We start from the raw sequence: 56339 nt of genomic DNA, 5'->3' as shown, positions 1-56339 counted from the left end.
CTCTGTGAGATCAGCGAGCAACCGTGCCGCGTTCGGCCGGCCAGCCGACTTCGCTCCGGCAGCCATGGCCGTCAGCCGCTCGGGAGTGTCCATCAGCCCGCCAATGAGAGCCGCGATGCGCTCCGGCGACAGTGACGATTGCGGATGCACCTCGCCGCCGCCCGCCGCGGCAAGGGCGGCTGCGTTCGCCGCCTGATCGTGATCCAGCGCATAGGGATAAGGCACCAGCAGCGCCGGCCGGCCGATGACGGCGATCTCCGAAACCGTCGAGGCGCCGGAGCGCGAGATCACCAGATGCGCCGCGCCCATGCGCTGTGCCATATCGGTGAAGAAGGGCGAGACCTCGACATGGACGCCGAGTGCCGCATAGCCAGCCTTCACCCGCGCCACGTCGTCGGCGCGGGCCTGCTGGGTGATCACCAGCCGCTTGCGCTGCGCCTCCGGCAGAAGTGCGATCGCCGCCGGCATGGCATCGGAAAAGAACTGCGCGCCCTGGCTGCCGCCGAACACCAGGAGCCTGAACGGATCCGCCCCTTGGGATTCCTTATAGGGCGTCTTTGCCGCCTCCAGGATTGGCGGCCTGACCGGATTGCCGGTCGTCACAGTCTTGGCGCCTGTGGCACTTTCATCTTGCGGCAGGAAGCCCCCGGCAATCGCATCGACACGCCCGGACAGCGCCCGGTTGGCGCGGCCCATGACCGCGTTCTGCTCATGGATCAGCGTCGGCAGCTTGCGCCGCGTCGCGGCATAGAGCGGTGGCAAGGTCGGATAACCGCCAAAGCCGACGACCGCATCAGGCTTGATCCTGGCGATGACGGCGGAGGCCTGGCGCACGCCGCGCCAGATCTTCCAGAACGCTCCGAGCAGAGCGGCGGGGTTTTTCGAGCCCATCGTCGCCGACTGGATCGGATGGATGGCGGCGGCCGGGAAATGGCCGGCAAAGCGCTCGGCGCGGTCGTCCGTCGCCAGATGCACGCCCCAGCCGCGCTCGATCAGTTCATGCGCCAGCGCCTCGGCCGGAAACAGATGTCCGCCGGTTCCGCCAGCCGCGAGAAGGATGACACCCCGCGCCATATCACTCCGCCGGCAGGGCGCGCTGCGACAGGGCAAAGCCCATCTGCTTGCGCTTTTCCGGTCGCTTGCGCGTCAGCGCCAGCACCATGCCCATCGAGATGGCAATGGCGATCTGCGAGGAGCCGCCATAGGAGATGAAAGGCAGCGTCATGCCCTTGGCCGGCATCAGTTGCAGGTTGACGCACATGTTGATGACCGACTGCAGGCCGAACACGGTGACGAGACCGCCGACGGCGTAGCGGGTGAAATCATCATGTTCCTTCAATGCCGTGCTCAAGCCGCGCAGCACGATGAAGGCGAAGATCGACATGATGAAGAAGCACATGATCAGCCCGAACTCTTCGCCGGCGACCGAAAACACGAAATCGGCATGCGCGTCGGGGATGACGCGCTTGACCGTGCCCTCGCCCGGGCCGACGCCGAACCAGTGGCCGTTGATCAGCGCCTCGCGGCCCATGTCGACCTGGAATGTGTCGCCTTCGCCGGTCAGGAATTTGTCGATGCGGGCGGCGACGTGCGGGAACACCGTGTAGGCGGCAAACAGGCCGCCGGCGCCGGTGGCGCCAAGCGCGATGATCCATAGCCAGGGCAGGCCGGCCATGAAGAACATGACGCCCCAGGTGCCGGTCACCAGCATGGTTTGGCCGAGATCGGGCTGCGCCACCAGAAGCGAGATGACCAGGATTAGCAGCAGCATGGCAAACAAATTGCCCGGAATGTCGGGCTGGCGCTTGTGTTCTGCGAACAGCCAGGCGCAGACGATGACGAAAGCAGGTTTCAGGAATTCCGACGGCTGGATCGACATGCCGACAAACGACACCCAGCGCCGTGCGCCTTTCACTTCGACGCCGATATAGAGCACGGCCACCATCAGCACCAGCATGATGCCCAGGATGATCAGCGCCATGCGCCGGATCTGCCGCGATTCCAGGAAGGAGACCGCCAGCATTACGCCGAGCGCCGGCACGGTGAAGATGATCTGCCTGGTGGCAAAGTGGAAACTGTCGAGGCCGATGCGTTCGGCCACCGCCGGGCTTGCCGCAAAGGACAAGACAATGCCAAGCCCCATCAGCGACAGGAACGCCGCCAGGAACCAGCGATCGATCGTCCACCACCAGGTTGCAACCGGGCTTTTGTCGAGACGGCTTTGCATTATCGTGCCCCTCCGATGGGTTTGACACCCTCGATAGCATTCGCAGCTTGCCTGAAGGCTTCGCCGCGAACTTCGAAATTCTTGAACTGGTCGAAACTGGCGCAGGCCGGCGACAGCAGCACCACCGCCTCGCCGCTGTCATCCTTGGCCGCGTCTTTCGCGGCATGGTCGACCGCGGCGGCCAGGGTGCCCGAGATTTCATAGGGCACGGCTTCGCCGAGCGTCGCCGAGAACGCGGGCGCCGCCTCGCCGATCAGATAGGCCTTGGCGATGCGTGGGAAAAAACCGCGCAGCGGCTCGATGCCGCCTTCCTTGGGCAGTCCGCCGGCGATCCAGTAAATGCGCGAAAAACTCGACAGCGCGGGTGCCGCCGCATCGGCATTGGTCGCCTTGGAATCGTTGACAAACAGCACGTGGTCCTTGCGTCCGACCTGCTCCATGCGATGCGCGAGGCCTGGAAAGCTCTCCAGTCCCGCCTGGATCTCGCCCAGGCTCAAGCCGACCCTGAGGCAGGCGGCAACAGCGGCAAGCGCGTTCTGCGCATTGTGCTGGCCGCGCAACGAACCGATGCCTTCGAGGAAGGCGACGCGGCTGTAGCGGCCATGGACGGCTTCCATCAGATCGGAACCGTCTGCGAAATAACCGTCGGTCAGCGGCAGCCGCTTGGAGATGCGGATCACCTCCCGGCCCGCCCTCTCCAGCCGGTCAGCGATCTGCGCGCACCAGGAATCGTCAACGCCGACGATCGCCGTCTCGCTGCCGGCAACCAGCCGCTCCTTGATCGAAGCGTAATGCTGCATGGTGCCGTGGCGGTCGAGATGGTCGGGCGTCAGGTTGAGCAGGATGCCGGCCGTCGGGTTGATCGAGGGCGCGAGATCGATCTGGTAGGACGAACACTCGACGACATAGTCCCGGTCAGCCTGCGGTGGATCGAGCGTCATGATGGCCCGGCCGATATTGCCGCCCATCTGCGTGTCGCGCCCTGCCGATTTGAGGATATGCGCGGTCAGCGCCGTGGTCGTCGACTTGCCGTTGGTGCCGGTGATAGCGATGAACGGCGCATCAGGCGCGCGCGCAATCCGCTCGCGGCAGAACAATTCGATATCGCCGATCACTTCGACGCCGGAGCCACGCGCCAGCTCCACCGTCCAGTGCGGCTTGGGATGCGTCAGCGGCACGCCGGGCGAGAGCACGAAGGCCGAGAATTTCGACCAGTCGGCGCCGCGCAGATCGGCGGTCGCAATGCCTTGGTCAGCGGCCTTGGCGACGCTATCGGGATTGTCGTCCCACGCCAGCAAGTCGGCGCCGCCCTCGATCAGCGCGCGCGCCGTGGCGATCCCCGAGCCACCGAGCCCGAAGAGCGAAACGCGTTTGCCCGAAAAGGATGCGGCGGGAATCAAGCGGGTTCCTATCTCAGCTTGAGGGTCGACAGGCCGACCAGCGCCAGGATGACGGCGATGATCCAGAAGCGGATCACCACCTGGCTTTCGGTCCAGCCGAGCTTTTCGAAATGATGATGGATCGGCGCCATCAGGAACACGCGCTTGCCGGTCATCTTGAAGTAGCCGACCTGGATGATGACCGACAGGATTTCCACGACAAACAATCCACCGACGATGACCAGCACGATCTCGTGTTTGGTGGCGACGGCGACCGTACCGATCAGGCCGCCCATGGCCAGCGAACCGGTGTCGCCCATGAAGATCGCCGCCGGCGGCGCGTTGAACCAGAGGAAGCCGAGGCCGGCGCCGATGACGGCGCCGAGCACGACGGCCAGTTCGCCGGTGCCGGGCACGAAATGGATCTGCAGGTATTCGGCGAACACCGCGTTGCCGGAGAGGTAGGCGATGACGCCAAAGGATGCCGCCGCGATCATGATCGGCACGATCGCCAGCCCGTCGAGGCCATCGGTCAAATTCACCGCATTGCCGGCGCCGACAATGACGAAGCAGGAGAACGGCACGAAGAACCAGCCGAGATTGATGATGAATTCCTTTGCGAAGGGGAAAGTCAGCGACGATGAGAACGGCGCCTGGCCATTATGCATGATCGCCCAGGCGGCGATGCCGGCGATGACGAATTCCAACGCCAGCCGCGCCTTGCCGGAAAAGCCGAGATGCGACTGCTTGGTTACCTTGAGATAGTCGTCGTAAAAGCCGATCGAACCGAAGCCCAGCGTCACCAAGAGCACCACCCAGACATAGATCGAGGAGAGGTTCGCCCATAGAAGCGACGAGCCGACGATGCCGCACAGGATCATCAGCCCGCCCATGGTCGGCGTGCCGGCCTTCTTGAAATGCGTCTGCGGGCCATCGGCGCGGATCGGCTGGCCCTTGCCTTGCCGCAGCCTAAGCGAATTGATGATGGTCGGCCCGAAGATGAAGACGATCAGCGCCGAGGTGATCAGCGCACCGCCGGTGCGGAAAGTTATGTAGCGGAAGACATTGAAGACCGAGACCTTGTCCGCAAAATCGACGAGCAATGTAAACATACGATTCCGTTCCCCGGACTAGTTCTGTTTCGTGCCTGCGGCTTCCGCCGGATATTTGCCGAGCAAGGCCTCGACCAGCTTTGAAAAGCCGATGCCTTTCGACGATTTGATCATCACCACGTCGCCGGCCTTCAGCGTCGACAACAGCAGCGGCTTCAATTCCTCGGCGCCGGCGCGGTATTCCGTTTTGATCTCGTCGGGCAGGATGTCTGCCAGCGCCCGCATTTCCGGACCGCCGAGAAAGACCGTGTTTGTGCCGGTGCCGACGATCAACTCGGCAAGGGCTGCATGGAGCTTGGCCGAATGGTCGCCGAGCTCGAGCATGTCGCCGAGGACGGCGATGCGCCGGCCCTCGCCCGTGACAGGCGTCGCGTTGAGCAGCGCCATGGCAGCAGCCATCGAGGCCGGATTGGCGTTGTAGCTCTCGTCGATCAGTGTGATCGGTCCCTTGGGGTGGCGAAGCATATGGCGCTTCCCACGGCCACGCTCGGCCGACAGATCGGCCAGTGCCAAGGCCACCTTGCCGATGTCGGCTTCAACCAAATGCGCGGCGCCGAGCACCGCCAGGACGTTCTGTACCATGTGGCGGCCGGGCGCGCCGATGCGCGCCGTCACATCCTGCCCGCCGATCCTGGCGGTGATGTCGGAATGATCGGCATGCAGCTCGCATTTGGTCAGCTTGTAGGTCGACCGTGCATTCTCGCCGAAGCCAAAGACATGTTCGACGCCGGCGGCTCGCGCCATCTTGTCGAGCAGCTTCCATCGCGCATCGTCGCGGTTGAGCAAGGCCGCACCGCCGGGCTCGATGCCTTCAAAAATCTCGGCCTTGGCCTTGGCGATCTCGTCGAGATTTCTAAAGAAGCCGAGATGCGCCGCGGCGATCATCGTGACGATGGCCACATGTGGCCGGACCATCTTGACCAGCGGCCGGATCTCGCCGGGATGGTTCATGCCGATCTCGAACACCGCATAGTCGCAATCATCCGGCATGCGCGCCAGCGTCAGCGGAACGCCCCAATGATTGTTGAAGGACTGCGCCGAGGCATGCACAGTGCCGACGGCCGACAGCACATGACGCAGCGCCTCCTTGGTGGTGGTCTTGCCGGCCGATCCGGTCACCGCGATGATTTTTGCGTTGGAACGGGCGCGGGCGGCAACACCGAGTTTCTCCAGTGCTGCCAGCACATCCTGCACGACGATCATCGGCGCCGTCAGCCGCCCGAGCGACGGCAACTTGCCTTCGGCAACGACCAGCACGCCGGCGCCGGCCTTGATCGCCGCGGTCGCGAAGTCATGGCCGTCCATCGCCTCGCCCTTGATGGCGAAGAAGGCGTCGCCCGGCTGCAGGCTGCGGCTGTCGATCGAGATCCCCGAAATTCCCTCCGGCATCGGCCCGAGCGGCCGACCGCCCATGGCGTCGACCAGCGCCTCGGAAGTCCAGAGCACGCTCATGCGGCCCGCTCCCGCAGCGCCGACCGGACTTCTTCCTGGTCGGAGAACGGAAAAGTCTCGGCGCCGATGGTCTGGCCCTCTTCATGGCCCTTGCCGGCAACGATCAGCGTATCGCCCGCTTTCAGCATGGCGACCGCTTCGTGGATCGCCTTGCGGCGGTCGCCGATTTCAATGGCGCCGGGCGCGGCCGCCAGGATCGCGGCACGGATCGTTTCCGGCACTTCCGAGCGCGGATTGTCGTCGGTGACGATGACGACATCGGCGAGCCGCGTGGCGATCTCGCCCATGATCGGCCGCTTGCCCCGGTCGCGGTCGCCGCCGCAGCCGAACACGACGATGACGCGGCCGGTGGTGAATGGGCGCACGGCGGCCAGTACATTTTCCAGCGCATCCGGCTTGTGGGCATAGTCGACATAGACGGGCGCGCCATTGGCGGTGGCGCCGACAAGGTCGAGCCGTCCCGGTGCCCCCTGAAGTTTCTCTAATGCCATCAAAGCTTTGGCGACCGGCGTTCCAGTGGAAATGGCCAGCCCGGCCGAAACCAGGGCATTGGCGATCTGGAAGTCACCTGCGAGCGGCAGGTCGATCTCGTAGAGCACGCCGTCGGCTTCGACCTCGGCGCGCTGGCGGTGGCGCTCGTGCTCGACCCGCTTCAGGCGCAGGAAATCGCCATGGCGGCCGACCGTCAGCACCTTGAGCCCGGCGGCCTGCGCAGCCTGGATGGTCGGCGCCGACCACGGATCGTCGGCAAAGATGACCGCTGGCACGCCTTTCGGCAGCAGCGTGTCGAACAGGCGCAATTTGGCGCGATGGTAGTCCTCGACCGTCGGATGATAGTCCATATGGTCGCGGCCGAGATTGGTGAAACCGCCCGCGGCGAGCTTGACGCCATCAAGGCGGCGCTGGTCGAGACCATGGCTGGAAGCCTCCATCGAGGCGTGGGTGACGCCGGCCTCCGCCAATTCCTTGAGCAACTGGTGCAAAGCCACTGGATCGGGTGTGGTCAACGAACCGTAGTCGTTGCGGCCCGGCGCCACCACGCCGGTGGTGCCAATGGACGCGGCGGCAAAGCCGGCCTGCTCCCAGATCTGCCTGGTGAAGGCGGCGACCGAGGTCTTGCCTGCGGTGCCGGTAACCGCGACCATGGTCTCCGGCTGGCTGCCGAAGAAACGTGCCGCGCTCAGCGCCAGCGCCAGGCGTGGGTCGTCGACGCTGAGCACCGGGACGGACAGGCCGGAAACGGCGCTGGCGTTGCCAACGACAACCGCCGCTGCGCCGCGCTTTGCCGCATCGGCGGCATAGGCCGAACCATCCGCCTTGCTGCCGGCGAGCGCGAAAAAGACCACGCCGGTCTTGACCGTGCGGGAATCCGACGAAATCCCGGTTACCTCCACATCGCGGGAAGATGTTCCCTCGACAGGCAGGATACCGGCTAAATCTCTCAGGTGCATCGAACCCCGTTTATCTCAACAAAATGGCGCGCAGTTGCCGGCGCGCCCTAAGAATCACTGATAGGAAACCAGCGTTGCGCCATTTTCATGGCTGAAATCTGGCTTCACGCCAAGCATGGCGGCTGCCCGCCTGATGATGTTTCCGGCCATGACACCCGCATTGTTGGCGGCGACGTCAGTCATTCCGGGCTTTTCCGGGTGCGGAGCGTCAGCGATCGTAAACACCAGATACTGCGGATCGTCCATCGGGAAGGCGGCGACGAAGGTGTTGAAATTCAGTTCCTTCGAGTAGCGGCCATTGATCACCTTCTCGGCGGTTCCGGTCTTGCCGCCAACGCGGTAGCCGGGGGCCCTGGCGTTTCTGGCCGAGCCTTTCTCGGCATTGAGCGTGTAGAGGTAGCGCATGCCCTCCACAGTCTTTTCGCTGACCACTCTCTTGGCCACCGCCATGGCATCCTGCTCGCTGCGGACCAGGAAAGTCGGCGGGATCAAATAGCCCTGCATCAGCGCCGCGCAGCCGACGGCCGCCTGCAGCGGCGTCGTCGACACGCCATGGCCGAAGGCGATGGTGAAGGAGTTGACCTGCTTCCAGACCTTCGGTTCGGTCGGGCGGGCGACTTCAGGCAGTTCGGTCTGCATCCTGTCCAGAAGGCCAAGGCGATGCAGGAATTCGCGGTGCCCCTCGATGCCGACCATTTCGGCCTCACGGGCCGATCCGATATTGGAGGAGTAAAGGAACACCTCCGGCAATGACAGCACGCGGTTCTTGCCGTGGAAATCGTGGATGGCCTGATGGCCGACCCGGATTGGGTGCGAGGCGTCGAAACGGCTGTTCATGTTCGCCTTGCCGGAATCGAGCGCCATGGCCGAGGTGAAGCTCTTGAAGGTCGAGCCCATCTCGTAGAGGCCGGCCGACATGCGGTTCAGCCGATCCTTGTCCTGCGCATTGAAGGGATTGTTCGGATCGAAATCCGGCACCGAGGCCATCGCCACCACTTCGCCGGTCTTGATGTTGAGCACGACGGCGCCGGCGCCCATGGCCCGATAGCGCTCGAGGCCGGCGGCAATCTCGTCGCGCACCACATGCTGGACGCGCAGGTCGATCGACAGCTGAACCGGCTTCAGATCCTTGGCGATCGCCAAGCCTGAGGCCTGCAGGTCGCTCAGGCCCTGCTCGTCAATGTACTTCTCCATGCCGGAGATGCCCTGATTGTCGATGTTGGTGAGGCCGACAATGTAGGACGAGGTCACGCCGGCAGGATAGAAGCGGCGCTTTTCGGTGCGAAAGCCGATGCCGGGAATGCCGAGCTGCATGATGTCGGCCTGCTGCTTGGGTGTCAGCTGCCGCTGCAGCCAGACGAAGCCGGCGCCGCTCTTCAGCTTGTGATAGGTCTGCTCGGGGTCGATGTCGGGCAGAATGGTCGACAGCTTTTCGATCGCCTCGTCGGCATCGACGATGCGGCGCGGCTCGGCAAACAGCGATGCCGTCTTGATGTCGGTCGCCAGCACCTCGCCGTTGCGGTCGACGATGTCGGGACGCGACGCCGTCACCCGGCTTTGCGGCCCATTCGACATGTCGGGGGACTGGAAACCGAGATAGACCAGCCGCCCGGCGATGGTCGAATAGATGCCGAAGAACACCGCCATCGTCATCACGATGCGGGTCTTGGCCTTGCCGCCGGTCGCCTTGCGCGCGCCTTCGACCACGATGGAGCCGTCCTCGCCGGTCCGTGCGCGGCGCTTCAGCAATTTGCCGACCGACGGAAGTTTGGCGCGCATTGGAAATCCAGCGATCATTGGACGATGGCTCCGGTGACCACGGGATCCTTGTCGGCTGGTCCTTTGCCGGAATTGTCGGCCATGCCGCCAAGCCGTTGCGACGACAGGTCCTCGATGTTGAGCGGTTTTGCCGGCAGGTCGTCGAGCCCGACGATCTGCCGCGCATTGACCGGCTCGAGTGCGAGCTGCGATTTGTAGATTTCAGCCAGCTTCTGCAGGCGCGACGGCTGGGTCAGCAGGCTCCAGTCGGCCTTGAGCAGGTCGATCGTGTCCTCCTCATAGCGGATCTGCGCCTCGATCTTCTGCACCGAAGCCAGCTGTTCCTCGGCCTCGCGCTTGGCCTTGTAGGTCAGGGCCGCGGCCGAGACCATGACGGCGATCAGGACTATGTCGCTGGTTCGAAACACGTATTCACCTCTCTCGCGGCGCCTGGATGCCGGGAAGCTTTGGAAGGCCGAAAATGGTGAGATCACCGGCGCGCGCCGGCGCCTCGGTGCGGATGGCGGTACGCAGCCTGGCCGAGCGCGCCCGCGGATTGGCAGCGACCTCGGCATCGCCTGCCGTCACGCCGCCACCAGCCTTGCGGAAGGTCGCAGTGCGCGCGTGCGCCTCGGGCAAATGACGTGAGCCGGTGGCGACGTCGGCGCGGTCGGCGATGAAGCGCTTGACGATGCGGTCTTCCAGCGAATGGAACGTCACCACCGCAAGCCGCCCGCCGGGCTTCAATACCCGCTCGGACGCCATTAGGGCTTTGGCCAATTCGCCCAGCTCGTCATTGACGAAAATGCGCAGCGCCTGGAAGACGCGGGTGGCCGGATGAATCTTGTCCTTCGGCGCGCGGCCGATATGCGTTTCGATCGCGTCGGCGAGATCGAGCGTGCGCTCGAACGGACGTTTTTCGCGGCGTGACTCGATCATGCGGGCAATGCGGCCGGCATTCCGCTCTTCGCCGAGGAAGCCGAAGATGCGGGCAAGGTCGCCTATCTTGAACGAATTGACGACGTCGGCAGCACTCAAGCCCGCCTGCGCCATGCGCATGTCGAGCGGCCCGTCGGTGCGGAACGAAAAGCCGCGCTCGGGCTGGTCGACCTGCATGGAGGAAATGCCGATGTCGAGGACAACGCCGTCGGCGCTTTCGACCTGCTCGTCCAGCGTCGAAAATGGCGCCTGCACCAGCCTTAGCCTGCCGCCGGATTGCTGTTCCAGGCCGCGCCCGGCGGCAATCGCATCGGGATCGCGATCGATCGCCACCACCGAGGCGCCGCTCGCCAGGATCGCCTTGGTGTAGCCGCCGGCGCCAAACGTGCCGTCGACGATCACATCGCCGGCTTTGGGTGAGAGCGCCTCCAGCACTTCGGCGAGGAGGACCGGAATGTGGCGGACCGGTCCGCCAACGGCGCTGAGATCATCGCCGTGATCCGCCATCATTCCGGCCGCTCCCCAGCCTTGGCCTCGTGAGCCTTCGTCCCCTGCCGAAGCTGCAAAAGCCGAGCGCGCGCCTGCGCCCCATAGGCGGCCAGCCGTCCAGGCTCCCAAACTTGAAAGAAATTGCCACGGCCGACAAAGGCCACTTCGCTCGTGATGCCCGTATGCTCGCGGATGAAATCGCTCATCGTGATGCGGCCATCCTGATCGAGCTTCAGGAACGTCCCGTCGCCATGGCAGAAGAACGACATATCGTCCGCCGTCTGCAAAAAAGGGTCTTCCAGCGCGATGCGCTGCTCGTAGCGGTCGAGCAGATCGAGCCCGCCGACATCCATCGCAGGCACGTCCAGGCCGCGCAGCGCATAGAGTTCCGAATAGCCGCGCTTCTGCACGACCGCGCGGAAATGCGCCGGAACGGAGACCCGCCCCTTCGCATCGATCCTGTTCACCGCGCTTGACAGAAACCGGTCCATGACACGCTGCAGCCGCTTCCGCCGCCGCACCCCTCTCCATGTTTTCGTCCGCGCCGAAGCGCGTCCCCTGCCGAAAATCCGCTTCGCTCCCAGCGGCAAAACGCCGCAAACGCACAGCCGCCGCGGCTGCCCGATTGGCGTACGCTTTACCCTGACGCGGAACGAAGGCTTTGGTATCGAAATGGGATATCATGGGGCACTATGGGCGTCAACGGGAACAGGCTTCACAAACGCGCGCGCCACAACCGGTGAGAGCAGCTCTGACAACACTCCCGTCTTTATCTCCCATTAAGCCTAACGAACCGTTTAGAGCGGGCTGGCCCAAGCGGAAGCGGCTTGCCGCGCATCACTGCCGCGAATAGCGTCGTCAGTCTTTTCGCTGAGCAACAAGGTCAGAAATCCATGTCCGAAACAGCCAGGTCCCGCGCGGCCTCCCTTGCCCATCTGCGTCGCGACGGACTTGTCAAAGGCGACCCCATCCCATTGCCGCTGACCATGGCCGCTATTTTCCACAACCCGGGCGACGGCGCCGGCTACAGTCAGTACGGCCGTTACAGCAACGCCACCTGGGATGCGGTCGAGCACATGCTGGCGCATCTCGAAGACGCGCCATGCGTCGGCTTCCCCTCAGGAATGGCGGCAATCTCGGCGGTGTTTTTCGGCCTGTTGAAATCCGGCGACCGCGTGCTTTTGCCTTCGGACGGCTACCATGCCACACGCGCGCTGGCCGAACGTTTCCTCAAGCCCTTCGGCGTCGCCTATGATCTGCGGCCGACAGCTACATTCCTCGACGGCGGCTTCGGCGGCTACCGCCTTGTCTACGTTGAAACCCCGTCAAATCCGCGATTGGACATTTGCGACATCACAGCCGTCACCGAGGCCGCGCACCAAGCGGGCGCGATCGTCGTCGTCGACAACACCACGATGACGCCGTTCGGCCAGCGCCCGCTCGATCTCGGCGCCGACATCGTCGTTGCTGCCGACACCAAGGCGGCCAACGGGCATTCCGACGTGCTGTTCGGCCATGTCGCCAGCCGCAATCCAGACATCATCGCGGACGTCACCGGCTGGCGCGAGACCGCGGGCGGCATTCCCGGCCCGTTCGAGGCTTGGCTGGTGCATCGCGGCCTGGAGACGCTGGAGGTACGCTTCGACCGCATGTGTTCTTCTGCCGAGGTGATCGCGAAGCGCCTGAAAAACCATCGCGCCGTTAGCGGCTTGCGCTACCCCGGGCTGGAGGGCGACCCGTCGCACAACCTCGCCCGGGCGCAGATGGAGCGCTTCGGCTTCCTCATGTCCTTCGAACTCCTCTCCCAGGAAAAGGCCGAGGATTTCATCAACAACTGCACGCTGATGCAGGCGGCAACGTCGTTCGGGGGTGTCCACACCTCCGCCGAGCGGCGGGCCAAGCGAGGAGATTCGGTTCCGCCCGGCTTCGTGCGCCTGTCGGTGGGCTGCGAGCCGGTGGAAGAACTCTGGCAGGCGATCGAGGCATCGCTGGACAAGATCGGCATCTGAGCTGGCGGTTAGGTCACCAAGTCATCGGCGCCAATATCGCGCCTGCCGTGCAAAACGCGGACGATCTCGATCGCGTCTTCGCCCATGCGATACAGAGTGACATATTCGCCGACGATCAGATGACGAATGCCGGGCGCGATATCATCGCGCGGCGCACCTGAGAACGGGTGCAAGGTGAGCAGTGTCCAGCGCCTCTCCAAAGCGTCCACAAGGCGCATGGCTCCCTTTGGGCTATGTTCCGCAATGTAGTCACCGATGCCTTCGACATCTGATATCGCCTGAGGAAGCAGCCGATATTTCACTCTTCCGAGCCTGCAGCTTCCGACATCCTGTGATATTTGGCTCGCAGCCGGTCCATGAAGGGCTGGCCGTCCACCGCCGGTCCGCTGTCGATCCCCTCCTGAACCAGCTTGCGCAATTCCTCGACCGTGTAGCCGAGAAGATCGCGGCGGTCTTTCCATTGCCGCAGCGCATCACGGATGACTTCGCTGGCCGAGGCATATTCGCCGGCGGCCACGACATCGTCGACCGCCGCCGCCAGTTCCGGCGAAAGCGTGATGCTGCGTTTGTCGACGTGACCCATGATGCGCTCCTGATCAAACCATGACAATCATGGTACGATTAAATCGTACCAGCTTCAAGGATGCGTTTGTCTCGACCCCAGCATGCGTACTTGATTCAATCGCTCAAGCACCTGAATCGCCAGCTGCGCCCGAAGGCGCAGACTGCTGATCCAAAGGATTAATCGCGATATGGGGGAGAAATTGCCAGCTGGCCTGTAAGCCGGGTTTTGTATGGCCCTCGCCCCTTTCGGGGCGAGAACGTGGCGGCCATTCATCTTGGGCGCATGTTGCCATCCGCCTCACGCAACCTACCCGGACGGTGAGCCGGAAACAGCCCTCGAAGGTTTCCCCTCGCACCGTCCCTATTCGGTCTTGCTCCCGGTGGGGTTTACCGTGCCGCTCCTGTTGCCAGTCGCGCGGTGGGCTCTTACCCCACCCTTTCACCCTTGCCCCGATAAATCGTGGCGGTTTGCTTTCTGTGGCACTTTCCCTGGGGTCGCCCCCGCCGGCCATTAACCGGCACCGTGTCTCCATGGAGCCCGGACTTTCCTCACCCGCAGCCTTTCGGCTTTGCGGGTGCGGCCGCCCGGCCAGCTGGCACAGCGTATAAAGGGGTTCACGTTCCAAAACGCAAATGAAAAAGCAGACTTTATGCCGGCGATCCCAATGCCGCCAACTGCACCTTGACCTTGCCGCAATACGCCGCCGACACCGGGTTCATCCGCGTCGCGGCATGGCCGGCATTGTATTTCAGGATCGTGCCGCAGGTGGTGCCGCCGCCGAGATTGCGCGCCATGGCAAGGTACTTCATGCCGTATTTGATGTTGGTGTCGGGATCGAACAGACCCTTGGCGGAGCCGCTATACCCCATCATCCGCGCCGTTGCCGGCTTGATCTGCATCAGGCCGATTTCACCCGCGCTGCCGACGATGTTCGGCCGGTAGTTGCTCTCGATCTTGATGACCGCCTGGGCCAGCGACACCGGCACGCCTTCGGCCGCAGCATAGCGGGCAATGATTGCCGAATACTGGCCGCCAAGCGCGCCTGCCGCAGTCGACTCCGCAGCGGTGCTTGGGCGGATCGATGCGGTCGTCGTCAGGTCGACGCTCTTCCTGTTGCGCTTAACATGCCTCTTGGCCGTGGCTTTTCTGGCCTTCACCACGGCTGCTTTGCGCACTTTCGCGGTGGTTGCCCTTTTTGCTTTCGGGTTTGCCTTCGTCATGGTGGCCTTGGCGGGTGCGGCGATGAAGCCCTGGTCTGCCCTCTGGCTCAGTGGTGCGGCATCGGCCGTGCTGAAGGCAAAAGTCATTACGCCGGCAGCAATAGCTGCCGTTACAACGGTCAATTTCTGCATGTGGTCCTGTTCTGTTTGGCCGCGCGAAGATCTTCACGCAGCAAGGCCTAATCAATATCGGAGCATCCGGGGGGCTGGAGGTCCGATAACTTGCACGAACTGCCTTTGAGGGCGGAATTTGTGTCGAACAAGGCGAGGCAATTCACTTTCAGTGACAGGCTGTAACTTGAATATTAGGAAAAGATTATTTAGACGCAACTGACCTAAGGGAAGTCAGCAGGCTTTGCAGCGTGCTAGACGTAGAGCCGTCGGCGACGCCATCCACCAGGCGTGGTCGGAAATGCCGCTGAAAAGCTTCGACGACGATTTCGGTCTGGCGGTCGAAGACACCTGATATCTCGACGCCATAGCCATAGAGCGCCAGCATCGACTGCAGTGCCTCGACCTCGGCGCCGGCATCGCCGGCTTTCAGCACCGCGCCGCGCCGGACCGGCGCCGCAGGCACGAGATGGCCGACCCCGGCCGCAAACAGCGCCTTCCAGGGGAATTTCTCGCCCGGGTCGATCTTGCGCCCCGGCGCGATGTCGGAATGGGCAAGCACCCTTTGCGCCGTAATGGAATGGCGTTCGATGATACCAAGGCAAAGCCCGATCACCGCTTCCACCTGCCGCTTGGGAAAGGCCGAATAGCCGAGCAAATGGCCGGGATTGACGATTTCGATGCCGACCGAACAGGAGTTGATGTCGCGACGACCGAACCAGGAACTTGCACCGGCGTGCCAGGCGCGGTCGCTTTCGCGCACCATCTGGATGATGCGGCCATCCTCATGGACGAGGTAGTGCGACGAGACTTCGCTTGCGGGGTTGCACAACCAGGCTTCCGCCGCAGCACCAGTCGCCATGCCGGTATAGTGCAGCACGATCATGTCGGGCCTGAGCGTTTCGCGCCGCGGGCCGAAATTCGGCGATACCCTGACCTCCGCGCTTGGCTCGTCGGGCGAGAAGCCGGTCATGCGTGCCTGAGGCCCCGCTCGATCATTTCATAGGCCGCGTTGATCGCCGCGACCCTGGTCGTTGCAATCTTGATGAATTCCTGCGGCAGGCCGCGCGCGATCAGCCGGTCCGGATGATTGTCGGAGACCAGCTTGCGGTATCGCTTCCTGACCTCCTCGAACGGCTTGCCGCGCTCAATGCCGAGCACGATATAGGGATCGCCGGCCCCGAGAATGACGTGCCTGGCCATGATGGCCTCGTAGTGCACCTCGTCGATGCGGAAAATCTCGGCAATACGGTGCAGGAAAATCCCTTCGCGCTCATGCACCAGCCCATCCGCCTTGGCGATATGGAACAGACCGTCGAGTATGTCTTCCAGCATGACGCAGTTCGAATGGCCCGAGCCGCACATCTGCGCCATACTCTCGGCATAGGTCTCGAACCCGGCGACGTCGCGCTTGGCCAGATCGTAAAGCCGCGCCACATTGCGGGTCTGTTCTCGCGGCACCTCGAATATTTCCTGGAACGCGCGAACCTCGTCCTGGGTGACGATGCCATCGGCCTTGGCCATCTTGGCTGACAGCGCAATCATCGCCACAGAGAAGGCAACACGCCGGCGCAGATCAGCGTCACCGGAGAAAACCGTGCGCACGGCCTCAACCACATCGGCTACGCCGGACGTGGCTGAAGATGAAACGCGGGTGATGAAGTCGCCGAGGCGATCCCAAATCGACATGAGCGCTTATTAGGGCCGCCGGCCATTGCTATCAAGCCAAGACAGCGCCGCAGAGTGGACCGAATTTACGCAAGCAACCGACGCGCCAGATCCCAAACCGTAGGAAAGAGCCGGTTCAAGGCCCTTGAGCCCCGAATCGACCTAAACGCAGGAAGGCCGGCGCGAAGCCGGCCTCCTCTCTCGTCACGTCAAAGTGACCGAGACTGCTGCTACTGCGCGGGGGCAGGAGCAGGTGTTGCCGGAGCCGGTTCTGCAGGCTTCGGTGCATCCGGCGTCGCCGGCTTCATGGGCTCGGCGGCTGGCGGATTGGTGCTCTGGGTGGTGGTGTTATCCGTACCGCTGTCGCTGCAGGCGGCAACGCCGAACAGGGCCAGGGCGGAAACGGAAGCAAGAATGAGCTTTTTCATGACATCTCTCCTTCAACACACGCTCACGTTGCGGTGAACGGTCGAAGGCAAAATGCATCAAACGGCCATGAGTTTCGTAACGTTGCGTTTCCTGATGTAACATCCGCGCACTACCGATTGCGGGCCGGGCGATGCCGAACTAACAGTCTGGACCCAAATGCAATGCCGGAGTTCTGCGTGGACAAGAAATGGGATTTTTGGATCGACCGCGGCGGCACCTTTACCGACGTGATCGGACGTGATCCGCAAGGCGGTTTGCATCCCAGGAAATTCCTGTCGGAAAATCCCGAAGCCTATCCCGACGCGGCCATAGCCGGCATCCGCGAGCTTCTGGGGCTGAAATCCGGCACCGCTATTCCTCCGGGCCTGGTCGGTGACGTCAAGATGGGTACCACCGTTGCCACGAATGCGCTGCTGGAGCGCAAGGGCGACCGTGTGCTTTTGCTCATCACCAAGGGCTTTCGCGACGCGCTGAAGATCGCCTATCAGGCGCGGCCGGACATCTTCGCCAAGGAGATCATCCTTCCCGAACAGCTCTACGAGCGAGTCATCGAGATCGACGAGCGTGTGCGCGCCAATGGCGAGGTCGAGCGCTTGCTCGACATCGCCGCCTGCCGGCCCGCCATCGAACAGGCGAAGGCCGACGGCATCGATGCGGTGGCCATCGTCTTCATGCATGCCTGGAAATATCCCGACCACGAGAAGGCGGTGGCGAAAGTCTGCCGCAAGATCGGGTTCAGCCAAGTCTCGGTCAGCCATGAAGTCTCGCCGCTGATCAAACTGGTCGGCCGCGGCGACACCACCGTGGTCGATGCCTATCTGTCGCCGATCCTGTCGCGCTATGTGCAAAGGGTGGCGGGAGAACTGGGCGCGACGCCAATCTCCCCACTTGTGGGGGGTGAGGAGCGGTCGGCCAAAGGCCGAGAAAAAGCCAACGATTTGGCTTTTTCAGCGACGAACGCCCGGAGCCATAGCGAAGGGCAGTCGGCAAAGCCGACGGAGGGGGTTCTCTCAGGAGGCACCACCAAAGCGTCGAGCACTGCCGCGGCGACCCCACCCGGCGGCTTCGCCGCCACCCTCCCCTCGAGGGGGAGGGAGAACCCTCGCCTGATGTTCATGATGTCGTCGGGCGGGCTTACCGCCGCCGACATGTTTCAGGGCAAGGACGCGCTGCTGTCCGGCCCGGCCGGCGGTGTCGTCGGCATGGTCGAGACGGCGAAACTCGCCGGATTCGAGAAAGTCATCGGTTTCGACATGGGCGGCACCTCGACCGACGTCGCCCATTATGACGGCGAGTATGAGCGCGCCTTCGACACCGAGGTCGCCGGCGTGCGCATCCGTGCGCCGATGATGCGCATCCATACCGTCGCTGCCGGCGGCGGCTCGATCCTGCACTACGAAGCCGGCCGTTTCCGCGCCGGCCCGGATTCCGCCGGCGCCAATCCTGGCCCCGCCGCCTACCGGCGCGGCGGCCCGCTGGCCGTCACCGACGCCAATGTCATGCTGGGCAAGCTGCAGCCCGATTTCTTCCCGGCAATTTTCGGCCCAGGCCAGGACCAGCCGCTCGATGTGGCCGCCGTGCGCAAAAAATTCGCTGCGCTGGCCGTCGAAATCGGCGATGGCCGCACGCCGGAAGCCGTCGCCGAAGGCTTCGTCACCATCGCGGTGGAAAACATGGCCAATGCCATCAAGAAGATCTCCGTGCAGCGCGGCTATGACGTCACTGAATATCTCTTGAACTGTTTTGGCGGCGCCGGCGGCCAGCATGCCTGCCTGGTTGCCGACGCGCTCGGCATGGAGGCGGTACTGATCCACCCCTTCTCCGGTCTGCTCTCAGCCTATGGTATCGGCCTGTCGTCGGTTTTCGCGTCGCGCCAGCAGGCGCTCCTGAAGCCGCTTGCCGAAGAATCCAGGACCCAGATGGGCAGCCTCATCGGCACGTTGAAAAAAGCCGTCATGGCCGAATTGGTAGCGCAAGGCATCGCCGAGGACAAGATTGCGGCAAAGCCGGTGCTGCACATCCGCTATGACGGCACCGACACCACGCTGCCGGTGAATTTCGAAGGCGACTCGATCTTCCAGGCCAGGCGCGATTTCGAAATCGCCCACAAGGCGCAGTTCGGGTTCGTCTATGATGACAAGCCGATGATCGTCGAGACCGTTGGCGTGGAAGGCGCCGAGATCGTCGAGACCACGGCCGAAGCCGTTGCGCCCGCCGGACCGGCAAGGGTTGAAGCGGGTGCGTCCGGAACGCGGCGCATCTACACCGAGGGCCGCTGGCATGAGGCCGGCATCCATCGTCGCGAAAATCTGCGCCCATCCAACCTGATCGCAGGCCCCGCTTTGATCATCGAGCCGAACCAGACCATCGTCGTCGAGCCGGGCTGGCGGGCCGAAATCACCAACCTCAATCACGTCGTCATCCGCCGCACCGAACGGAAAGTTCGCACGGCTGCCCTCGGTACCGAAGCCGATCCGGTGATGCTGGAGGTCTTCAACAACCTCTTCATGTCGATCGCCGAACAGATGGGCGTTACGCTGCAGAACACCGCCTATTCCGTCAACATCAAGGAAAGGCTGGATTTCTCCTGCGCCGTCTTCGACCGCCACGGCGCGCTGGTCGCCAACGCGCCGCACATGCCGGTGCATCTCGGCTCAATGGACCGCTCGGTCGAAACCATCATCCGGCTGAACTCCGGCGACATCCACCCCGGCGACGTCTTTGCGCTGAACGCACCTTACAATGGCGGCACGCATCTGCCCGACATCACCGTGGTGACGCCGGTCTTTTCCCTCCCCCTCGAGGGGAGGGTGGCCGCGCAGCGGCCGGGTGGGGTCCTCTCAGAAGGCACCGCAAGGGCGTCGAGCACTGCCGCAGCGACCCCCTCCGGCGGCTCCGCCGCCACCTCCCCTTCAAGGGGGGAGGAAATCCTGTTCTGGGCGGCCTCACGCGGCCATCATGCCGACATTGGCGGCACGGCACCTGGCTCGATGACACCACTTGCCACCACGGTCGACGAGGAAGGCGTGCTGTTCGACAATTTCCGCGTCGTCGATCGCGGAAAATTCCGCGAGGCGGAGCTGCAAACGCTGCTCACCGACCACCCCTACCCCGCCCGCAACCCGCACCAGAACATCGCCGACCTAAAGGCGCAGATCGCCGCCAATGAAAAGGGCGTGGCGGAACTGCGCAAAATGGTCTCCCATTTCGGCCTCGATGTCGTCGAGGCCTATATGGGCCATGTCCAGGACAATGCCGCCGAAAGCGTGCGCCGCGTGCTGGAAAGGCTGCCTGACAGCTCGCAGTATGAATACCCGACCGACACCGGCCAGGTGATCAAGGTGAAGATCACGGTCGACCGGCAAAAGAGCGAAGCGACCGTCGACTTCACCGGCACCTCGCCTGTCATGAAGAACAATTTCAACGCGCCCGAGCCCGTCGCCCGCGCCGCCGTGCTCTATGCCTTCCGCGTCATGGTCGAGGACATGATCCCGATGAATGCCGGGTGCCTCAGGCCCATCAACATCATCATCCCCGACGGCTCGATGCTGAAGCCGGCCTACCCCGCAGCAGTCGTCGCCGGCAATGTCGAGACCTCGCAGCATGTCACCAACGCGCTGTTCGGAGCCATGGGCGCCATGGCCAATGCGCAAGGCACGATGAACAACCTGACCTTCGGCAACAAGCAGTACCAGTATTACGAGACGATCTGCTCCGGTTCGCCGGCCGGACAGATGAACTCCGGCCGCGGCTTTGCCGGCACATCCGGCGTCCACACCCACATGACCAATTCGCGCCTGACCGACCCGGAGGTGCTGGAATTGCGCTTTCCCGTGCTGCTCGAGGATTTTCACATTCGCGAAGGCTCCGGCGGCAAAGGCAAATGGGATGCCGGTGACGGCACCAGGCGGACGATCCGTTTCCTCGAAAAGATGGAATGCGCCATCCTGTCCTCGCACCGCAACCGCCCGCCGCAAGGCCTTGATGGCGGCGGTGACGGCGAGGTCGGCTCGACCAAGGTCCGCCGCCAGGACGGCAGCGTCGAGACGCTGAAGGCCTGCGACCAGACCGTGCTCGACGCCGGCGACGCCGTCATCCTGACGACGCCGACGCCGGGCGGGTTTGGCAAGGCCTGAACTCGCGTCAACAGGCTGTCACCCGCCTGTCATGCCCCTGAGTTACCCGCTTGCGGCAAAGCAAATGGGGAATCACTTTGCCATGACGGACGTCTCCTCGGATCTCGTTTTTCGCCGCGGCAAGGAAGTTGGAAAAGCCGTCTACCAGAACCGCCCGCTTTCGCAGGCCGGCCTTTCCGAACGACTGTTTGCGCTGCTGTTTTCCGGCCTTGTCTATCCGCAGATCTGGGAAGACCCTGAAGTCGACATGGAGGCCATGCAGCTTGGCCAGGGCCACCGCCTCGTCACCATAGCGTCGGGCGGCTGCAACATCCTCGCCTACCTCACCCGCTCGCCTGAACGCGTCGATGCGGTCGACCTCAACGCCGCCCACATCGCCTTGAACCGGATGAAGCTGGAGGCGGTGCGGCATCTGCCCTCGCAGGGCGATCTGTTCCGTTTCTTCGGCGCCGCCGACACCAACCACAATTCGCAAGCCTATGACCGCTTCATCGCGCCGCATCTCGACCCGGTCAGCCGCCACTATTGGGAGCGTCGCAGCTGGCGCGGCCGCCGGCGCATCACCGTCTTCGACCGCAATTTCTACCAGACCGGCCTGCTCGGCCTGTTCATCGCCATGGGCCACCGCATCGCCAAATTCTTCGGCGTCGATCCCGCCGGTATCATGGCGTCGAAGAGCCTCGCCGACCAGCGCCGCTTCTTCAACGAAGAGCTGGCGCCGGTCTTCGACAAGAAGCTGTTGCGCTGGGCTACCTCGCGCAAGGCTTCGCTGTTCGGCCTCGGCATTCCGCCGGCGCAGTACGATTCGCTGATCACCTCGGGCGATGGTTCGATGGCCAGCGTGCTGAAGGCCCGGCTGGAAAAGCTCGCTTGCGATTTTCCGCTGAAGAACAACTACTTCGCTTGGCAAGCCTTCGCCCGTCGCTATCCCAATCCGGGTGAGGCCGCCCTGCCCGCCTATCTAGAAGAGGCCAACTACAAGGCGATCCGCAACAATGTCGATCGCGTCGGCATCCACCACGCCAATCTGATCGAATTTCTGGCCGGCAAGGACGCAGGCACCGTCGACCGTTTCGTCCTGCTCGACGCGCAGGACTGGATGACGGACGACCAGCTCAATGCCCTTTGGTCGGAGATCACCCGCACCGCCTCGGTCGGCGCCCGAGTCATCTTCCGTACCGCCGCCGAGCCCAGCCTGCTGCCGGGCCGCGTCTCGATCTCGCTGCTCGACCAGTGGACCTACGAGGACGAGGCCTCGCGCGACTGTTCGGCCCGCGACCGCTCTGCGATTTATGGCGGCTTCCACCTCTATGTGAAGCGCGCGGCATGAGCGCGAGCGGGCTGCCGGCCGATCATGCCGAACTGATGGACGGCGTCTACCGCTGGCAGCGCCACATCTACGACCTGACCCGCAAATACTATCTGCTTGGCCGCGACCAGATGATAGTCGGGCTGGATGTGCCGGCGAATGGCAGAGTGCTCGAACTTGGCTGCGGCACCGGCCGCAACATCGCGCTTGTAGCCCGCCGCTATCCCGACGCCCGCCTCTACGGCCTCGACATCTCGGCCGAGATGCTGGAGACGGCGAGCAAGGCGATCGGCCGCGACGGCCTGTCCGGCCGCGCCGTGCTGGCGCGCGGCGACGCCACCGATTTCGACGCCAAGACGCTGTTCGGCGTCGAGCGCTTCGACCGCATCTTCGTGTCCTATTCGCTGTCGATGATCCCCGGTTGGGAAAAGACGGTTTCGGCAGCCCTTGCGGCACTCGCGCCCGGCGGCTCGCTGCATGTCGTCGATTTCGGCCAGCAGGAAGGCTTGCCCAACTGGTTCCGGACATTGCTGCGCGGCTGGCTCAAGAAATTCCATGTCACGCCGCGTGAATCATTGCGCGAAGTCTTGGAATCGGAGTCTCGGCGAACCGGCGCAAGCTTCCGTTTCCGTACGCTTTATCGCGGCTATGCCTGGCTGGCGGTCGTCAAGATCGCGCACTCTTACCTCCCCTCGATGGGGGAGGTCGCGCCGAAGGCGCGGGTGGGGGTGAAGTGCCAGGCACCCTGCCCCGGCGCTACGCGCCGACCCTCCCCATCAAGGGGAGGGTAAAGGGAGCTAGCGCAGTGCCTTCATCAGCGCGCCGACCATCACCTGCGGCCGGTAGCCGAGCTTGGCCGGCGTCAACCCCAGCCGCACCACCACCAGTCGCTCCGACCGGATGATGGCGACCGTCTGGCCGTCATGGCCCTCCATCCAGTAGGTATCGTTGGGCAGGCCGGCGGCGACGCCGGCGCCGGGATTTCCTTCGTCCCCCGGGGCTTCGATCCAAAGTTGCCCCTTGCCGTAGACTTTCGAGGCCGGTGCCGGTTCGCACATCCAGTCGACGAAACCGGCCGGCAGGATCTGGTTGCCGTTCCAGACGCCGCCCTGCAGCAGGAATTGGCCGAACCGCGCCCAGTCATGCCCCGTGGCATAGAGGTAGGATGAGCCGACAAAGGTACCCTCCTCGTCGGTTTCGAGCACCGCGCTTTGCATGCCGAGCGGCCCGAACAGCGCTGCCCTTGGCCACATCAGCGCCTTGTCCTTGTCGCCGATAGCATCCTGCCACAGCCGCGACAGCATCACCGCCGTGCCGCTCGAATAGGAAAAGACCTTGCCGACGTCGCCGGTCAGCGGCTTGGCCTCGGCGAAGCCCGCCATATCCGGTTCGAGGTAGAGCATGCGCGTCACATCGGCAACGTCGCCATAATCCTCGTTGAACTCGAGTCCGCTCGACATCGCCATCATATCGGCAAGGCTGATGGCGGCGCGGCCGTCCGCCTTCCATGAGCCGAACAGGCCCTGATTGGTCACCGCCATCTTGCCGTCCTTGACCAGCGTGCCGACGAGCGCGGCGTTGACTGTCTTGGTCATCGACCAGCCCAGCAGCGGCGTTTTCGCCGAAAAGCCGTCGCCATAACGCTCCGCAACAATGCGGCCATTTTTGACCACCACCACGGCGCGCATGCCGATGCCGGTCATCGCCGCACCGTCGAGGATCTTGTTGATTTCGGGATTTTGCGAGGCATCGACTCGATCTCCCTCGGGCCACAGATCGCCCTTGGTGGCCGCCGACGCCTCGGCAGGGATTGACGTGCGCCGTGCCTTGCCGACGTCGCCATCAGGAACCGAGGCGCAACCCAGGCCGGCGCGCGCAACAGCAACGCTCTTGCCGAGGAAGCCAAGCAGCCCGGCCGAGACGGTCCCCCTGTTCTTGTCGACCGACACCTTCATCAGCCTGAGAAGCGGATGGCCGGGCGCCTGCACGTCGATGGCAAGCACCTCATTGGGATCACGGCCGGCGATAAAAACATTCGAGCAGACAATCTTGGCGGAATAGCCGGAACCGACGCGGATCAGTTCGGGCGGCGCGACGTAGAGCCAGGTAAACAGGGCGGCTATGGCCAACACGACCAGGCCGAGCAGCCATTTGATGATCTTCACGGCGATCCGCATCTTTCCGTCCCTGCTTTTCCGCTGCCCGTGGCTTGCGGCCCGATTTATGTCATCGATTTGCCGCCATTGCTTCCGCAAAATCGGTGTTCTTGTCGAGCGCCGTCAACCTGTTATCAACCATGATCGGCGATCACTGGTGCATGTCGCCCAAAAGTGCGCAGCGGTTTTGGAACAACGACATGCACGAAAATAGCGTATCAGGCGATGCTGTGGGGCGATCGCCTGAGGGGCACCTGCAACGACAACCCAACAGCGACCGGCTGATTCCGGCTCGGGAAATGCGATGCGCCGTTTCGCGGCCCTCATCACGTTGACGCTGCTGGCCGCCTGCTCGACCGCCGGCGATCTCGTGCCCTCGATGTCGCCATCCAGCAGCCCGACGGTTGCCGTGCGCGCACCGCGTTTCGAAGACTCCAAGCCGCATGAATGGGATAGCGGCGCGCCTTGGAACTATGCCGTTCACGGCACCGACGTCTCCAAATACCAGACCTCGGTCGACTGGCCGACGGCCAAGGCCAGCGGCATCTCCTTCGCCTTCATCAAGGCGACCGAGGGCGGCGACCGTTTCGACGAGTATTTCAACGAGCATTGGTCGCGCACCAAGGCCAATGGCATTCCGCGCGCGGCCTACCATTTCTTCTATTTCTGCACGCCTGCCGCCACCCAGGCGCGCTGGTTCATCCAGAACGTGCCCGTCGACCGCTCGGCCATGCCGCCGGTGCTCGACATGGAGTGGAACCCGCAATCGCCGACCTGCCGGCTGCGCCCGGATTCAGCGACGGTGCGGGCCGAAATGACCACCTTTCTCGAGATGATCGAGCGGCACTATGGCAAGAAGCCGATCATCTACACCTCGGTCGACTTCTTCGACGATAACGACCTTGCGACCTTCCGCGGCTATCCCTACTGGCTGCGCTCGGTGGCCGGCCACCCCCGCCAGAGGTACGGCAGCCACCCTTTCACCTTCTGGCAATACACCGGAACCGGTATCGTGCCCGGCATGAACGGCAAGTCCGATATCAACGTCTTCAACGGCACTGAGGCAGCCTGGAAAAAGTGGCTGCGGCAGAACACCCGTTGACACCGGCTCTACCGCCTGCTTTTCGACGTCCCATGCGCACCTACCTGCAGCCACTGGGATATTTACGCCGGAAACAGTCGAAGAGCCGCCTGCGCTCCGGGCTGCTCGCGGCCCTGCTGCTCGGCGCTACGGCGATGCCGGCGGCGGCGCAGGAATGCGGCGGCGACTTCGAAACCTGGAAGCAAGGCGTGGCGGCGGAAGCCAAGGCAGCCGGTGTCGGCGCTGTCGGCCTTAACGCGCTGGAGGCCGCCACCATCGACGACAAGGTGCTCGCGCGTGACCGCGCCCAGGGCGTCTTCGCCCAGACCTTCATTCAGTTCTCCAACCGCATGATCTCGGCCTACCGGCTGAAGCAGGGCGCGGCCAATCTGAAGAAATACGCCGAAATCTTTGCGGGCGCCGACCAGCAGTTCGGTGTCCAGGCGCCGATCATCACCGCCTTCTGGGGGCTGGAGACCGATTTCGGCGCCGTACAGGGCGATTTCCACACGCTGAGCGCCTTGGTGACGCTGTCGCATGACTGCCGCCGCCCGCAGCTGTTTCGGCCGCAACTGCTGCCGCTGTTGACGCTGATCGATCGCGGCGTCGTTCCGGCCGACGTCACCGGCGCCTGGGCCGGCGAGATCGGCCAGACGCAGATCCTGCCTTCCGACTATCTCGCGCGCGGCGTCGACGGCGACGGCGACGGCATCGTCGACCTCAGGCGCAGCGTACCCGACGTGATCATGACCACGGCCAACAAGGTGCTGTCGCGCGGCTGGAAACGCGACCAGCCGTGGATCGAGGAAGTGCGCGTGCCCGAGGACATGCCCTGGGAGCAGACCGGCCGCACCAACAAGCTGCCGCTGTCTCAATGGGCCGCGTGGGGCGTCACCAATCCCGATGGCACGCCGCTGATCGACAATGGCCTGAAGGCCGGCCTGGCGCTGCCGATGGGCCGCAAAGGTCCGGCCTTCCTCGCCTACGACAATTTCGACGTCTATCTCGAATGGAACCAGTCCTTCACCTACGCGCTGACCGCCGCCAACTTCGCCAGCCGGCTGGCCGGGGCAAAGCAGTTCGACCCGCGCAATCCCGAAACCGGGCTCAATGGCGACCAGATGAAGGAATTGCAGACCAAGCTCGAAGCCAGGGGCTATGACGTCGGCACCGTCGACGGCATTCTGGGCACCAACACCCGCGAAGCCATCCGCAAGGAACAGATGCGGCTCGGCATGCCGGTCGACGGCTGGCCGACGCCGGAGCTTTTGGGGAAACTGTGAGTAGAATCTGCCCAAGCTGGGTTCCTTATTCCCTACTCCTTGCCCGGACGAAGTCGATAAATGCCCGCAAAGCCGGGGGGACGTGCCTCGAACTCGGGTGATACAGGAAGAAGCCTGGAAAGCTGGGCGACCAGGGCTCTAGAAATCTCATCAGCCTGCCCGCATTGATCCAGGACTGGACCTGATAGTCGATCATGTAGGCAACGCCTGCTCCACCCAGCGCCGCGTTCAGCATCAGCTCGGTGTCGTTAACAGTCAGGCTGCCCTCGACGGCGATTTCCAGAGACCGTTTGCCGCGCGCGAACTCCCATCGATAGAGGTTGCCGCCACCAGGCCACTGGAATGTTATGCATTGGTGCTGATGCAACTCCTGCGGATGGCGCGGTATGGCCCGATTTTCGAGATAGACGGGAGCGGCCACCGCCGCCATCTGCAAATCCCCGCTCAGTTTCACTGCCACCATGTCCTTCTCCAGCCGCTCGCCAAGCCTGATTCCGGCATCGAACCGTCCTCGAACAATGTCGGTCAGCGTATCGTCGACGATGACGGTCAGCGCGATATCAGGATAGGCGCGTTGGAAGTCGCCAAGGATCGGGCCGATGAACCGCACCGCGGCAACACGCGGCACGTTTATTCGTAGCGAACCCGCCGGCCGATCACGCGCGGCTTGAATGTCCGCTACGGCGCCCTCCAGCTCTTCGAACGCAACGGCAAGGCGCGCAAACAGCGTCTCGCCGGCACCAGTGGGTGAAACACTACGCGTCGTGCGATTCAGCAACCTGATGCCGATGCGAGCCTCCAGTTGCCGAATCGACTGGCTGAGCGCCGGCGGGGAAACACGCAGCCGGGCGGCGGCGCGGACGAAACTACGCTCTTCCACGATTGCGGCGAATGCCTTGAGCTCGGCGAATTCAGAACCGCGCATTGTGTATCCCTAGATTAACAAGCTAGTCAGATAATAGGCCATTATCTGATCAGTTGCATGGCCCTATTTCTCGACTAGCGGACCCGTCAGATGAAACCGGCACGGGCCTGAATGATTGAAGGAAACGTATCATGCCCAAGTCCTTGCAAGGCAAAACCGCACTCGTCACCGGCAGTTCGCGCGGCATTGGGCGAGCCATCGCCGAAGGACTCGCCTCCAAGGGCGCTGCCGTCGTCGTCAACTATGTCGGCAACCACGAAGCCGCTGACGAGGTCGTGGCCGCCATCGCCGGCAGGAGAGGAAAGGCGATCGCCGTCCAGGCCGACATATCAAGCGTCTCGGATATTCATCGCCTGTTTGACGAGGCTGAGAGTGAGTTCGGCGCGATCGACATCGTGGTTGCCAATGTCGGCGTCGCCGTCATCAAGCCTCTGACGGAGGCAACCGAAGCCGATTTCGACCATGTCTTCGGCACCAATGCCAAGGGCACCTTCTTCGTGCTTCAGGAAGCAGCGCGCCGTGTGCGAAACGGTGGCCGCATCATCGCGGTCTCCACCGGCGGCACCAAGATGTTCTTCACGCAAACGGCGCTCTATCTCGGCAGCAAGGGCGCCGTCGAACAATTCGTCCGTGTGCTCTCGCGTGAACTCGGACCGCGCGGCATCACCGTGAATGCGCTGTCGCCTGGCTTCACCGACACGGACCTGCTTCCCGAGCGCGATCGCGCCGTGGCGGCCGGCATGTCTCCATTTGGCAGGATCGGCGCGCCCCGCGACGTTGCCGATGTCGCGGTCTTCCTGGCCAGCGACGAGGCCCGCTGGCTGACCGGCGAGAATATCCAGGCCGGTGGAGGCGTCGCCTAATCCGCCATCGTCTCCAAACTCGCGAATCCCTGCGGCGCATCGCCTTCATCGAAGGGTGTCGTCACCTCGACGAAGGTATCGGGATAAAAGCCGTTGAAGCGGGTTCTTAGCGACAGCGAATAGGCGCCGATATGGCCGATCTCGATCCAGTCGCCGGTGTCGACGGTTTCCGGCAGCCAGAACGGCCGGGATAGAATGTCGACGGAATCGCAAGTCGCGCCGCAGACCTTGAACGGCACGATGTTCTTTTCCTCGCCATTGCGCGAGCGGATGGCCGGATCGGGGATGAAGCGCGCCGGCAGGGTGATCTTGCCGGTCCATGAATCCGACAGCGAAGCCCAGATGCCGTCATTGATGTAGAGCCGCTTGCCCTTGCGCAGCAGCACGCGCACGATCAGCGACAGGCAGCGCGCCACGATCACCCGGCCGGGCTCGGCCACCAACGGGATCTGGTCGAACTGGTATTCCCTGAGGTCGCCCGACAGCCGCGACATGATCTGGCCGAGCGACGGCATCTCGATCTGCTTGCGATTGGGGTCATGGCCGTACTCGGCGGGAAAGCCGCCGCCGACATCGAGCCCCGCAATGTCGAAGGTCAGCCGGTTGCGCACCCAATCGGCGGAGGCCAGCGCCCGTTCATAGGTGTCGGGATCCTCGATCTGGCTGCCGACATGGAAGCATAGGCCGACCTTGTAGCCGGTGCGGTTGAGCCGCTCGGCGAGTTCCACCGCATAGGCCGGCCCGGCGCCGAATTTCTTCGACAGTTCATAGGCCGCCGAACCCTTGGTCTGGATTCGCACGAACACGCTGATGGAGCCCGGATCGATGTCAAGCGCCCGCACCACCCGCGTCAGCTTGGTGATCTCGTCCTCATGGTCGAGCGAAATGACGCGGATGGCGTATTTTTCCAGCGCAAGCTTGATGTCCGACTGCGCCTTGACCGGATGCATGTAGAGCATCTCGGCGTCGGGTGAGACGGCGCGCACTGCGGCGAACTCGCCGGGCGAGGCCACATCGAAGGCGGTGACGCCGGCTTCGACCAGCGCCTTCAGCACGATCTGCTCGCCATTGGTCTTGACTGCGTAGGCTGTCTTGCCGGGAAACATGCCCATGAACTGTTTGGCATCCGCCTTCAGCACCTGCGGGCGAAAGCAGTAGACCGGATCGTCCGGCCGAAGCGCCAGCGCCGCCTCGCGGGCATTCTCGAATCGCTGCATGGACGAATCCCCTGACTTCTCGGCTGCGCACAATTAATCCAAGCTAGCGGCCAAAGAAAACAATTCTGTGTCTGGCGGGCACTGACCCAGCGGCGCATCCTGCTGGCAGCACTGTTGCCAGCAATCAGGTTTCGGGTGGCTCTTGTCGCCGGACCCGATATGCCTTCTGCCTGAGTGGCTGGCATTGATGCCGCGGGGAAGGACGTTCACGATGGCAATAGCCACGACAGCCGTGCAGCGCGGACCGATGACGGCAAGCGACTGGGGACAGCTTCTGCTGCTCGGCGCCATCTGGGGCGGCTCGTTCTTCTTTGCCCGCATCGCCGTTGCCGAAATGCACCCGCTGGTGCTGGTGCTGTTTCGCGTTGCCATTGCGGCCATTGCACTGCAGCTCTATCTCGGCATTCGCGGTCCGTCCTTCCGCCTCGCCTTCCCGCATGCCGGCCTGTTTTTCCTTTTGGCGCTCGCCAACAATGTCGTCCCGTTCTCGCTGATCTTTGCCGGCCAGACCGCGCTTGGCGCCGGCGTCGCATCGGTGCTCAATGCGACGACGCCGTTCTGGACGCTGATCCTCGCCAACGCGCTGACAGCGGACGAAAAGCTCTCCTGGAACAAGCTTGCCGGCATCGGGCTCGGCATCGCCGGCACCGCTGTCATGATCGGCCCCGGCCTGCTGGCCGGGCTCGGCGGCCCGGTCTGGGCGAAATTCGCGCTGATCGGCGCCTCGCTGTCTTACGCCGTCGCGCTGATGATTGCCCGCCGCTTCAAGGGCGTGCCCTCGCCGGTCATCGCCACCGGACAATTGACGGCGTCGACCATCATCATGATCCCGGTGGTGCTGCTCACCTATGGCCCGGCCGGCCTGTTCTCGGCCTCGCCGCCGGTCTGGACGGCGGTGCTGGCGCTGGCGCTGCTCTCCACCGCCTTCGCCTACATCCTCTATTTCAACCTCGTCGCCTCGGCCGGCGCCACCAACGCCTCGCTGGTCACGCTCATCGTCCCGGCCAGCGCCATCCTGCTCGGCCTCCTGTTCCTCGGCGAGCGGCTCGCTCTGTTCGAGTTCTGCGGCATGGCACTGATCGCGCTTGGCCTGGTGACGATCGACGGGCGGTTGTTTGGTCGGCGCTAATGCTGTCGACCAAAAGTGCGCAGCGGTTTTGGGACAACGACGCGCTTTAGCTCTGGTAGCGCTGCCATGCCTCGCTTTCGCCACGGGCGCGTCACAATTTATTCACAGGCTGCCAGCGGCTTTTGCCGAAGAGTTTCAACGCTTAACGACAGGTGGCAGGTCGCAAATTCCACAATCGCGTCGCATTGCAGCATATTTTCCGCTTGCCTGTGGCACAAATGCCCCTAGACTCCCATCCATAGCTCTTGAAGAAGGAGACTATGACATGGGACTTACGAGGCCAATCAACGCATTGATGATCTGTGCTGCATTTGCCTTCATTGGCGCCCTTATCATAGGTGTTCTTCCGTAACCGCCGGAGCGGAAGAAAACAGCAGCAATAGCCCACAAATTCGAAAGGCCGGGTGTTTCGCCCGGCCTTTTGCATTTCAGATTTCATACCACGATGAAGCTCAGGCGGCGGCGGATCCAGCTGCCTCTGTTTCGTGGGAGCGGATGCCGATCATATGGCAGATGGCAAACACCAGGTCGGCCCGGTTCATGGTGTAGAAATGGAAGTCGCTGACGCCGCGCTCGACGAGATCGAGCACCTGCTCGGCCGCCACGGCAGACGCCACGAGCGCATGCGTCTGCGGATCGTTGTGCAGCCCTTCGAAACGCTCGGCCAGCCATGCCGGCACCAGCGCGCCGCAGCGTGCCGAGAAATTGGCGACCTGGGTGAAATTGTGCACCGGCAGGATGCCAGGCACGATCGGGATGTAGATGCCGGCACGGCGCGCCTTCTCGACATAACGCTCGTAGAGATCGTTGTCGAAGAAGAACTGGGTGATCGCCCGCGTCGCGCCATTGTCGGCCTTGCGCTTCAGCATGTCGAAGTCGGTGGCGAAGTCGGGGCTTTCCGGATGCTTTTCGGGATAGGCCGAGACCGAGATGTCGAAATCGCCGGCGTCCTTCAGCGCTCCGACAAGTTCGGCGCCATTGGCATAGCCATCGGGATGCGGCCGGTAGGCCGTACCGACACCCGCCGCCGGATCGCCGCGCAACGCAACGAAGCGCTTCACGCCCATATTGGCGAATTCGCGGACCACGGCATCGACCTCATGGCGGGCGGCGTCGACGCAGGTCATGTGAGCCGCCGGCGTCAGCGCCGTCTCGTTCAGGATGCGCTTGATCGTGCGCGCCGTGCGTTCACGCGTCGAGCCGCCGGCGCCATAGGTCACCGAGACGAATCTCGGCTTCAGCGGCTCCAGCCTGGTGACGGTGTCCCAGAGCCTGGCTTCCATCTCGTCGGTCTTCGGCGGGAAGAACTCGAAGGAAACGCGCACCTTGTCGCCGATGTCGGGACGGCGGGAAAAGCGGAACTGGTTCATCAGGCGATTTCCCCCATAGGGTACGCTTTGGTGGGTTGGGTGTCATTTGAAGGCTCGGCCATCAGCATGCGGCGGTCGCGGCCGAGCCACAGCTTGACGGTGAGCCTGGCTTCGTTGCCGCCGCGCGGCTCGAATTCCTGGGCATCCTCGAGATCGAGCCCGGCATCGGCAAACCATTCGGAGATCTGGCGGTCGGAAAAGCCCAGCCTGACATGCGCATGCTGGTCGCGCAGGAATTCCAGTGCATGCGGCGCGAAATCGACGATCACCAGCCGGCCCGACGGGCGCAGCAGCCTTGCCGCCTCGCGGATGGCGCGGGCGGGATCGTCCAGATAGTGCAGCACCTGATGGATGGTGACGAGGTCGAAGGCGTCGCGCTCGACCGGCGGCGCGAAAATGTCGCCTTGGCGGACCTGGGCATTGGCGATGCCTGCCTTGTCGAGATTGGCCCGCGCCACCGTCAGCATTTCGCGCGACATGTCGATGCCGACACCGCGCCGGTAGAGCGGCGAAAATATCTCCAGCAGCCGCCCGGTACCGGTGCCGAGGTCTAGCATCGACTGGAATGGCCGCTTGCCGACCAGCTTGAGGAGTGCGGCTTCCACCGCGCGGTCCGGCACATGCAGCGAGCGGATGTGATCCCAGCTGGCGGCGTTCTCGGAGAAATACTCGGCGGCACGGTCCTGGCGCTTGCGCTTGACCGATGCCAACCGCTCGAGATCGCGCTCGACCTGTGGATCGGCGCCGCGAATGCCAGAGACCAGCCCCATGACGAAGTCGCGCGCGGAATCCGTATCCGACAGCCGGAAGAAGGCCCAGGAGCCCTCCTGGTAGCGGCCGATCAACCCGGCCTCCAGCAGCAGCTTCAAATGCCGCGACACCCGCGGTTGCGACTGGCTGAGGATCTCGGTGAGGTCGGACACGGTGAGATCGCCGCGCGACAGCAGCGCCAGGATGCGCAGCCGGCTCGATTCGGCCGCAGCCTTCAACGTATCCACCATCGTATCGAGCGAAACATGCATCGGCGCGTTCTCGTTGAAAAAGATATAAACATATGTTTATGTCAGCTTTGACGACATGGCAAGGCCTATGTCGCTTCCTGACAAGAAAATGCCGCACACATGGTCCCCGCCTGAGAGAACCGCTTTTCCCTGACGATCGGCTGGAAACTTGTGCTAGGGCGAAAGCCATGTTCGAGACGCGCGACGGCGAAAAGCTCCTGCAGACCGACCCGGCTGACATGCCGGCGGATGGCCATATCGTGTTCATCGGCCGCATCGCCTCGCCGTGGACATCCAGGCAAACCTGCCCGAAGAACATGCGCGCGGCGCGCGAGACAGGACAGGCGGCCACCGTTCTCATCGACCCACCCTATCGCGACGGCCTGCTTGCGCTGGAGCGGGCCAGCCACATCGTCATCCTGTCCTGGCTGCATCACGCGCCGCGGGCACTGATTGTCCAGAGACCCCGCCATGCGGCTGAGCCGAAAGGCGTTTTCTCGCTGCGCTCCCCTGCCCGGCCGAACCCAGTCGGGCTGCATATCGCCGGCCTGATCGCCGTCGACATCGACCACGGCCGCATCGCCATCGACGCCATCGATGTGCTCGACGGCACCCCGGTGATCGACATCAAGCCCTATTTCGCCTCGACCGACGCCTTTCCCGAGGCGACCATTGCCGGGCGTGACGAAAAATGAGCGCGCCCACCGGCCGCCGCCGCGCCATCGCCAAGGCGCTGACCGCACTGCTGCCCCTGGCGCCCTATGCCGATATGGAGAAAATCCGCACCGAGGCCGGCGCCGTGCACATGAAGACGCTGCCGCCGGGCATCGCGGTCTGGCTGGCGACGATCGCCCATATCAGGCACGGCCATACCGACTATGAAAAGCTGCTGGCCGAGGGCTATGACCGCGACTCGGCGCGGTTCTTCGTCATCGAGCAAACAAACATGGTGCTGACCCGTTGGCGCGCCACGCGCCTGCTCGATGCAGAGGACGAAGAGGAATAACTTCAGCTACCGTCGCTTCAATACGGCAACCGCATTGTAGGGCTGGCCGTCGGCCTGGCCAACCCAGGTCCAGGACAGGTTCCCTTTGAAAAATCGGACGGTGATGCCGCCACCGTCGATGCACTTGTCCTGGCCGTAGCTGATGTTTTCCCGGTATTCCGCCGAACTGTCGTCGCGAGAAATCTGGGTCAACGATCCGCCGCAGCCGAGCGACGGATAGTCGATCGACGCGGCGCCATCGCCGATTGTCATTGCGATCGCCCAATCGGCGCCGGCAGCACCGGCCGGACTTTGATGACCGCTGCCGGTCCAGACGCCGTTGAGCCCCGCCGCGTTGACCACGCAAGGCACGTTCTGAAAGATCGGCGTCAGCTCGCTGCCCGTCTTCTCGCAACGATAGGTCTGGCCGTTCTGGCACAGCGCCTCGCCCTCGCGAGCGCATTGCGCGAAGGCATGGCCAGTGACGAAGACGAGGAAAATTGCAAAGCTGATGGTCCGAAAAGATCTGCCCATTTTGCCCCTCCCGGCCGGATATTTTCAAGCCGGACCATAGGGCATATCGAATGTGCTACCTAGGACAAACAGCGATGGTTGGGTGGCCCTATGCCGCCTGCAGGGGACCACTAGCTTGAATCTGCCGCATCAAGCCGAAGGGACCAATCGCCATGAACCGAAGCGCAGCAGCCGGTAGCATTGTGCCATTGCCGGCTTTGTCGGATCGCCATATCGATCCGCATTCCTATCCCGACGGCATCGCCTTTCTCGATGGTCAGTATCTGCCGATGTCGCAAGCCAAGATCTCGGTGCTGGATTGGGGCTTTCTGCATTCCGACGCCACCTACGACACCGTGCATGTCTGGGACGGGAGCTTCTTCCGACTCGACCTGCATCTCGACCGCTTCTTCGCCGGCTTGCAAAAACTGCGCATGACGATCCCGTCCGACCGCGATGGTGTGGCCGAGATTCTGCACAATTGCGTGGCGCTGTCGGGCCATCGCGCCGCCTATGTCGAAATGCTGTGCACACGCGGCGCCTCGCCGACCTTCAGCCGCGATCCGCGCCAGGCGGTCAACCGCTTCATGGCCTTCGCAGTTCCCTTCGGCTCGGTCGCCAATGCCGAGCAGTTGCGGCGCGGCCTGCATGTCGCCATTAGCGACAAGGTGCGCATTCCGCCGGTCTCGATCGATCCGGCGATCAAGAACTACCACTGGCTCGACCTCGTGCGCGGCCTCTACGACGCTTATGACCGTGGGGCCGAAACCGCATTGATTCTCGACTTCAACGGCAATGTCGCCGAAGGCCCCGGCTTCAACGTGTTCTGCGTCAAGGACGGCAGGCTGTCGACGCCAGCCGCCGGCGTGCTGCCCGGCATCACCAGGCGCACCGTCTTCGACCTCTGCGCCGAGGCAGCGCTTCCCACCACGGCCGTCGACGTCAGCGTTGCCGCGCTGAAGGCTGCCGACGAAGTCTTCATCACTTCCACCGCCGGCGGCATCATGCCGGTGACAGTGATCGACGGCGCTGCTGTCGCCGACGGCAAGATAGGCGGGATCACAAAGCGCTTGATGGCGCTCTACTGGCAAAAGCATGACGACCCGGCCTGGTCGAGCCCGGTGCGCTATCCCTGACCGGCGAAGGTCCTGCTCCACACGATGACGTGACCAAAAAGATTCCCCCTCGCCTCTGGAAAATCGCTCGACGCACCGTATATCGCGGAAGCGGAGAAGCCTCCGCTTCCCAGTTCACGGCCCGCATGGGCAAGGATTCCACGTCATGACAAGCAAGGTTTGGTTCATCACCGGATCGTCGAAAGGCTTTGGCCGAGTCTGGGCCGAGGCCGCACTCGCTCGCGGCGACCGTGTCGCCGCAACCGCGCGCGATGCCGGCACGCTCGCCGATCTCGTCGCGAAATACGGCGATAATGTCGCCGCGATCAAGCTCGACGTCACCGACAAGAAGGCTGTCGATGCGGCCATCGCCGAGGCGCACAAGCGCTTTGGCCGGCTCGACGTCGTCATCAACAATGCCGGCTATGGCCATTTCGGCGCCATCGAGGAAGTCAGCGAACAGGAAGCCCGCGACCAGATCGAAACCAATGTGTTCGGCGCGCTCTGGGTCACCCAGGCGGCTTTGCCGATCATGCGGGCGCAGGGCTCCGGCCACATCATCCAGATCTCGTCGATCGGCGGCGTCAACGCCTTTGCGTCGCTCGGCCTTTACCATGCCTCGAAATGGGCGCTCGAAGCCTTCAGCCAGTCGCTCAGCATCGAGGTCGCCGAATTCGGCATCCATGTGACGCTTGTCGAACCGGGCGGCTTCTCCACCGATTGGTCCGGCGCCTCGGCCAAGGTCTCCAAAGCGATCGAGGCTTACGCGCCGGCCCGCGCCAAGATGGCGGAACGCCGCGCCAACTCGGTCGCCGGCGACCCCGAGGCCACCGGACCGGCGATGCTTGAAATCGTCGACGCGGCCGAGCCGCCGCTGCGCGTCTTCTTCGGCGATGGCGGCCTGCCGATGATCAAGCAGGAATACGCCAACCGCATCGCGCTGTGGGAAAAGTGGGACCACGTTTCCGTCGAGGCGCAGGGCGCCAAGAAGAACCGCAAGGCGGCCTGAGCGCGTCTTGAAATCCGGCTGCGTCGCCCCGGCGGCGCAGCCCTTGCCCTAGCCCGGTGCTAGGATCGATAAATCCACTGCTCGGGCACTCGCACCGAGATCTCTTCCCCTGTTGTCATACGACCCGGTTTCTCGACCCAGGCAACGAGGCCGCGCAGCCGTTTCGCCGCCTTCGGGAAGGCCAGCGCGCCGGCCTCCCGATCGGCCATCCCGGCGTTTTCGGCAATCGAACGTCCGGCAAGGCGGCAAGGTCCGTTCTGCGCATCGACCTTGATCGTCACGCCACCTCTGAAGAACAGCAGCGTGCCTGACGGCAGCATCGAGAGATGCGGCACGCCTTCGATCAGCAGATTGGCGCCGATCCATTCCGGCTTGATCTCGGCCAGCCCCATCCGCTCGGCAACGACGGCGAGTTCATCCCCTGCTACGATTGATATCTGCCGCTCGTTGCGGATTTCGGTGCCGCGCGGATACCAGGGTTCGCGACCGCCCGAACGACGGGTGGCGCCGGCGTGGAAGTCGCCGTCGATGCCTTCGAAACCGAGCTGCAATGCTTCCACCGGGCGCGTCTGGAAGTGATTCGACGGTGCGGCGTAGAGCGCCGTCACCCTGGCTACGAGTTTTCGCGCTGAAATGATCTCGATCGGAGCCTCAGGGAAAAGATCCAGCATGGCTTACTCCTTGTGCAAGGCGGCATTAGCGATAGCCATGAGCCCGGTCCAGTCCAAAGCAATGATGATCCGATCAAGCGGGCTGATGGCAGCCGATCACGATCTTCTTACCGCGGATCGCATATCCTATCGTACTGCGCCGCATTGCCGCCGTGCTGCACCGGCCTCATGGTGAGACAAGTCTGCGGAGGTTTCCATGCGTCCCGGGACTGCAATCGCGCTGCTTTGGCTGATCTGGGTCGTGTCCTGGTTTCTAGCCGCCTTCTGGGCCGACCCGGCGAAAAAGCGTGCCGGCATCCAGGAGGAGCTTCGCTATCGCGCTTTGTGGTTGATCGGCGCGGTGCTGCTGTTCATTCCCGCGCATGGCTATGCCGGCCGGCTGCGATTCTGGTTTCCGACCCTTGCCGAAGCGTGGATCTGCGCAGGGCTTGTTGCCGTTGGCCTGTTGTTCGCCTGGTGGGCGCGGTTGCATCTCGGCCGTCTCTGGTCGGCTTCGGTGACGGCCAAGGCCGAGCACCGTGTCGTCGACACCGGTCCCTACAGAATGGTCCGCCACCCGATCTATACCGGACTGCTTCTGGCGATGCTTGCCACAATGGCGGCCAAAGGCACGGTCTGGGGAATCGCCGGCGCGATTCTTCTCACCATCGGCATCGTCATGAAGGCAAGGCTGGAGGAACGCTTTCTGCGCGGAGAACTCGGCAACGCCTATGATGACTATGCCCGCAGCGTACCGATGCTGGTGCCGTTCATGCCGGCCTGATTACAGCATCCGCAAAAGCGCGCCACCGATCGAATAGCCGGCGCCGAAGGCGCACAGCACGCCGAAATCGCCGGGCTTCATGTCGGCGTGGTTTTCCGACAGCGCGATGATGGCGCCAGCGCCGGCGGTGTTGCCGAGCCGCTCCAGCACCATCGGCGCGCGGTCATGGTCGACCTCGTGGCCGAAGGCCAGTTTCAGGATCATGGCGTTCATTCGCGCATTGGCCTGATGCAGCCAGAATCGCCTGATGGCTTGCGGCGTCAGCCCGTGCTCGGCGAGGAATTCGACAATGAATTTGTGGCCGGCGACGGTGACTTCCTTGAACACCTTGTTGCCGACCTGTTTGATCAGATTGCCTTCGAGGTTGATCATGTAAGGATCGTCCTGGGCGGTGCGGGTGTGATAGCCCAGATTGGTGCGGATATTGTTCGACATCTGCGTCCAGGTGCGCGTGTCCAGCACCTCGAAACGCCCCGGCCGCCTCTCGCCCTCGCCCAGCCCCTCGACCACCATCGCCACCGATGCATCGCCGAAGATGAAATGCGTCTGCCGGTCGCGGAAATTGAGATGGCCGGTGATGATCTCCGGCGTGACCACCAGCACGCGCTTGTGCGCGCCCGCCCGGACCAGATTGGCCGCAATGTGCAAGGCGGCCGCGGCCGATGAACAACCAAGCCCCATGTCGAAGCCGGCGCCCTTGGTGCCCAGCGCCTCCTGCATTTCGATGGCGATCGCCGGATAGGGCCGTTGCTGGTGCGAGGCCGAGCAGATCACCAGGTCGATGTCGGACGGCTTCAGGCCGGCATGGTCGAGCGCCTTCCGGGCCGCGGCCACTCCAAACTCGGCCTGCAGCGACAGCGCATCATCGGGCCGCGCCGGAATGCGCGGCGCCATGCGGGTCGGATCGAGAATGCCTTCGCGCTCGATGACATGCCGGGTCTGGACGCCTGAGGCATGGACGATGAAGGCGCTGTCGGATTTTTGCAGCAGCGTCTCATCCGGGCCTTGCCGGCGCGCATTCTCCGTGTCGACCCAAGCGTTGAAACTGGCGACCAGTTCTTCATTGGTGATCTTGGCTTCAGGGATTTCAACGCCGATGCCGCTGATGATGACGCGATGCATATCCAGTCCGTCCATGCGCAGGCGTTGTCGTTCTCATGTGAACGACCAGGGGGCGCGACACAACACTTTTCTCACCCCACCGGTTTACGCCGGCTTAAACCATAGGCTGTGGCCGGATGTCATCGGGAGTGCTAGCCGGCCCGCTTGGCGACGATGAAAATGCGCGGGAAGCGCAGCAGCACCTTGCCGTTTGCGGTCTTCGGATAGGCCTTGGCAATTTTGGCCGTGTAGCTGTCGAGGAAGATCTTGCGCTCGTCGGCGTCCAGCGGATCGAGGAAAGGCTTCAGCCCCGTCGACTTCACCCATTCGACGATCGCCTCGGCGTCGGTCAGCGGATGATTGTAGGCCGTATGCCAGATATCCACCCGGTCGGAGAGCGGCGACAAGAGATCATAATAGAACGACACCGCCGGCAGCGGTCCGCGCGCAGCACCTGCCATCTTGGCGGCGAACGGCATTTCGGCGGCCGTCTCGCGCATCACCTGATGCGACGGCTCAAGCAGATTGTCGGGCATCTGGACGGCGAGCGCGCCACCGGGGGCGAGAAAGCCCATCAGCCGCTGAAACACTACCGGGTGGGTGGGCAGCCACTGGAATACCGCGTTGGCGAAGATGACGTTGACCGGCTCGGCCGGTCGCCATGTCGAGGCATCGGCGAGGTCGAAATTGACGCTGGGCAGGCGCGCCTTCGCCTTCTCGATCATGTCGGGAGAGGTGTCGAAGCCGCTGATATCAGCATCCGGCCAGCGCTCGACCAGCAGCTCGGTCGAATTACCCGGGCCGCAGCCGATGTCGACCACCCGGCGCGGGAAATCCACCGGCACCTGCGCAACAAGATCGCGCGCCGGCCGTGTGCGCTCATCCTCGAATTTCAGATATTGGGCGGCTGACCAGTCGGTCATTCAAGCTTTCCTCGTATCAGTTGAGAAATTCGCCGCCCCGGTTGCTCCCTTACCGCGTCAGCCTCTTGTAGGTCATCCTGTGCGGGTTGACGGCTTCGGGGCCGAGACGACGGATCTTGTCCTGCTCGTAGTCCTCGAAATTGCCCTCGAACCATTCGACATGACTGTCACCTTCAAAGGCCAGGATGTGGGTGGCCAGCCGGTCGAGGAACATACGATCGTGCGAGATGATGACGGCGCAGCCGCCAAAGTTTTCCAGCGCGTCTTCGAGCGCCGCCAGCGTTTCGGTGTCGAGATCGTTGGTCGGTTCGTCGAGCAGCAGCACATTGCCGCCGGTCTTCAGCATTTTTGCCAGATGCACGCGGTTGCGCTGGCCGCCGGAGAGGTTGCCGACCTTCTGCTGCTGGTCGCCGCCACGGAAGTTGAACGATGCGCAATAGGCGCGGGTGTTGGCCTCGAACTTGCCGAGCTTGACCACTTCGGCGCCGCCCGAGATTTCTTCCCAGACGGTCTTTGACGGATCGAGCGCATCGCGGCTCTGATCGACATAGCCGAGCTTCACCGTTTCGCCGATGCGGACAGAGCCGGCATCCGGCGTTTCCTGGCCGGTGATCATGCGGAACAGCGTCGTCTTGCCGGCGCCGTTCGGGCCGATGACGCCGACGATGCCGCCTGGCGGCAGCTTGAATTCCAGGCCTTCGATCAACAGCGTGTCGCCAAAGCCCTTCGACAGGCCTTCCGCCTCGATCACCACATTGCCGAGCCGTTCGCCATGCGGAATGACGATCTGCGTATCGCTCGGACGCCGCTTGTCGGCTGCATCCAGCAGGTCCTGGAACGCCTGGATACGCGCCTTGGACTTGGTCTGGCGAGCTTTCGGGCTGGACTGGATCCACTCGCGTTCGCGACCGATGGCACGCTGGCGGGCGTCGTCCTCGCGGCCTTCCTGCTTGAGGCGCTTGGCTTTGGCTTCGAGGTATTTGGTGTAGTTGCCCTCATAGGGGATGCCGCGGCCGCGATCGAGCTCGAGAATCCATCCGGTGACATTGTCGAGGAAATAGCGATCGTGGGTGATGATCATCACCGCGCCGGGATAGGCGCGCAGGTGTTTTTCCAGCCACGCCGTGGTCTCGGCGTCGAGATGGTTGGTCGGTTCATCGAGCAGCAAGAGGTCGGGCTGACGCAGCAGCAGCTGGCAGAGCGCGACGCGGCGGCGCTCACCGCCCGAAAGCTTGGTGACCTCGGAATCCTTGGGCGGGCAGCCCAGCGCTTCCATCGCCATCTCGACCTGCTGTTCGAGATCCCACAGGTTCAACCGGTCCATCTCGTCCTGGAGCTTGGCGGACTCGTCAGCCGTCTCGTCGGAGTAGTTCATCATCAATTCGTTGTAGCGCTCGATGATGGCGGTCTTGGCGGCGACGCCTTCCATGATGTTCTCGAACACCGTCTTGTTGGCATCGAGCGCCGGCTCCTGCGCGAGATAGCCTACGGTGGCGCCTTCGGCGAGCCAGGCTTCGCCGTTCCACTCCTTGTCGAGCCCGGCCATGATCTTGAGGATCGTCGACTTGCCCGAGCCGTTGGGGCCGAGGATGCCGATCTTGGCGTCGGGATAGAAGGAGAGATGGACATTCTCAAGCACCTTCTTGGTGCCATAGGCCTTGTTGAGGCCGGCCATGTGATAGATGAACTGGCGTGCCACGCGCGCTTTCCTTGATGATTGACCGAAATGTCGGATTGAATGGAGGTTGGCCGCTATGTAGGCGATGCCGGGCCGAACGGCAATCGCTTTTGCATTTCAAGCCGGGTGTACACCGCACGTTAAGTTTTCCGCCGGTTGTAGGGAGCGTTGAAATCCCCGGTTAACCCTTCAGCGTCAAAACAGGATCGATCGCTGGCCTGTCGCGATCGAAAGTAAAGATCGGACCGAAGGTAGTGCTGAACAGTTTCCTGCTCCTTGCCGAAGCGGTCGTCTACTTCAGCGTCATGGTCACGCTGTTCCGCTTCAGGGATCGCATCGGCCTCGGCGTCTTCGTCTGCGCGCTCGGCGCCATGCATTTCCTCGAAACCTATCTCGCCAGTGTCTTCTACGTCGCCCTGCCCTTCGGCATGGTCTCGCCAGGCTCGGCGGTGCTGTTTTCCGGCAAGCTGGTGATGCTGCTTCTGCTCTACATGAAGGAAGATGCGGCCACGGTGCGCCAGCCGATCTATGGCCTTTTGCTCGGCAACGCCTTGATGATCGGGCTGGTCCTGATCCTGCGCCTGCACGATATTTCAGCCCTTTCCGACGGCAAGCTTCCCGATATCGGTTTCATCGACCAGTTGGGCTGGCTGATGGTGTGGGGCACGACGCTGCTCTTCATCGACGCCATCCTGATCATCCTGCTTTACGAAAAGCTCGGGCGTTATCTGCGCAAGGCGCCGTTCTCCCGCATCCTGATTTGCGTCGCCTGCGTGCTCACCTTCGACCAGGCCGGATTTTTCACCGCCCTGCATTTCGTCGCAGGCGCACCGATTGCGGTCTTCTTCGGCGGCTGGTTGGCCAAGATGGGTGCCGCTTTTGCCTACAGCGCCATGCTTGTCGCCTACCTCAGATGGTTCGAAACGCGTCAGGTCGTGGCACCCCGCGGGCTGTCCGACGTCTTCGACACGTTGACCTATCGCGAGCGCTACGAAGCCCTGGTCGAACATGTCGGCCGCGACGGCCTCACCGGCCTCTTGCACAGGGGACGCTTTGACAGCGACGGCGAACGTCTGGTTGCTGTCAGCCTGCGCACGGCCCAGCCGCTCAGCCTGCTGATCGTCGACGTCGACCATTTCAAGTCGATCAACGATCGCTTCGGCCATGCCGAGGGCGACAGGGTGCTGAGATCGATCGCCCAGGTACTGACCCAGGCGGCCGGCGCGCACGATCAGGTTTTCAGGATCGGCGGCGAGGAGTTCGCCATCCTTTGCTCGCAGCCGCATGCGGTCGCCAGGTTGCTCGGAGAAAACCTCCGCCAGGCCGTCAAGGCGTGCGTAAACCGGTTCGACATCAGCGTCAGCGCCGGCATCGCTACTGTCGACGAGACCGTAGCCTCGCTTGCCGATCTCTTCGCCCTTGCCGACGAGCGTCTCTACAGGGCCAAATCCACCGGGCGTGACCGCGTCGTCGGCGAAGCGCATGACGATGCCGAAGACCTCAGTGCCTGGCCATTGTCCACACGTGGCGTCAGCGGATAAGGCTGTCAGCTCCGCTTGCGCTGCTGCAACGCGCCGACCGCAACTGAAACGGCTATCAGCGCGATGGCCAGCCATTTCAGCGTGGTGATGATCGGACTGGCGTCGATGTCATAAGCGATGAACAACAGAATGCCGGGCACCAGCAGGCCGCACATGACCAGCATGATGCGGTTGATCTGCCAAGACACTTTTGCCGCCAGCGCTTCGTCACCGGCTTCGCCGACAAGACCGGCGCGCATCTCCCGGGAGATGGCCAACGCGCTCGACAGGCGCATGGAGATCGGCAAGCCGAGCCCGATTATGAGGAAGGCACACGCCGCCAGCAGAGCCGAGAATTTGAGCGCGCTGGTCTCGGCCGGCACCGGAAACAAAAGTGTCGCCAGCGGCAGGAAGACACAGACGATGCCGAGCGCGGCAATGGCGATGAAGATCGCGGCATTGACCCAAGTGAACAGCTGGTAGCGGCCTGCCCCGATCGGCGCGGCAAGCACGCGCATGCGCGCCCACTCGGCATCGGTATAGGAAAAGCCCGGCCATTCCATGCGGCCGTCTTTTATGGCTGTCATTCCCCTGGCCCAGAAAGCCAGCCGCGCCAGCCCGCCTGATGTCATGCCACTCATCGCCACCCCCGCCGAATGAAACACATCCAGACCGTATCACCGCGTCACTGCTAAGCGACAGACGGATATCCTACTGGAACCCGGCCGCATCGACCGAACCCTTCGGACAGCCCGCCTTGGTCGTCGGCGCCGAGGCGAGCATGAGAGTGCCCAGCGAACTGTCGGGGCCGATCGGGCCGGTCAGGCCCAGCGTCAGCTCGCCGATCAGCCGCCTGCCGCTCGACGGATCGACCAGGCAGGAGACACGCACCCGCGCGCCCGCCCCGGCGCCGAAGGCGCTGTCGAAGGTGCTGCGGATCTGGTCCGAAGTCAGTTGCTTGCCGACGTTCCTGGTGAAGAGCTCGCGCACAGGCGAGGCATTCACCGCCCGCATCAGGTTCAGCGCCTCGGCAAAATACTCCTGCTGGCTCTTGCCGTAGCAGGTGCCGTGCTTGATCCATTCATGCCGTTCGAGCTTGGAGGCGGTGCCAGGCATCACCTGGTCGAGTTCGGCGCGCGTATTGGCATCGAGGTTGACCGGCGGCAGGTCTGCCCAATGGGCCGGATTGTCATTGGCCTTGTCGCTCGCCGGCACCTGGCAATAGAAATTGCCGTTCGGCTGCGGCCAGAGCCCATGCAACGTGAAATGCGACGCGTCGAAGCCGCCCGCCGTCTGCGCCTGGCATTCGGGCTTGCTCGACTTGGTTTCGCAGAAGGCCGGCTGCCAGCTCAGCGCGAAAACATATTCGGGTTTTCCTGAAGCCGGCGCCGCAGGCTTGCCCTGATCGGCGGGCGCGGCCGGCTCAGTCGACGCGCTGCCGCCTGAGACATGGCCGCAGCTGATCTTGACCCAACGGCGCTCAGGATCGGCGCCCGGCACGCGGATGAGGTAATGCGTCGGCGCATCCTTGTTGCCGGCCAGGAGATCGTAGCTCTGTCCAGCCGTTGTCGCGATATTGCCGGGGTTCTTGCCGCTCTTGATCGCCTGCGTTGCTGGACAGGCGGCATCGGCCACGAAGGAGCCGCTCATCTTCACATCGGCACGCGCTAGGCCGACACCGGCCAGCGCCACCAACACCGCACCCCATATCGCCGACATCCGCATTCCAGCACTCCTAGCGTTTCATAGCGCAAGCTAGAAACGTGTGACATGTCAGAATTACGATTTCTTTCGTCCGCCGCAAAAAACAATCGCTCGGTCGATCAGACCCCGCCCTCCTCGACCCGCTTCGTCAACATACGCAGCAGATCAAGCGCTGTCTCGAGCGCGCGAGCCTCGATGCCCTCGCTGATGCGGTTGGCCCAGACATGCTGGCGCGTGCCGATATCCCGGATCGCGGCCCGGCCGGCATCGGTCATCGCCAGGAGCTTCGCGCGGCGGTGCGCCGGGTTGTCCGCATAGGCGGCAAGCCCTTCGGCGGCCAGAATGTCGGCAAGGCGCTGCACGCTCTGGCGGGCAAGCCCCATGTCGCGGGCAATGTCGGCCACCGATTTCGGCTCCTTCAGCACCGCGCCCAGAACCTGCCAGCGCGCCGCCGTCAACCCGGCAGGCTCGGCCAGCCGGTCGGCCGCGTCGAGAAACGCGCCATTCAGCCGGAACACGGCAAGCACCAGTTCGGTGAGCACATCTCCGGCTTCGGTCCTGCTTGTCATTTCTGGCCGGCCTCGATGGTGGAAACGAAAGTGTTGACGGCTTCAGCCACCGCCTCCGGCTTGTCAAGCATCACCCAGTGGCCGGAACCGGCGACGGTTCTGTGGCCAATTCCGCTGCGCAGCCGAAACAGGGCCGCCGCATTGTCATTGGCCTCCGTGGCCAGCACGAAGATCGGCCCGTGATAGGCATCGAGCGTCGGTTCGGGATTCCATTCCGCCAGCGCCTTGCCGACGCCTGCCCGAGCCGCCAGATCGACCACCGCCGCATCGGCGAGGACCTGTTTGCGGACATCTTCATTGGAGCCGGCGATCGAGGTGTAATAAGCGCTCAGGACACCGCCGCCGTTTGGCCCCCCCAGATCGCGCACGAACCCGTCGCGAATCTCTTTGGGCAGGGCGCGCGGATCGGTCGCCGGATCGACCAGCAGGATGCCGGCAACACGGTCGGCATGGCCGGCGGCATAGGCGAGCGCGGCCCCACTGCCGCCGCTATGCGCAACGAGGACAAACCGCTTCAGGCCGAACGCATCGGCCACCGCACCAATATCGTCGGCACGGCCTTCATAGCCGTAGTCGGCATCAGCTGCAGGCGCCGATGCGCCATGGCCGCGAAAATCGAAGGCGACCGCCTCACGGCCACCTGCGGTGAGCTGCATCACCCGGTTCCACTGTGTGGCGCGGCTGCAATCGCCATGCGCGAACAGGATCGGCAGGCCGCCGCCGGATTTGATGTCGTAGCCGGCAAGCTGGCCCTGCGGGCCGGCAATGGTTGAGGTCTTCATGGTCGTCTCCCTGGTCTGGCTGGAAGCAATGCCGGGCAGGAGCATTGCGGATGAAAGGCTCGCCAGCAGAAACGCGCGGCGCGAAACGGTCGAAACGGTTTTCATGCTCATGTTCCCGATGTAATTTGACAGCATGCTGTCATATAGCCAAATTGACAGCACACTGTCAATAGTGACGCCGGCTGATTTCGACCTCCCCTTGACGTCGGTCACGCCGTCGCCCAACAGTCGCCAAGGGAGCGAGACATGGCATTTGACAAGCAGACGACGCTGGCCTCACCGACCGGGGCCACGCTCAATTTCTATGTGAAGCACGCGGGGGGCTCTCCACGCGCGGTAGTCCAGGTCAATCACGGCCTGGCCGAACACGCCGCGCGCTATGCCCGCTTCGCCGATTACCTCAGCACCCGCGGCTTTCATGTCTACGTCCACGACCATCGCGGCCATGGCGCGACCAAGGCGCCCGATGCCCCGCTCGGCAGATTCGCCGGCACAAGCGGCCCGGCCAAGGTGATCTCCGATGTCGACGCAGTCCACGATTTGATTGCGAAGGAGCAGCCCGGCCTGCCGGTCATCCTGTTCGGCCATTCGATGGGTGCGTCGGTGGCGCTCAACTACCTGCTGGCGCACTCGCCGCGCGTCCACGCCGCGGCGATCTGGAACGGCAATTTCTCACAAGGCCTGCTTGGTCAGCTTGCACTCGCCATCCTCGCTTATGAGCGCTTCAGGCTCGGCTCCGATGTTCCCTCACGCGTCTTGCCCAAACTGACCTTCCAGGCCTGGGGCAAGGCGGTGCCCAACCACAAGACGCCGTTCGACTGGCTGTCGCGCGACGAGGCTGAAGTGGCCAAGTACATTGCCGACCCGCTGTGCGGCTGGGATGCCTCGATCTCGATGTGGCGCGATGTCGTGGAGATGGCGCAGAAAGGCGGCAAGGATGCGGGCTTTGCCGGCATCAGGCGCGACCTGCCCGTCAGCATCGTCGGCGGCGAGAAGGATCCGGCCTCCGACTATGGCAAAGGCATCGATCATCTCACCAAGCGGATGCGCGCGATGGGCTTTTCGAATCTGGTTTCAAAGGTTTACGCCGACACCCGCCACGAAAGCCTGAACGAGGTGAACCGCGACACCGTTATGGACGATTTCGCTGCCTGGGCCGATAGCGTGCTCAAAGAGTGACATCGCTGGCCTACCGCAAGGCCCGTGACAGCGGCATCCCGGGTTGATAGAGGCTGCGGTTCCGACCCGTTTTTGGTGATTTATGGCTGAACCTCCGCTGAAAGGCGTCCGCGTCGTCGAACTCGCCCGCATCCTGGCCGGCCCCTGGGCAGGACAATTGCTGGCCGATCTCGGCGCCGATGTCATCAAGGTCGAGAGCCCCGAAGGCGGCGACGATACCCGCAAATGGGGTCCGCCCTTCGTCATGAGCCATGATGGCGAGAACCTGTCGGCCGCCTATTACCATTCCTGCAATCGCGGCAAGCGTTCCATCGCCGTCGATTTCTCGACATCGGAAGGGGCCGAGACGGTGCGCCGGCTGGTTGCCACGGCCGACATTCTGATCGAGAATTTCAAGCTCGGCGGCCTGAAGAAATACGGGCTCGATTACGAGAGCCTGAAGGCGATCAATCCAAAGCTCGTCTACTGCTCGATCACCGGCTTCGGCCAGGACGGGCCTTACGCCCCACGCGCCGGCTATGATTTCATCATCCAGGCCATGGCCGGCATGATGTCGATCACCGGCGAGGTCGGGCGCGAGCCGCAAAAGGCCGGCGTCGCTATTTCCGACATCTTCACCGGCCTTTACTCTGTGATCGCCATCCAGGCAGCGCTTCGCCATGCCGAAGAGACCGGCGAAGGCCAGCATATCGACATGGCGCTGTTCGACACGCAGATTTCCGCACTCGGCAACCAGAACCTCAACTATCTCGTCTCCGGCAAGGCGCCGGTGCAGATGGGCAATGCGCATATGAACATTGCGCCCTATGAGGTTGTCCCGGTCAGGGACGGCCACATCATCCTGGCGGTCGGCAATGACGGCCAGTTCGCCAAATTCTGCGCCGCCGTCGGTCTCGACCATCTCTCAGCGAATCCCGATTTCGCCACCAATCCGGCCCGCGTCGCCAACCGGGTGAAGTTGCGCGAGCACTTGATCGAGACGCTGAAGAATTGGGATCGCGACCCGTTGCTGGCCAGGCTCGAAGCGTCAAGCGTGCCGGCGAGCCCGATCAACGACATCGGCCAGATGTTTGCCGACCCGCAGACGATCGCACGCGGCATGCGCCTCGACCTCGACGATGGCCATGGCAATCGTCTGCCCTCGGTGCGCGCGCCGATGGTGATGTCGGGCACGCCGCTCGTCTATGAGCGTCCCTCGCCTCGCCTTGGCGAACATACCGAAGAAATTCTTGCCGAACTGGAGAAGTCTGGACGATGAAGACCGGTGGACAACTGATTGTCGACGCACTCGAGGCGAACGGCACCGACCGCATCTTCTGCGTGCCTGGCGAATCCTATCTCGCTGTGCTGGACGCGCTGCATGACTCGCCCATCCGCACCATTGTCTGCCGCCAGGAAGGCGGCGCCGCCATGATGGCCGACTGCCAGGGGCGGCTGACCGGCAAGCCCGGCATCTGCTTCGTTACCCGCGGCCCCGGCGCCACCAATGCGTCGGCCGGCATTCACATTGCCATGCAGGATTCGATACCCGTCATCCTGTTCATCGGCCAGGTCGCCAGCCACGCCAAGGAGCGGGAGGCTTTCCAGGAGGTCGACTACAAGCGCTTCTTCGGCGACATCGCCAAATGGGTGGTGGAGATCGACGATGCCGCGCGCATCCCCGAACTCGTCACCCGCGCCTTTGCTGTCGCGACATCGGGCCGCCCCGGCCCCGTCGTCGTCTCGCTGCCGGAGGACATGCTGACCAGTCTTGTCGACGCGCCCGCGGCCTTGCCGCACACGCCGGTCGAAACCCGGCCCGGCGAAGCCGAACTCGATGCTTTGGAAAAGCTTCTGGCCAAGGCCAAGCGTCCCTTCGTCATCCTCGGCGGCACACGCTGGGACGAGGAAGCGGTGGCACGTATGCGCACCATTGCCGAGGCCTGGTCGCTGCCGGTCGGCTGCTCCTTCCGCCGCCAGATGCTGTTCGACCATCTGCACCCGAACTATGCTGGCGATGTCGGCATCGGCATCAACCCGAAGCTGGCCACCGCCATCAAGCAGGCCGACCTGGTGCTGCTGATCGGCGGCCGCATGGGCGAGATGCCGTCCTCCGACTATACGCTGCTGAAGAGCCCTTACCCCGACCAGACGCTGGTCCATGTCCATGCCGACGCCGGCGAACTCGGCCGTGTCTACCGGCCGACCCTGGCGATCAACGCTGCGCCGTCAGCCTTCGTCGAAGCCTTCGCCAAGCGCAAGCCAACCTCCACGCCAGCCTGGGCGGATGAGACAGCGAAAGCACACGCTGCCTACCTCGACTGGTCGACGCCTCCTGAGACCGGCCCCGGCACGGTCCAGATGGGGCCGATCATGAACTATCTGGAAAAGATTTTGCCCGATGACGCCATTTTCACCAACGGCGCCGGCAATTACGCCACCTGGGTGCACCGCTTCCACCGCTTCCGCCGCTTCGCCACCCAAGGCGCGCCGACCTCCGGTTCGATGGGTTACGGCACCCCGGCTGCGGTCGCCGCCAAGGCGCTCCATCCCGACCGCACCGTGATCGCCTTTGCCGGCGACGGCTGCTTCCTGATGAACGGACAGGAATTCGCTACCGCCGTGCAATACGACCTGCCGATCATCGTTATCGTCGTGAACAACGGCATCTACGGCACCATCCGCATGCACCAGGAGCGCGACTATCCCGGCCGTGTCGTCGCCACCGATCTGAAGAACCCTGACTTTGCCGCTCTTGCCCGCGCCTATGGCGGCCACGGCGAGACGGTCGAGAACACGGCAGATTTTGCCCCTGCCTTCGAGCGTGCCCGCGCCAGCGGCAAGCCGGCGATCGTCGAAATCAGGCTCGATCCCGAGGCGATCACGCCGACGCGGACGATGACGCAGATCCGCGACAAGAGCTGAGTGCCGACAAAGGGTATAGGCCGAGTTCCGTCACACCCCCCTCTGTCCGGCAGGACAGAGGGGGGTGCTGTCCCGCCGACCTTCGTCAGCAGTCAGACCGCTGCCAGCGCCTGCGTCAGGTCGGCGATAAGATCGTCCGGATGCTCGACGCCGATCGACAGCCTGACCGTGGTCTCCAGCACGCCGATGCGCTGGCGCACGTCGAAGGGAATGCCGGAGTGCGTCATCGCCGCCGGGTGGCTGGCGAGTGACTCCGTGCCGCCGAGGCTCACCGCCAGTTTGAATATTTGCAGCCCGTTGAGAAATGCGAAGGCCGCCTTCTCTCCGCCTTTGATATCGAAAGAAAATGTCGACCCGGCGCCGCTGCATTGCGCCTTGTAGGCCCGTCCCGCTGCCGTATCCTCGGCCAGGAACGGCAGGTAATGCACCTTCTCGACCTTGGCGTGATCGCGCAGGAATTCGGCCACGAGCCGCGCATTGTCGTTGGCGCGCTCCATGCGGATGGACAGCGTCTCCAGCGAGCGGCCGAGCATCCAGCAGGAATGCGGGTCGAGTTGCGTGCCGATGGCGCCGCGCAGCGCCTTGATCGGCCTGGTCACCGCCTTGCTGCCCATCGCCGCCCCGGCGATCAGGTCGGAATGGCCGCCGACATATTTGGTCAGCGAATAGACGGAGACATCGGCGCCATGTTCGATCGGTCGCTGGAACACCGGGCCGAGCAGCGTGTTGTCGCAGACGATGATCGGCGTTGATCCTTGGCTTGCACCGATCTCGTCGGCAATCTTCCGGATCAGTGCGATCTCGACCAGGCTGTTGGTCGGATTCGACGGCGTTTCGATGAGAATGACCGAGACACGCCCCTTCGCCACCGCTGCATCAGCAGCGGCCCGCACCGCCTTGTAGTCGACGCCGTCGGCGAAGCCGACAGCGCCGATGCCGAAGCCGGACAGCGTGCGCGTCAAGAGCGTCTCGGTGCCGCCGTAAAGCGGCTGCGAATGCAGGATGACATCGCCCGGCCGGGCATAGGCGAGCAGTGTGGTGGCGATCGCCGACATGCCCGACGAGAACAGGATGCAGGCGTCCGTTCCCTCATAGACCGCCAGCCGGTCCTCGACGATCTCCGAGTTGGGGTGATTGAAGCGCGAATAGACCAGGCCGGACGCCGTGCCGCTCGGCGGCTCCTTGCGGCCGGATGTGTAGTCGAAGAAGTCGCGCCCCTCCTCCGCCGATTTGAACACGAAGGTCGAGGTCAGGAACACCGGCGGCTTGACGGCGCCTTCCGACAGTTGCGGATCGAAGCCATAGCTCAGCATCAACGTCTCGGGGTGGAGCTTGTGGTTGCCGATGTGGGTTTTCGACGGGCGCGGCGCGGTCATGGCTTTTCCTGCGTTCTAGAGGAGTCTCGTCCAGCAATTTATGCGATCCCGGTCCACCAGTCCTTGCTATTTTCGGCCTCGCATGGCTGCATCCCGGCAACAAATTGCCGAGCGAGAGCAAAAGTGCAGCAGAAGATAGCCGACGATTTCGACCGCAAGATCCTGCGCGAGCTGCAGGCCGACGCCCGCATCACCAACAATGAGCTGGCGGAGCGCATCGGCCTGTCGCCGTCGCCATGTTTGAGGAGGGTACGCCGGCTGGAGGAGGCCGGCATCATCAGGGGCTATACCACGCTGGTCGACCCGGCCGCCTTCGGGTGGAACATGGTCGCCATCGCCACCGTCCGGCTCAGCCGCCAGAACGAGGACGAGATCGTCATGTTCGAGGACGCGATCCGCGGTTGGGAGGAGGTGCTGGAATGCCACCTCGTCACCGGGTCGCGCGACTATGTGCTGAAGGTGGTGACCGGCAGCCTCGAACAGTACGAGCGCTTCATCAAGGAAAAGATCGCGCGGCTGAAATGCGTCGCTTCGATCGAGACCAGCTTCGTCATGAACACCATAAAGGAACGGCGCCTCTGACATTTGGTCAAAGGCGCCGCTCTCGAGGTCGAAATTGCCTGGCCAGGCTTATTTGATCGCCTTGTCGGTGATGGCCGTGGTGTAGGCGCCGGTCGGCGCCTTGGTGATGATCTTCTGGTCGAGCAGCGCCTTGGCGGTGCGCTCGTAGGTCGCCGGGTCGAGCTTGCCGTCGGCATTGTCGATCAGCTTGGCGACTTCGCTCATCATCCGCTTCTGGTGGTTTTCGTCCTGGCCACCGCCGTCCATGACAATGCCCGCGGCCTCGTCATTGTTGTCGATGGCATATTTCCAGCCCTTCATCGAGGCGCGCACGAAACGCACCATCTTGTCTTCGAAAGCCGGATCCTTGAGCTTGTCTTCCGAGGCATAGAGCCCGTCCTCAAGCAGGTCGTTGCCCATCGCCGAGTAGTTGAACACGGTCAGCTGGTCCGGCTTGTAGCCGGCATCGATCAGCTGCCAGTACTCGTTGTAGGTCATGACCGAAATGCAATCCGCCTGCTTCTGGATCAGCGGCTGCACGTCGAAGCTCTGCTTCAAAACCGTGACGCCATCCGGGCCGCCTTCGGTCTTCAGGCCGAGCTTGTTCATCCAGGCGTAGAAAGGATATTCGTTGCCGAAGAACCAGACGCCGAGCGTGTGACCCTTGAAATCGGCTTCGGTCTTGATCGGGCCATCCTTCGGGCAGACCAGCTCCATACCGGCCTTCTTGAACGGCTGGGCGATGTTGACCAGCGGCACGCCCTTTTCGCGCGCGGCGAGCGCCCCGCCCATCCAGTCGACGATGACGTCGGCGCCACCGCCGGCGATCACCTGCTCGGGTGCGATATCGGGACCGCCCGGCTTGATGTCGACGTCGAGGCCTTCTGCTTCATAAAAACCCTTGGCCTTGGCGACATAGTAGCCGGCAAACTGCGCCTGCGTGACCCATTTCAGCTGCAAGGCCACCTTGTCGGCGGCCATTGCCTGGAACGCGGCCAGCGACATCGCGCCGGCCAGCATCGGAATGATCAGTCTTTTCATGTTTTTACCCTCTGAAGTTAACACCCGAACCCACCGCCCTATCCACCACGGACAGAGGGATGCCAAAACGTGACGGCTCTCTCGACGAGAGCGACCACGCCATAAAAGACCGAACCCGCCAGTGCTGCAACTGCGATTTCGGCCCAGACCATATCGATGTTCATCCGCCCGACCTCGGTCGAGATGCGAAAGCCCATGCCGACCACAGGCGTGCCGAAGAACTCGGCGACGATGGCGCCGATCAGCGCCAGCGTCGAGTTGATCTTCAGCGCGTTGAAGATGAAGGGCGCTGCCGCCGGCAGCCGGAGCTTCAAGAGTGTTGGCCAGTAGCCCGACGCATAGGTGCGCATCAGGTCGCGCTCCATATGGCCGGAGGCGGCAAGACCGGCAACCGTGTTCACCAGCATTGGGAAGAAGGTCATGATGATGACGACCGCGGCCTTGGACGGCCAGTCGAAGCCGAACCACATCACCATGATTGGCGCCACACCGATGATCGGCAGCGCCGAGACCATATTGCCGATCGGCAGCAGACCGCGGCGCAGGAACGGCACGCGGTCGGCCGCAATCGCCACCAGGAAGCCGGCGCCGCTGCCGATGACATAACCGAAGATCACCGCCTTGAAGATGGTCTGCCTGATATCGGCGCCGAGCACCGGCAGGGAACTGGCGATGCGCACACCGATGGCGCTCGGCGGCGGCAAAAGGATGAAGGGAATGCCGGCGCCACGCGTCATCGCTTCCCATATGATCAGGATCCAGGCGCCGAAGATCGCCGGGATGATGAGGCGCAGCGCCATCCGCGCCCCTTTTGCCATCGGGCGAAGCCCCGACAGCACCGCCACACAGCGCCATGCCAGCAGCCAGGCAGCGGCGAGCAGCAGGAAATACGGCGCCAATGCCGTGCCTTCGAAACCTGTAATGCCCGAGATCAGCATCCAGGCGACGAGATGAGCGCCGATGAACAGCACCGCAGCCTCGGCCAGCGGCGAAATTCTGATCATCGAGATCAGCCCTGCCAGCACGGCCAGGCCGATCATCAGGGTCTTTATCCCGAAATAGGGGTAGTCGAAGCTTGCCGTCGGGTCTGCAAGGGCGGCCGCTTCCGGCTTCGACATCGCACCGAGCGCGACGGCGACGAGGCACAGCGCAACGGCCAGCACGGCTTGCCAGGAGGGCTTCAGCCAGTTCATGCCGGCCTCCCGCCCATGGCGCGGTCAACGAGGCGCCCGGCTATGCCGACCACCATGACCAGAAGGGCCGCCACCACCGAGCCCGCCACAAGGGCGGACCAGATGTCGATGGACTGGCTGTAATAGGCGCCTGCCAAAAGCTTGGCGCCGATGCCGGCGACAGCACCGGTCGGCAGTTCGCCGACAATGGCGCCGACCAGGCTCGCCGCCACCGCCACCTTCATCGAGGTGAACAGGAACGGCACCGAGGCCGGCACCCGCAGCTTCCAGAAGGTCTGCGAGACACTGGCATTGTAGGTGTGCATCAGGTCGAGATGCATGAGTTCGGGCGAGCGCAGGCCCTTCACCATGCCCACCGTCACCGGGAAGAACGACAGGTAGGTCGAGATCATCGCCTTTGGGATCAGACCGCTGATGCCGATCGCCCCCAGCACGACGATGATCATCGGCGCCACCGCCAGAATGGGAATCGTCTGGGAGGCGATGATCCACGGCATCAGGCTGCGGTCGAGCGTCGCCACATGCACGATGCCAACCGCGATGACGATGCCGAGCGCCGTGCCGAAGGCAAAGCCGAGCAACGTCGACGACAGGGTCACCCAAGCATTGTAGACGAGGCTTCGGCTCGATGTGATGGGCCGCAGGAAGGTGTTCTCGAAGAAGTTCACCGCCACCTGATGCGGCGCCGGCAGCGTCGGCTTGGGCTGCGACAGCGTCTTGCCTATGAATTCGACGGTGTCGTGGGTTTCCCCGGCGCGCCGGTCGAGGTCGCGCTGGAAGGGCGCGTTTAGGATGACGGCGAAGACATACCAGAGCACCACCACGCCCAGGAGGATGGAGGTCACGGGGATGAATTTTTCGCGGAAGGTGTCCATCTATCGCGCCTCGCCAGCGGGGCGCCCTCCTCTCCCCAACGGGGAGAGGGTGGCCGGAGCGAAGCGGAGGTCGGGTGAGGGGGTAGAAATCTTTCCGCCGAGACAAGCCAAGATCGTATCCAGGACCGCTCGGCGCTCAGCCAAAACTTCGTGATTCCAGAAGCGCAGAACCGAATAACCTTGTCCGTTCAGCCAGGCTGTCCTGGCGGGATCGGTCAGTGAATCCGCGTGTTGGCTGCCATCAAGTTCGACAATCAGCCCCTGCTCGCGGCAGACGAAGTCCGCGATGAAAGGTCCGAGCGGCACTTGCCGCACAAATTTGTAGCCGTTGAGATGACGTCCTCTCAATTCCCCCCAAAGCCGGTATTCAGCTTCGGTCTCGTCAAACCGCAGCTTTCGGGCGCGAGCGGTTGCCCCGACATTTCTCTTGGTCGGATCCGTCGGCGCCGCCCCCTCACCCGACCTCCGCTTCGCTCCGGCCACCCTCTCCCCGTTGGGGAGAGGAGCCAGCCGGTCGTTCGCCCCCTCAATCATCATAGCTGTGCCCTGCCCTCAAGCCATCGCGCACGCGGGCCGCGATCGCCAAAAATTCCGGCGT

52 protein-coding genes, 1 other RNA gene and 1 pseudogene (1 of these 54 running past the window's edge) are annotated in these 56339 nt (G+C 63.4%); 18 read left to right on the top strand and 36 right to left on the bottom strand.

The features are described 5' to 3' along the window. The 10 genes in view from murG to mraZ are tightly spaced (at most 54 nt apart) and all read right to left on the bottom strand, a layout consistent with a single transcriptional unit that may run on beyond the window. Positions 1 to 1074: the 5' portion of an undecaprenyldiphospho-muramoylpentapeptide beta-N-acetylglucosaminyltransferase gene (gene murG / locus NKH54_RS24750; protein ID WP_353029211.1), read on the bottom strand. 51 nt of this gene lie to the left of the window's left edge; only the first 1074 of its 1125 coding nucleotides appear in the window; its start codon is at positions 1072 to 1074; its stop codon lies off the left edge, out of view. A gap of 1 nt (position 1075) precedes the next feature. Then, the gene (ftsW, locus tag NKH54_RS24745; RefSeq protein ID WP_023668275.1) at positions 1076 to 2227 is read right to left on the bottom strand and encodes a putative lipid II flippase FtsW; all 1152 of its coding nucleotides are present in this window, start codon (positions 2225 to 2227) and stop codon (positions 1076 to 1078) included. Further along, positions 2227 to 3627: a UDP-N-acetylmuramoyl-L-alanine--D-glutamate ligase gene (murD, locus tag NKH54_RS24740; protein WP_353029210.1), complete on the bottom strand. Its 1401-nt coding sequence runs from the start codon at positions 3625 to 3627 to the stop codon at positions 2227 to 2229. Before murD ends, ftsW begins: the two co-directional genes overlap by 1 nt. A gap of 8 nt (positions 3628 to 3635) precedes the next feature. Further along, complete coding sequence (gene mraY / locus NKH54_RS24735) at positions 3636 to 4718, bottom strand: phospho-N-acetylmuramoyl-pentapeptide-transferase (RefSeq protein ID WP_023668273.1); 1083 nt, start codon at positions 4716 to 4718, stop codon at positions 3636 to 3638. An 18-nt stretch (positions 4719 to 4736) separates the two neighbouring features. Further along, positions 4737 to 6170 (bottom strand): UDP-N-acetylmuramoylalanyl-D-glutamyl-2,6-diaminopimelate--D-alanyl-D-alanine ligase, encoded by a 1434-nt coding sequence (locus NKH54_RS24730; protein ID WP_352545498.1) that lies wholly within the window; start codon positions 6168 to 6170, stop codon positions 4737 to 4739. Continuing rightward, a complete protein-coding gene (locus tag NKH54_RS24725) occupies positions 6167 to 7621 on the bottom strand; it encodes a UDP-N-acetylmuramoyl-L-alanyl-D-glutamate--2,6-diaminopimelate ligase (protein ID WP_353029209.1) in 1455 nt (484 codons plus the stop codon). The genes NKH54_RS24730 and NKH54_RS24725 overlap by 4 nt, the downstream gene beginning before the upstream one ends. 54 nt (positions 7622 to 7675) lie before the next feature. Beyond that, positions 7676 to 9400 carry a peptidoglycan D,D-transpeptidase FtsI family protein gene (locus NKH54_RS24720; protein ID WP_023682141.1) on the bottom strand — a complete coding sequence of 575 codons (1725 nt, stop codon included), beginning with the start codon at positions 9398 to 9400 and terminating at the stop codon, positions 7676 to 7678. A gap of 14 nt (positions 9401 to 9414) precedes the next feature. Beyond that, positions 9415 to 9807 carry a cell division protein FtsL gene (gene ftsL, locus NKH54_RS24715; protein ID WP_023682142.1) on the bottom strand — a complete coding sequence of 131 codons (393 nt, stop codon included), beginning with the start codon at positions 9805 to 9807 and terminating at the stop codon, positions 9415 to 9417. Positions 9808 to 9811: 4 nt separating this feature from the next. Next, complete coding sequence (gene rsmH, locus NKH54_RS24710) at positions 9812 to 10828, bottom strand: 16S rRNA (cytosine(1402)-N(4))-methyltransferase RsmH (protein ID WP_023714771.1); 1017 nt, start codon at positions 10826 to 10828, stop codon at positions 9812 to 9814. Further along, positions 10825 to 11298, bottom strand: a complete 474-nt coding sequence (gene mraZ / locus NKH54_RS24705) for a division/cell wall cluster transcriptional repressor MraZ (protein WP_023682144.1) — start codon at positions 11296 to 11298, stop codon at positions 10825 to 10827. Before mraZ ends, rsmH begins: the two co-directional genes overlap by 4 nt. Before the next feature lie 402 nt (positions 11299 to 11700). Between mraZ and NKH54_RS24700 the strand changes: the two genes are divergently transcribed. Further along, positions 11701 to 12816 carry a cystathionine gamma-lyase gene (locus NKH54_RS24700; protein ID WP_353029208.1) on the top strand — a complete coding sequence of 372 codons (1116 nt, stop codon included), beginning with the start codon at positions 11701 to 11703 and terminating at the stop codon, positions 12814 to 12816. 8 nt (positions 12817 to 12824) lie between these two features. Here NKH54_RS24700 and NKH54_RS24695 read toward each other — a convergent pair whose 3' ends face one another. From NKH54_RS24695 to NKH54_RS24665, 7 genes are all read right to left on the bottom strand, one after another. Next, the gene (locus NKH54_RS24695) at positions 12825 to 13118 is read right to left on the bottom strand and encodes a type II toxin-antitoxin system RelE/ParE family toxin (RefSeq protein WP_023668265.1); all 294 of its coding nucleotides are present in this window, start codon (positions 13116 to 13118) and stop codon (positions 12825 to 12827) included. Further along, positions 13115 to 13399: a type II toxin-antitoxin system ParD family antitoxin gene (locus NKH54_RS24690; protein WP_353029207.1), complete on the bottom strand. Its 285-nt coding sequence runs from the start codon at positions 13397 to 13399 to the stop codon at positions 13115 to 13117. Before NKH54_RS24690 ends, NKH54_RS24695 begins: the two co-directional genes overlap by 4 nt. A 180-nt stretch (positions 13400 to 13579) precedes the next feature. Further along, an RNA gene (rnpB, locus tag NKH54_RS24685) (RNase P RNA component class A) lies at positions 13580 to 13977 on the bottom strand. Between the two features lie 51 nt (positions 13978 to 14028). Next, entirely contained in the window at positions 14029 to 14733 is a 705-nt protein-coding gene (locus NKH54_RS24680; RefSeq protein WP_023804324.1) for a lytic transglycosylase domain-containing protein, read from the bottom strand. Between the two features lie 184 nt (positions 14734 to 14917). Then, a complete protein-coding gene (locus tag NKH54_RS24675) occupies positions 14918 to 15685 on the bottom strand; it encodes an N-acetylmuramoyl-L-alanine amidase (RefSeq protein WP_353029206.1) in 768 nt (255 codons plus the stop codon). Further along, a complete protein-coding gene (locus tag NKH54_RS24670; RefSeq protein WP_353029205.1) occupies positions 15682 to 16401 on the bottom strand; it encodes a TerB family tellurite resistance protein in 720 nt (239 codons plus the stop codon). Before NKH54_RS24670 ends, NKH54_RS24675 begins: the two co-directional genes overlap by 4 nt. A 209-nt stretch (positions 16402 to 16610) precedes the next feature. Beyond that, positions 16611 to 16808, bottom strand: coding sequence for a hypothetical protein (locus NKH54_RS24665; RefSeq protein ID WP_023668260.1), 198 nt, complete (start codon positions 16806 to 16808; stop codon positions 16611 to 16613). 177 nt (positions 16809 to 16985) lie between these two features. Here NKH54_RS24665 and NKH54_RS24660 point away from each other — a divergent pair, with 177 nt between their 5' ends. The 3 genes and pseudogenes from NKH54_RS24660 to NKH54_RS24650 form a co-directional block, all read left to right on the top strand. Further along, the gene (locus NKH54_RS24660) at positions 16986 to 20945 is read left to right on the top strand and encodes a hydantoinase B/oxoprolinase family protein (RefSeq protein WP_353029204.1); all 3960 of its coding nucleotides are present in this window, start codon (positions 16986 to 16988) and stop codon (positions 20943 to 20945) included. Between the two features lie 31 nt (positions 20946 to 20976). After that, entirely contained in the window at positions 20977 to 22275 is a 1299-nt protein-coding gene (locus NKH54_RS24655; protein WP_352446331.1) for a BtaA family protein, read from the top strand. Further along, positions 22272 to 22928 (top strand): annotated as a pseudogene (locus NKH54_RS24650) (class I SAM-dependent methyltransferase); the annotation flags it as partial. The gene NKH54_RS24655 and the pseudogene NKH54_RS24650, both read left to right, overlap by 4 nt. 123 nt (positions 22929 to 23051) lie before the next feature. Here the strand turns inward: NKH54_RS24650 and NKH54_RS24645 are convergent. After that, positions 23052 to 24431, bottom strand: a complete 1380-nt coding sequence (locus NKH54_RS24645) for a serine hydrolase domain-containing protein (protein ID WP_352446332.1) — start codon at positions 24429 to 24431, stop codon at positions 23052 to 23054. A 283-nt stretch (positions 24432 to 24714) separates the two neighbouring features. On the opposite strand from NKH54_RS24645, the gene NKH54_RS24640 reads away from it, so the two are divergent. Both NKH54_RS24640 and NKH54_RS24635 read left to right on the top strand, forming a co-directional pair. Further along, positions 24715 to 25512 carry a glycoside hydrolase family 25 protein gene (locus NKH54_RS24640; RefSeq protein WP_023833911.1) on the top strand — a complete coding sequence of 266 codons (798 nt, stop codon included), beginning with the start codon at positions 24715 to 24717 and terminating at the stop codon, positions 25510 to 25512. A gap of 32 nt (positions 25513 to 25544) precedes the next feature. Further along, positions 25545 to 26774 carry a lytic murein transglycosylase gene (locus NKH54_RS24635; protein WP_353029202.1) on the top strand — a complete coding sequence of 410 codons (1230 nt, stop codon included), beginning with the start codon at positions 25545 to 25547 and terminating at the stop codon, positions 26772 to 26774. Between the two features lie 25 nt (positions 26775 to 26799). Here the strand turns inward: NKH54_RS24635 and NKH54_RS24630 are convergent, their stop codons facing one another. Beyond that, a complete protein-coding gene (locus NKH54_RS24630; RefSeq protein WP_023682153.1) occupies positions 26800 to 27699 on the bottom strand; it encodes a LysR family transcriptional regulator in 900 nt (299 codons plus the stop codon). A gap of 131 nt (positions 27700 to 27830) precedes the next feature. On the opposite strand from NKH54_RS24630, the gene NKH54_RS24625 reads away from it, so the two are divergent. Beyond that, entirely contained in the window at positions 27831 to 28562 is a 732-nt protein-coding gene (locus NKH54_RS24625; RefSeq protein WP_023682154.1) for an SDR family oxidoreductase, read from the top strand. Here the strand turns inward: NKH54_RS24625 and NKH54_RS24620 are convergent. Further along, positions 28559 to 29779, bottom strand: coding sequence for an alanine racemase (locus NKH54_RS24620; RefSeq protein WP_023668250.1), 1221 nt, complete (start codon positions 29777 to 29779; stop codon positions 28559 to 28561). The genes NKH54_RS24625 and NKH54_RS24620 overlap by 4 nt on opposite strands. Positions 29780 to 29990: 211 nt before the next feature. On the opposite strand from NKH54_RS24620, the gene NKH54_RS24615 reads away from it, so the two are divergent. Beyond that, positions 29991 to 30908 carry a DMT family transporter gene (locus tag NKH54_RS24615; protein WP_352626765.1) on the top strand — a complete coding sequence of 306 codons (918 nt, stop codon included), beginning with the start codon at positions 29991 to 29993 and terminating at the stop codon, positions 30906 to 30908. 452 nt (positions 30909 to 31360) lie between these two features. Here the strand turns inward: NKH54_RS24615 and metF are convergent, their stop codons facing one another. Together metF and NKH54_RS24605 are read right to left on the bottom strand one after the other, a co-directional pair. Beyond that, entirely contained in the window at positions 31361 to 32278 is a 918-nt protein-coding gene (gene metF, locus NKH54_RS24610; protein WP_353029201.1) for a methylenetetrahydrofolate reductase [NAD(P)H], read from the bottom strand. Beyond that, the gene (locus tag NKH54_RS24605) at positions 32278 to 33300 is read right to left on the bottom strand and encodes an ArsR/SmtB family transcription factor (RefSeq protein ID WP_023735976.1); all 1023 of its coding nucleotides are present in this window, start codon (positions 33298 to 33300) and stop codon (positions 32278 to 32280) included. The genes metF and NKH54_RS24605 overlap by 1 nt, the downstream gene beginning before the upstream one ends. A 167-nt stretch (positions 33301 to 33467) precedes the next feature. On the opposite strand from NKH54_RS24605, the gene tsaA reads away from it, so the two are divergent. Together tsaA and NKH54_RS24595 are read left to right on the top strand one after the other, a co-directional pair. Beyond that, positions 33468 to 33974 carry a tRNA (N6-threonylcarbamoyladenosine(37)-N6)-methyltransferase TrmO gene (tsaA, locus tag NKH54_RS24600; RefSeq protein WP_027050634.1) on the top strand — a complete coding sequence of 169 codons (507 nt, stop codon included), beginning with the start codon at positions 33468 to 33470 and terminating at the stop codon, positions 33972 to 33974. Continuing rightward, positions 33971 to 34285, top strand: coding sequence for a DUF2293 domain-containing protein (locus tag NKH54_RS24595; RefSeq protein ID WP_023668245.1), 315 nt, complete (start codon positions 33971 to 33973; stop codon positions 34283 to 34285). The genes tsaA and NKH54_RS24595 overlap by 4 nt, the downstream gene beginning before the upstream one ends. 6 nt (positions 34286 to 34291) lie before the next feature. Here NKH54_RS24595 and NKH54_RS24590 read toward each other — a convergent pair whose 3' ends face one another. Continuing rightward, on the bottom strand, positions 34292 to 34798 hold the full coding sequence (locus NKH54_RS24590; protein ID WP_023682159.1) for a hypothetical protein: 507 nt from the start codon (positions 34796 to 34798) through the stop codon (positions 34292 to 34294). 152 nt (positions 34799 to 34950) lie between these two features. Here NKH54_RS24590 and NKH54_RS24585 point away from each other — a divergent pair, with 152 nt between their 5' ends. Together NKH54_RS24585 and NKH54_RS24580 are read left to right on the top strand one after the other, a co-directional pair. After that, the gene (locus NKH54_RS24585) at positions 34951 to 35913 is read left to right on the top strand and encodes a D-amino acid aminotransferase (RefSeq protein ID WP_023668243.1); all 963 of its coding nucleotides are present in this window, start codon (positions 34951 to 34953) and stop codon (positions 35911 to 35913) included. Between the two features lie 145 nt (positions 35914 to 36058). Further along, a complete protein-coding gene (locus NKH54_RS24580; RefSeq protein ID WP_023690853.1) occupies positions 36059 to 36901 on the top strand; it encodes an SDR family oxidoreductase in 843 nt (280 codons plus the stop codon). 59 nt (positions 36902 to 36960) lie between these two features. Here NKH54_RS24580 and NKH54_RS24575 read toward each other — a convergent pair whose 3' ends face one another. Next, entirely contained in the window at positions 36961 to 37572 is a 612-nt protein-coding gene (locus tag NKH54_RS24575; protein ID WP_023714785.1) for an MOSC domain-containing protein, read from the bottom strand. Positions 37573 to 37768: 196 nt separating this feature from the next. On the opposite strand from NKH54_RS24575, the gene NKH54_RS24570 reads away from it, so the two are divergent. Beyond that, complete coding sequence (locus NKH54_RS24570) at positions 37769 to 38335, top strand: methyltransferase family protein (RefSeq protein ID WP_023668240.1); 567 nt, start codon at positions 37769 to 37771, stop codon at positions 38333 to 38335. On the opposite strand, the gene NKH54_RS24565 is transcribed toward NKH54_RS24570, so the two are convergent. From NKH54_RS24565 to ettA, 3 genes are all read right to left on the bottom strand, one after another. Beyond that, entirely contained in the window at positions 38336 to 39457 is a 1122-nt protein-coding gene (locus tag NKH54_RS24565; RefSeq protein WP_023714787.1) for a beta-ketoacyl-ACP synthase III, read from the bottom strand. Positions 39458 to 39588: 131 nt separating this feature from the next. After that, complete coding sequence (tam, locus tag NKH54_RS24560) at positions 39589 to 40359, bottom strand: trans-aconitate 2-methyltransferase (RefSeq protein ID WP_023725378.1); 771 nt, start codon at positions 40357 to 40359, stop codon at positions 39589 to 39591. Between the two features lie 49 nt (positions 40360 to 40408). After that, on the bottom strand, positions 40409 to 42058 hold the full coding sequence (ettA, locus tag NKH54_RS24555) for an energy-dependent translational throttle protein EttA (protein WP_023688009.1): 1650 nt from the start codon (positions 42056 to 42058) through the stop codon (positions 40409 to 40411). Positions 42059 to 42291: 233 nt separating this feature from the next. Here ettA and NKH54_RS24550 point away from each other — a divergent pair, with 233 nt between their 5' ends. Continuing rightward, a complete protein-coding gene (locus NKH54_RS24550) occupies positions 42292 to 43578 on the top strand; it encodes a GGDEF domain-containing protein (protein WP_353029200.1) in 1287 nt (428 codons plus the stop codon). Between the two features lie 5 nt (positions 43579 to 43583). On the opposite strand, the gene NKH54_RS24545 is transcribed toward NKH54_RS24550, so the two are convergent. The 4 genes from NKH54_RS24545 to NKH54_RS24530 all read right to left on the bottom strand — a co-directional run bounded on the left by NKH54_RS24545 (position 43584) and on the right by NKH54_RS24530 (position 46717). Next, positions 43584 to 44198, bottom strand: coding sequence for a hypothetical protein (locus NKH54_RS24545; RefSeq protein ID WP_156933926.1), 615 nt, complete (start codon positions 44196 to 44198; stop codon positions 43584 to 43586). A gap of 70 nt (positions 44199 to 44268) precedes the next feature. Beyond that, complete coding sequence (locus tag NKH54_RS24540) at positions 44269 to 45282, bottom strand: ribonuclease T2 family protein (RefSeq protein WP_353029199.1); 1014 nt, start codon at positions 45280 to 45282, stop codon at positions 44269 to 44271. Between the two features lie 98 nt (positions 45283 to 45380). Then, positions 45381 to 45803 carry a MarR family winged helix-turn-helix transcriptional regulator gene (locus tag NKH54_RS24535; RefSeq protein ID WP_353029198.1) on the bottom strand — a complete coding sequence of 141 codons (423 nt, stop codon included), beginning with the start codon at positions 45801 to 45803 and terminating at the stop codon, positions 45381 to 45383. Between the two features lie 23 nt (positions 45804 to 45826). Next, positions 45827 to 46717, bottom strand: a complete 891-nt coding sequence (locus tag NKH54_RS24530) for an alpha/beta fold hydrolase (protein WP_353029197.1) — start codon at positions 46715 to 46717, stop codon at positions 45827 to 45829. Between the two features lie 141 nt (positions 46718 to 46858). On the opposite strand from NKH54_RS24530, the gene NKH54_RS24525 reads away from it, so the two are divergent. From NKH54_RS24525 to NKH54_RS24515, 3 genes are all read left to right on the top strand, one after another. Continuing rightward, on the top strand, positions 46859 to 47791 hold the full coding sequence (locus tag NKH54_RS24525) for an alpha/beta fold hydrolase (RefSeq protein WP_353029196.1): 933 nt from the start codon (positions 46859 to 46861) through the stop codon (positions 47789 to 47791). Between the two features lie 82 nt (positions 47792 to 47873). Further along, a complete protein-coding gene (locus tag NKH54_RS24520) occupies positions 47874 to 49049 on the top strand; it encodes a CaiB/BaiF CoA transferase family protein (RefSeq protein WP_353029194.1) in 1176 nt (391 codons plus the stop codon). Beyond that, on the top strand, positions 49046 to 50695 hold the full coding sequence (locus NKH54_RS24515) for a thiamine pyrophosphate-binding protein (RefSeq protein WP_352499714.1): 1650 nt from the start codon (positions 49046 to 49048) through the stop codon (positions 50693 to 50695). Before NKH54_RS24520 ends, NKH54_RS24515 begins: the two co-directional genes overlap by 4 nt. Positions 50696 to 50787: 92 nt before the next feature. Here NKH54_RS24515 and NKH54_RS24510 read toward each other — a convergent pair whose 3' ends face one another. Then, positions 50788 to 52071, bottom strand: a complete 1284-nt coding sequence (locus tag NKH54_RS24510; RefSeq protein WP_353029193.1) for a cystathionine gamma-synthase family protein — start codon at positions 52069 to 52071, stop codon at positions 50788 to 50790. A gap of 123 nt (positions 52072 to 52194) precedes the next feature. Between NKH54_RS24510 and NKH54_RS24505 the strand changes: the two genes are divergently transcribed. Continuing rightward, a complete protein-coding gene (locus tag NKH54_RS24505; protein WP_023682177.1) occupies positions 52195 to 52653 on the top strand; it encodes an Lrp/AsnC family transcriptional regulator in 459 nt (152 codons plus the stop codon). Between the two features lie 48 nt (positions 52654 to 52701). Here NKH54_RS24505 and NKH54_RS24500 read toward each other — a convergent pair whose 3' ends face one another. From NKH54_RS24500 to NKH54_RS24485, 4 genes are read right to left on the bottom strand one after another with little or no spacing between them, the layout of a single operon-like run. After that, positions 52702 to 53673, bottom strand: coding sequence for an ABC transporter substrate-binding protein (locus NKH54_RS24500; protein ID WP_353029192.1), 972 nt, complete (start codon positions 53671 to 53673; stop codon positions 52702 to 52704). 38 nt (positions 53674 to 53711) lie between these two features. After that, complete coding sequence (locus NKH54_RS24495) at positions 53712 to 54866, bottom strand: ABC transporter permease (protein WP_353029190.1); 1155 nt, start codon at positions 54864 to 54866, stop codon at positions 53712 to 53714. Beyond that, positions 54863 to 55741 (bottom strand): ABC transporter permease, encoded by an 879-nt coding sequence (locus NKH54_RS24490; protein WP_023690837.1) that lies wholly within the window; start codon positions 55739 to 55741, stop codon positions 54863 to 54865. Before NKH54_RS24490 ends, NKH54_RS24495 begins: the two co-directional genes overlap by 4 nt. Beyond that, the gene (locus NKH54_RS24485) at positions 55742 to 56275 is read right to left on the bottom strand and encodes an endonuclease domain-containing protein (protein WP_502882181.1); all 534 of its coding nucleotides are present in this window, start codon (positions 56273 to 56275) and stop codon (positions 55742 to 55744) included. Positions 56276 to 56339: the final 64 nt, after the last annotated feature.

The sequence above is a fragment of the Mesorhizobium sp. M1004 genome (assembly GCF_040318795.1).
Classification (GTDB): Bacteria; Pseudomonadota; Alphaproteobacteria; order Rhizobiales; family Rhizobiaceae; genus Mesorhizobium.
This window is presented reverse-complemented; position numbering and strand designations above follow the sequence as displayed.

Bases quoted from the DNA above. Each gene is read 5' to 3' on its own strand.
- NKH54_RS24635 (WP_353029202.1), top strand. From the start codon at position 25,545: ATGCGCACCTACCTGCAGCCACTGGGATATTTACGCCGGAAACAGTCG.
- NKH54_RS24570 (WP_023668240.1), top strand. From the start codon at position 37,769: ATGCGTCCCGGGACTGCAATCGCGCTGCTTTGGCTGATCTGGGTCGTG.
- NKH54_RS24545 (WP_156933926.1), bottom strand. From the start codon at position 44,198: ATGAGTGGCATGACATCAGGCGGGCTGGCGCGGCTGGCTTTCTGGGCC.
- NKH54_RS24565 (WP_023714787.1), bottom strand. From the start codon at position 39,457: ATGCATCGCGTCATCATCAGCGGCATCGGCGTTGAAATCCCTGAAGCC.
- NKH54_RS24620 (WP_023668250.1), bottom strand. From the start codon at position 29,779: ATGCAGCGATTCGAGAATGCCCGCGAGGCGGCGCTGGCGCTTCGGCCG.
- NKH54_RS24730 (WP_352545498.1), bottom strand. From the start codon at position 6,170: ATGAGCGTGCTCTGGACTTCCGAGGCGCTGGTCGACGCCATGGGCGGT.
- NKH54_RS24495 (WP_353029190.1), bottom strand. From the start codon at position 54,866: ATGAACTGGCTGAAGCCCTCCTGGCAAGCCGTGCTGGCCGTTGCGCTG.
- NKH54_RS24485 (WP_502882181.1), bottom strand. From the start codon at position 56,275: ATGATTGAGGGGGCGAACGACCGGCTGGCTCCTCTCCCCAACGGGGAG.
- NKH54_RS24625 (WP_023682154.1), top strand. From the start codon at position 27,831: ATGCCCAAGTCCTTGCAAGGCAAAACCGCACTCGTCACCGGCAGTTCG.
- rsmH (WP_023714771.1), bottom strand. From the start codon at position 10,828: ATGATGGCGGATCACGGCGATGATCTCAGCGCCGTTGGCGGACCGGTC.
- NKH54_RS24640 (WP_023833911.1), top strand. From the start codon at position 24,715: ATGCGCCGTTTCGCGGCCCTCATCACGTTGACGCTGCTGGCCGCCTGC.
- mraY (WP_023668273.1), bottom strand. From the start codon at position 4,718: ATGTTTACATTGCTCGTCGATTTTGCGGACAAGGTCTCGGTCTTCAAT.
- NKH54_RS24515 (WP_352499714.1), top strand. From the start codon at position 49,046: ATGAAGACCGGTGGACAACTGATTGTCGACGCACTCGAGGCGAACGGC.
- metF (WP_353029201.1), bottom strand. From the start codon at position 32,278: ATGAACCAGTTCCGCTTTTCCCGCCGTCCCGACATCGGCGACAAGGTG.
- NKH54_RS24595 (WP_023668245.1), top strand. From the start codon at position 33,971: ATGAGCGCGCCCACCGGCCGCCGCCGCGCCATCGCCAAGGCGCTGACC.
- tam (WP_023725378.1), bottom strand. From the start codon at position 40,359: ATGACCGACTGGTCAGCCGCCCAATATCTGAAATTCGAGGATGAGCGC.
- NKH54_RS24530 (WP_353029197.1), bottom strand. From the start codon at position 46,717: ATGAAAACCGTTTCGACCGTTTCGCGCCGCGCGTTTCTGCTGGCGAGC.
- NKH54_RS24720 (WP_023682141.1), bottom strand. From the start codon at position 9,400: ATGCGCGCCAAACTTCCGTCGGTCGGCAAATTGCTGAAGCGCCGCGCA.
- NKH54_RS24540 (WP_353029199.1), bottom strand. From the start codon at position 45,282: ATGCGGATGTCGGCGATATGGGGTGCGGTGTTGGTGGCGCTGGCCGGT.
- NKH54_RS24585 (WP_023668243.1), top strand. From the start codon at position 34,951: ATGAACCGAAGCGCAGCAGCCGGTAGCATTGTGCCATTGCCGGCTTTG.
- NKH54_RS24690 (WP_353029207.1), bottom strand. From the start codon at position 13,399: ATGGGTCACGTCGACAAACGCAGCATCACGCTTTCGCCGGAACTGGCG.
- NKH54_RS24500 (WP_353029192.1), bottom strand. From the start codon at position 53,673: ATGAAAAGACTGATCATTCCGATGCTGGCCGGCGCGATGTCGCTGGCC.
- NKH54_RS24665 (WP_023668260.1), bottom strand. From the start codon at position 16,808: ATGAAAAAGCTCATTCTTGCTTCCGTTTCCGCCCTGGCCCTGTTCGGC.
- NKH54_RS24655 (WP_352446331.1), top strand. From the start codon at position 20,977: ATGCCCCTGAGTTACCCGCTTGCGGCAAAGCAAATGGGGAATCACTTT.
- mraZ (WP_023682144.1), bottom strand. From the start codon at position 11,298: ATGGACCGGTTTCTGTCAAGCGCGGTGAACAGGATCGATGCGAAGGGG.
- NKH54_RS24680 (WP_023804324.1), bottom strand. From the start codon at position 14,733: ATGCAGAAATTGACCGTTGTAACGGCAGCTATTGCTGCCGGCGTAATG.
- NKH54_RS24675 (WP_353029206.1), bottom strand. From the start codon at position 15,685: ATGACCGGCTTCTCGCCCGACGAGCCAAGCGCGGAGGTCAGGGTATCG.
- NKH54_RS24575 (WP_023714785.1), bottom strand. From the start codon at position 37,572: ATGCTGGATCTTTTCCCTGAGGCTCCGATCGAGATCATTTCAGCGCGA.
- NKH54_RS24725 (WP_353029209.1), bottom strand. From the start codon at position 7,621: ATGCACCTGAGAGATTTAGCCGGTATCCTGCCTGTCGAGGGAACATCT.
- NKH54_RS24645 (WP_352446332.1), bottom strand. From the start codon at position 24,431: ATGCGGATCGCCGTGAAGATCATCAAATGGCTGCTCGGCCTGGTCGTG.
- NKH54_RS24605 (WP_023735976.1), bottom strand. From the start codon at position 33,300: ATGCATGTTTCGCTCGATACGATGGTGGATACGTTGAAGGCTGCGGCC.
- NKH54_RS24520 (WP_353029194.1), top strand. From the start codon at position 47,874: ATGGCTGAACCTCCGCTGAAAGGCGTCCGCGTCGTCGAACTCGCCCGC.
- NKH54_RS24700 (WP_353029208.1), top strand. From the start codon at position 11,701: ATGTCCGAAACAGCCAGGTCCCGCGCGGCCTCCCTTGCCCATCTGCGT.
- NKH54_RS24615 (WP_352626765.1), top strand. From the start codon at position 29,991: ATGGCAATAGCCACGACAGCCGTGCAGCGCGGACCGATGACGGCAAGC.
- ftsW (WP_023668275.1), bottom strand. From the start codon at position 2,227: ATGCAAAGCCGTCTCGACAAAAGCCCGGTTGCAACCTGGTGGTGGACG.
- NKH54_RS24630 (WP_023682153.1), bottom strand. From the start codon at position 27,699: ATGCGCGGTTCTGAATTCGCCGAGCTCAAGGCATTCGCCGCAATCGTG.
- tsaA (WP_027050634.1), top strand. From the start codon at position 33,468: ATGTTCGAGACGCGCGACGGCGAAAAGCTCCTGCAGACCGACCCGGCT.
- NKH54_RS24580 (WP_023690853.1), top strand. From the start codon at position 36,059: ATGACAAGCAAGGTTTGGTTCATCACCGGATCGTCGAAAGGCTTTGGC.
- NKH54_RS24670 (WP_353029205.1), bottom strand. From the start codon at position 16,401: ATGTCGATTTGGGATCGCCTCGGCGACTTCATCACCCGCGTTTCATCT.
- NKH54_RS24525 (WP_353029196.1), top strand. From the start codon at position 46,859: ATGGCATTTGACAAGCAGACGACGCTGGCCTCACCGACCGGGGCCACG.
- NKH54_RS24590 (WP_023682159.1), bottom strand. From the start codon at position 34,798: ATGGGCAGATCTTTTCGGACCATCAGCTTTGCAATTTTCCTCGTCTTC.
- NKH54_RS24510 (WP_353029193.1), bottom strand. From the start codon at position 52,071: ATGACCGCGCCGCGCCCGTCGAAAACCCACATCGGCAACCACAAGCTC.
- NKH54_RS24490 (WP_023690837.1), bottom strand. From the start codon at position 55,741: ATGGACACCTTCCGCGAAAAATTCATCCCCGTGACCTCCATCCTCCTG.